At 73.0% G+C, this 53,820-nt stretch carries 55 protein-coding genes, 1 tRNA gene and 1 pseudogene (2 of these 57 cut by a window edge); 33 read left to right on the forward strand and 24 right to left on the reverse strand.

What is annotated here, in order from left to right; genetic code table 11:
• The 5 genes from ACZ5NJ_RS02085 to ACZ5NJ_RS02105 all read left to right on the forward strand — a co-directional run.
• Positions 1 to 1,019, forward strand: the 3' portion of a protein-coding gene (locus ACZ5NJ_RS02085; protein WP_468761687.1) for a CE1758 family FMN-dependent luciferase-like monooxygenase. 58 nt of this gene lie to the left of the window's left edge; 1,019 of the gene's 1,077 nt are visible here — the last part of the coding sequence; the start codon falls outside the window, past its left edge; the stop codon is at positions 1,017 to 1,019.
• A gap of 38 nt (positions 1,020 to 1,057) precedes the next feature.
• Entirely contained in the window at positions 1,058 to 1,471 is a 414-nt protein-coding gene (locus tag ACZ5NJ_RS02090) for a DUF3151 domain-containing protein (RefSeq protein WP_468761689.1), read from the forward strand.
• Positions 1,472 to 1,601: 130 nt separating this feature from the next.
• Positions 1,602 to 2,450, forward strand: a complete 849-nt coding sequence (locus tag ACZ5NJ_RS02095) for a tryptophan 2,3-dioxygenase family protein (RefSeq protein WP_468761691.1) — start codon at positions 1,602 to 1,604, stop codon at positions 2,448 to 2,450.
• Entirely contained in the window at positions 2,443 to 3,663 is a 1,221-nt protein-coding gene (gene kynU / locus ACZ5NJ_RS02100; RefSeq protein WP_468761694.1) for a kynureninase, read from the forward strand. The genes ACZ5NJ_RS02095 and kynU overlap by 8 nt, the downstream gene beginning before the upstream one ends.
• Positions 3,664 to 3,850: 187 nt before the next feature.
• On the forward strand, positions 3,851 to 4,726 hold the full coding sequence (locus tag ACZ5NJ_RS02105; RefSeq protein ID WP_468761696.1) for an alpha/beta hydrolase family protein: 876 nt from the start codon (positions 3,851 to 3,853) through the stop codon (positions 4,724 to 4,726).
• On the opposite strand, the gene ACZ5NJ_RS02110 is transcribed toward ACZ5NJ_RS02105, so the two are convergent.
• A complete protein-coding gene (locus tag ACZ5NJ_RS02110; protein WP_468761698.1) occupies positions 4,651 to 5,112 on the reverse strand; it encodes a hypothetical protein in 462 nt (153 codons plus the stop codon). The genes ACZ5NJ_RS02105 and ACZ5NJ_RS02110 overlap by 76 nt on opposite strands.
• A gap of 122 nt (positions 5,113 to 5,234) precedes the next feature.
• Between ACZ5NJ_RS02110 and ACZ5NJ_RS02115 the strand changes: the two are divergent.
• The 3 genes and pseudogenes from ACZ5NJ_RS02115 to ACZ5NJ_RS02125 all read left to right on the forward strand — a co-directional run bounded on the left by ACZ5NJ_RS02115 (position 5,235) and on the right by ACZ5NJ_RS02125 (position 7,425).
• Positions 5,235 to 6,070: pseudogene (locus ACZ5NJ_RS02115) on the forward strand (helix-turn-helix domain-containing protein).
• On the forward strand, positions 6,067 to 6,312 hold the full coding sequence (locus ACZ5NJ_RS02120; protein WP_468761700.1) for a DUF397 domain-containing protein: 246 nt from the start codon (positions 6,067 to 6,069) through the stop codon (positions 6,310 to 6,312). The pseudogene ACZ5NJ_RS02115 and the gene ACZ5NJ_RS02120 overlap by 4 nt, the downstream one beginning before the upstream one ends.
• Positions 6,313 to 6,849: 537 nt before the next feature.
• Positions 6,850 to 7,425, forward strand: coding sequence for a 3'-5' exonuclease (locus tag ACZ5NJ_RS02125; protein ID WP_468761702.1), 576 nt, complete (start codon positions 6,850 to 6,852; stop codon positions 7,423 to 7,425).
• 499 nt (positions 7,426 to 7,924) lie between these two features.
• Here the strand turns inward: ACZ5NJ_RS02125 and ACZ5NJ_RS02130 are convergent, their stop codons facing one another.
• Together ACZ5NJ_RS02130 and ACZ5NJ_RS02135 are read right to left on the reverse strand one after the other, a co-directional pair.
• On the reverse strand, positions 7,925 to 8,440 hold the full coding sequence (locus ACZ5NJ_RS02130) for a carboxymuconolactone decarboxylase family protein (protein WP_468761704.1): 516 nt from the start codon (positions 8,438 to 8,440) through the stop codon (positions 7,925 to 7,927).
• A gap of 100 nt (positions 8,441 to 8,540) precedes the next feature.
• Complete coding sequence (locus ACZ5NJ_RS02135) at positions 8,541 to 9,338, reverse strand: GbsR/MarR family transcriptional regulator (RefSeq protein WP_468761706.1); 798 nt, start codon at positions 9,336 to 9,338, stop codon at positions 8,541 to 8,543.
• Between the two features lie 238 nt (positions 9,339 to 9,576).
• On the opposite strand from ACZ5NJ_RS02135, the gene ACZ5NJ_RS02140 reads away from it, so the two are divergent.
• The 3 genes from ACZ5NJ_RS02140 (at position 9,577) to ACZ5NJ_RS02150 (ending at position 12,375) form a co-directional block, all read left to right on the forward strand.
• Positions 9,577 to 10,266 carry a DUF4097 family beta strand repeat-containing protein gene (locus ACZ5NJ_RS02140; RefSeq protein ID WP_468761708.1) on the forward strand — a complete coding sequence of 230 codons (690 nt, stop codon included), beginning with the start codon at positions 9,577 to 9,579 and terminating at the stop codon, positions 10,264 to 10,266.
• 53 nt (positions 10,267 to 10,319) lie between these two features.
• The gene (locus tag ACZ5NJ_RS02145; protein WP_468761710.1) at positions 10,320 to 11,516 is read left to right on the forward strand and encodes a serine hydrolase domain-containing protein; all 1,197 of its coding nucleotides are present in this window, start codon (positions 10,320 to 10,322) and stop codon (positions 11,514 to 11,516) included.
• 64 nt (positions 11,517 to 11,580) lie between these two features.
• Entirely contained in the window at positions 11,581 to 12,375 is a 795-nt protein-coding gene (locus ACZ5NJ_RS02150; protein WP_468761712.1) for a hypothetical protein, read from the forward strand.
• 55 nt (positions 12,376 to 12,430) lie between these two features.
• Here the strand turns inward: ACZ5NJ_RS02150 and ACZ5NJ_RS02155 are convergent, their stop codons facing one another.
• Positions 12,431 to 13,714, reverse strand: a complete 1,284-nt coding sequence (locus ACZ5NJ_RS02155) for an adenylosuccinate synthase (protein WP_045945791.1) — start codon at positions 13,712 to 13,714, stop codon at positions 12,431 to 12,433.
• A 184-nt stretch (positions 13,715 to 13,898) separates the two neighbouring features.
• Here ACZ5NJ_RS02155 and ACZ5NJ_RS02160 point away from each other — a divergent pair, with 184 nt between their 5' ends.
• A complete protein-coding gene (locus ACZ5NJ_RS02160) occupies positions 13,899 to 14,720 on the forward strand; it encodes a diacylglycerol kinase family protein (protein ID WP_468761714.1) in 822 nt (273 codons plus the stop codon).
• Between the two features lie 6 nt (positions 14,721 to 14,726).
• Here ACZ5NJ_RS02160 and ACZ5NJ_RS02165 read toward each other — a convergent pair whose 3' ends face one another.
• The 7 genes from ACZ5NJ_RS02165 to ACZ5NJ_RS02195 form a co-directional block, all read right to left on the reverse strand.
• Positions 14,727 to 15,944 (reverse strand): cytochrome P450, encoded by a 1,218-nt coding sequence (locus ACZ5NJ_RS02165; protein WP_468761716.1) that lies wholly within the window; start codon positions 15,942 to 15,944, stop codon positions 14,727 to 14,729.
• Between the two features lie 9 nt (positions 15,945 to 15,953).
• Positions 15,954 to 16,613 (reverse strand): response regulator, encoded by a 660-nt coding sequence (locus ACZ5NJ_RS02170; RefSeq protein WP_468761718.1) that lies wholly within the window; start codon positions 16,611 to 16,613, stop codon positions 15,954 to 15,956.
• Entirely contained in the window at positions 16,610 to 17,935 is a 1,326-nt protein-coding gene (locus ACZ5NJ_RS02175) for a sensor histidine kinase (RefSeq protein ID WP_468761720.1), read from the reverse strand. Before ACZ5NJ_RS02175 ends, ACZ5NJ_RS02170 begins: the two co-directional genes overlap by 4 nt.
• Positions 17,936 to 18,022: 87 nt before the next feature.
• Entirely contained in the window at positions 18,023 to 18,694 is a 672-nt protein-coding gene (locus ACZ5NJ_RS02180; protein WP_468761722.1) for a response regulator, read from the reverse strand.
• Between the two features lie 14 nt (positions 18,695 to 18,708).
• Complete coding sequence (locus tag ACZ5NJ_RS02185; protein WP_468761724.1) at positions 18,709 to 20,010, reverse strand: histidine kinase; 1,302 nt, start codon at positions 20,008 to 20,010, stop codon at positions 18,709 to 18,711.
• 10 nt (positions 20,011 to 20,020) lie between these two features.
• Positions 20,021 to 21,256: an acyltransferase family protein gene (locus ACZ5NJ_RS02190; RefSeq protein ID WP_468761726.1), complete on the reverse strand. Its 1,236-nt coding sequence runs from the start codon at positions 21,254 to 21,256 to the stop codon at positions 20,021 to 20,023.
• Complete coding sequence (locus ACZ5NJ_RS02195) at positions 21,249 to 22,361, reverse strand: alpha/beta hydrolase (RefSeq protein WP_468761728.1); 1,113 nt, start codon at positions 22,359 to 22,361, stop codon at positions 21,249 to 21,251. Before ACZ5NJ_RS02195 ends, ACZ5NJ_RS02190 begins: the two co-directional genes overlap by 8 nt.
• A gap of 200 nt (positions 22,362 to 22,561) precedes the next feature.
• Here ACZ5NJ_RS02195 and ACZ5NJ_RS02200 point away from each other — a divergent pair, with 200 nt between their 5' ends.
• The gene (locus ACZ5NJ_RS02200) at positions 22,562 to 23,038 is read left to right on the forward strand and encodes an HIT family protein (protein WP_468762007.1); all 477 of its coding nucleotides are present in this window, start codon (positions 22,562 to 22,564) and stop codon (positions 23,036 to 23,038) included.
• 32 nt (positions 23,039 to 23,070) lie between these two features.
• Here the strand turns inward: ACZ5NJ_RS02200 and ACZ5NJ_RS02205 are convergent, their stop codons facing one another.
• Positions 23,071 to 23,718 (reverse strand): LysE family translocator, encoded by a 648-nt coding sequence (locus ACZ5NJ_RS02205; RefSeq protein ID WP_468761730.1) that lies wholly within the window; start codon positions 23,716 to 23,718, stop codon positions 23,071 to 23,073.
• Positions 23,719 to 23,874: 156 nt separating this feature from the next.
• Positions 23,875 to 25,575, reverse strand: a complete 1,701-nt coding sequence (locus tag ACZ5NJ_RS02210; RefSeq protein ID WP_468761732.1) for a serine/threonine-protein kinase — start codon at positions 25,573 to 25,575, stop codon at positions 23,875 to 23,877.
• Positions 25,576 to 25,774: 199 nt separating this feature from the next.
• Between ACZ5NJ_RS02210 and ACZ5NJ_RS02215 the strand changes: the two genes are divergently transcribed.
• The 3 genes from ACZ5NJ_RS02215 to ACZ5NJ_RS02225 all read left to right on the forward strand — a co-directional run bounded on the left by ACZ5NJ_RS02215 (position 25,775) and on the right by ACZ5NJ_RS02225 (position 28,665).
• Entirely contained in the window at positions 25,775 to 27,127 is a 1,353-nt protein-coding gene (locus ACZ5NJ_RS02215; RefSeq protein ID WP_468761734.1) for an aminotransferase class III-fold pyridoxal phosphate-dependent enzyme, read from the forward strand.
• A 108-nt stretch (positions 27,128 to 27,235) separates the two neighbouring features.
• Positions 27,236 to 27,904 carry a GntR family transcriptional regulator gene (locus tag ACZ5NJ_RS02220; RefSeq protein WP_468761736.1) on the forward strand — a complete coding sequence of 223 codons (669 nt, stop codon included), beginning with the start codon at positions 27,236 to 27,238 and terminating at the stop codon, positions 27,902 to 27,904.
• A 110-nt stretch (positions 27,905 to 28,014) separates the two neighbouring features.
• Positions 28,015 to 28,665 carry a hypothetical protein gene (locus ACZ5NJ_RS02225; RefSeq protein WP_468761738.1) on the forward strand — a complete coding sequence of 217 codons (651 nt, stop codon included), beginning with the start codon at positions 28,015 to 28,017 and terminating at the stop codon, positions 28,663 to 28,665.
• A gap of 18 nt (positions 28,666 to 28,683) precedes the next feature.
• On the opposite strand, the gene ACZ5NJ_RS02230 is transcribed toward ACZ5NJ_RS02225, so the two are convergent.
• The gene (locus ACZ5NJ_RS02230) at positions 28,684 to 29,409 is read right to left on the reverse strand and encodes an SLATT domain-containing protein (RefSeq protein ID WP_468761740.1); all 726 of its coding nucleotides are present in this window, start codon (positions 29,407 to 29,409) and stop codon (positions 28,684 to 28,686) included.
• A 277-nt stretch (positions 29,410 to 29,686) separates the two neighbouring features.
• Between ACZ5NJ_RS02230 and ACZ5NJ_RS02235 the strand changes: the two genes are divergently transcribed.
• From ACZ5NJ_RS02235 to ACZ5NJ_RS02265, 7 genes are all read left to right on the forward strand, one after another.
• Positions 29,687 to 30,034 (forward strand): YbaB/EbfC family nucleoid-associated protein, encoded by a 348-nt coding sequence (locus ACZ5NJ_RS02235; protein ID WP_468761742.1) that lies wholly within the window; start codon positions 29,687 to 29,689, stop codon positions 30,032 to 30,034.
• A gap of 73 nt (positions 30,035 to 30,107) precedes the next feature.
• Positions 30,108 to 30,707: a recombination mediator RecR gene (gene recR, locus ACZ5NJ_RS02240; protein ID WP_468761744.1), complete on the forward strand. Its 600-nt coding sequence runs from the start codon at positions 30,108 to 30,110 to the stop codon at positions 30,705 to 30,707.
• Positions 30,700 to 31,347 (forward strand): DUF5063 domain-containing protein, encoded by a 648-nt coding sequence (locus tag ACZ5NJ_RS02245; RefSeq protein WP_468761746.1) that lies wholly within the window; start codon positions 30,700 to 30,702, stop codon positions 31,345 to 31,347. The genes recR and ACZ5NJ_RS02245 overlap by 8 nt, the downstream gene beginning before the upstream one ends.
• An 89-nt stretch (positions 31,348 to 31,436) precedes the next feature.
• Positions 31,437 to 32,711, forward strand: coding sequence for an aspartate kinase (locus ACZ5NJ_RS02250; protein ID WP_468761748.1), 1,275 nt, complete (start codon positions 31,437 to 31,439; stop codon positions 32,709 to 32,711).
• Positions 32,708 to 33,784 carry an aspartate-semialdehyde dehydrogenase gene (locus ACZ5NJ_RS02255; RefSeq protein WP_468761750.1) on the forward strand — a complete coding sequence of 359 codons (1,077 nt, stop codon included), beginning with the start codon at positions 32,708 to 32,710 and terminating at the stop codon, positions 33,782 to 33,784. Before ACZ5NJ_RS02250 ends, ACZ5NJ_RS02255 begins: the two co-directional genes overlap by 4 nt.
• Positions 33,785 to 33,969: 185 nt before the next feature.
• Positions 33,970 to 34,740: a SigE family RNA polymerase sigma factor gene (locus tag ACZ5NJ_RS02260; protein ID WP_468762009.1), complete on the forward strand. Its 771-nt coding sequence runs from the start codon at positions 33,970 to 33,972 to the stop codon at positions 34,738 to 34,740.
• Positions 34,737 to 35,900, forward strand: a complete 1,164-nt coding sequence (locus ACZ5NJ_RS02265) for a hypothetical protein (RefSeq protein WP_468761752.1) — start codon at positions 34,737 to 34,739, stop codon at positions 35,898 to 35,900. The genes ACZ5NJ_RS02260 and ACZ5NJ_RS02265 overlap by 4 nt, the downstream gene beginning before the upstream one ends.
• Here the strand turns inward: ACZ5NJ_RS02265 and ACZ5NJ_RS02270 are convergent.
• Entirely contained in the window at positions 35,878 to 36,753 is an 876-nt protein-coding gene (locus tag ACZ5NJ_RS02270; RefSeq protein WP_468761754.1) for an SURF1 family protein, read from the reverse strand. The two genes, ACZ5NJ_RS02265 and ACZ5NJ_RS02270, sit on opposite strands and share 23 nt — an antisense overlap.
• A gap of 43 nt (positions 36,754 to 36,796) precedes the next feature.
• Positions 36,797 to 38,644 (reverse strand): S9 family peptidase, encoded by a 1,848-nt coding sequence (locus tag ACZ5NJ_RS02275; RefSeq protein ID WP_468762011.1) that lies wholly within the window; start codon positions 38,642 to 38,644, stop codon positions 36,797 to 36,799.
• Positions 38,645 to 38,735: 91 nt separating this feature from the next.
• Between ACZ5NJ_RS02275 and ACZ5NJ_RS02280 the strand changes: the two genes are divergently transcribed.
• The 3 genes from ACZ5NJ_RS02280 (at position 38,736) to ACZ5NJ_RS02290 (ending at position 40,880) form a co-directional block, all read left to right on the forward strand.
• Entirely contained in the window at positions 38,736 to 38,903 is a 168-nt protein-coding gene (locus tag ACZ5NJ_RS02280; RefSeq protein WP_468761756.1) for a hypothetical protein, read from the forward strand.
• 71 nt (positions 38,904 to 38,974) lie between these two features.
• Entirely contained in the window at positions 38,975 to 40,276 is a 1,302-nt protein-coding gene (gene codA / locus ACZ5NJ_RS02285; RefSeq protein ID WP_468761758.1) for a cytosine deaminase, read from the forward strand.
• Positions 40,277 to 40,286: 10 nt separating this feature from the next.
• On the forward strand, positions 40,287 to 40,880 hold the full coding sequence (locus tag ACZ5NJ_RS02290; RefSeq protein WP_468761760.1) for an HD domain-containing protein: 594 nt from the start codon (positions 40,287 to 40,289) through the stop codon (positions 40,878 to 40,880).
• A gap of 36 nt (positions 40,881 to 40,916) precedes the next feature.
• On the opposite strand, the gene ACZ5NJ_RS02295 is transcribed toward ACZ5NJ_RS02290, so the two are convergent.
• The 4 genes from ACZ5NJ_RS02295 to ACZ5NJ_RS02310 all read right to left on the reverse strand — a co-directional run bounded on the left by ACZ5NJ_RS02295 (position 40,917) and on the right by ACZ5NJ_RS02310 (position 44,057).
• Positions 40,917 to 42,245, reverse strand: a complete 1,329-nt coding sequence (locus ACZ5NJ_RS02295) for a chloride channel protein (protein WP_468761762.1) — start codon at positions 42,243 to 42,245, stop codon at positions 40,917 to 40,919.
• Positions 42,242 to 42,766: a potassium channel family protein gene (locus ACZ5NJ_RS02300; RefSeq protein WP_468761765.1), complete on the reverse strand. Its 525-nt coding sequence runs from the start codon at positions 42,764 to 42,766 to the stop codon at positions 42,242 to 42,244. Before ACZ5NJ_RS02300 ends, ACZ5NJ_RS02295 begins: the two co-directional genes overlap by 4 nt.
• A 169-nt stretch (positions 42,767 to 42,935) precedes the next feature.
• Positions 42,936 to 43,009, reverse strand: a tRNA-Pro gene (locus ACZ5NJ_RS02305).
• Between the two features lie 109 nt (positions 43,010 to 43,118).
• Positions 43,119 to 44,057, reverse strand: coding sequence for a metallophosphoesterase (locus ACZ5NJ_RS02310; RefSeq protein ID WP_468761767.1), 939 nt, complete (start codon positions 44,055 to 44,057; stop codon positions 43,119 to 43,121).
• A gap of 68 nt (positions 44,058 to 44,125) precedes the next feature.
• Between ACZ5NJ_RS02310 and ACZ5NJ_RS02315 the strand changes: the two genes are divergently transcribed.
• Positions 44,126 to 44,587 carry a GatB/YqeY domain-containing protein gene (locus tag ACZ5NJ_RS02315; protein WP_468761769.1) on the forward strand — a complete coding sequence of 154 codons (462 nt, stop codon included), beginning with the start codon at positions 44,126 to 44,128 and terminating at the stop codon, positions 44,585 to 44,587.
• Positions 44,588 to 44,706: 119 nt separating this feature from the next.
• Here the strand turns inward: ACZ5NJ_RS02315 and ACZ5NJ_RS02320 are convergent, their stop codons facing one another.
• Positions 44,707 to 47,043: a transglycosylase domain-containing protein gene (locus tag ACZ5NJ_RS02320; protein ID WP_468761771.1), complete on the reverse strand. Its 2,337-nt coding sequence runs from the start codon at positions 47,041 to 47,043 to the stop codon at positions 44,707 to 44,709.
• 397 nt (positions 47,044 to 47,440) lie between these two features.
• Here ACZ5NJ_RS02320 and ACZ5NJ_RS02325 point away from each other — a divergent pair, with 397 nt between their 5' ends.
• On the forward strand, positions 47,441 to 47,791 hold the full coding sequence (locus ACZ5NJ_RS02325) for a WhiB family transcriptional regulator (protein WP_052713450.1): 351 nt from the start codon (positions 47,441 to 47,443) through the stop codon (positions 47,789 to 47,791).
• Between the two features lie 39 nt (positions 47,792 to 47,830).
• On the opposite strand, the gene bagB is transcribed toward ACZ5NJ_RS02325, so the two are convergent.
• Positions 47,831 to 49,153, reverse strand: coding sequence for an ATPase BagB (bagB, locus tag ACZ5NJ_RS02330; RefSeq protein WP_468761773.1), 1,323 nt, complete (start codon positions 49,151 to 49,153; stop codon positions 47,831 to 47,833).
• On the reverse strand, positions 49,150 to 50,136 hold the full coding sequence (gene bagA, locus ACZ5NJ_RS02335) for an ATPase BagA (protein WP_468761775.1): 987 nt from the start codon (positions 50,134 to 50,136) through the stop codon (positions 49,150 to 49,152). The genes bagB and bagA overlap by 4 nt, the downstream gene beginning before the upstream one ends.
• Before the next feature lie 46 nt (positions 50,137 to 50,182).
• On the opposite strand from bagA, the gene ACZ5NJ_RS02340 reads away from it, so the two are divergent.
• From ACZ5NJ_RS02340 to ACZ5NJ_RS02360, 5 genes are all read left to right on the forward strand, one after another.
• Positions 50,183 to 50,344: a DUF4177 domain-containing protein gene (locus tag ACZ5NJ_RS02340; protein WP_007264966.1), complete on the forward strand. Its 162-nt coding sequence runs from the start codon at positions 50,183 to 50,185 to the stop codon at positions 50,342 to 50,344.
• Entirely contained in the window at positions 50,341 to 50,814 is a 474-nt protein-coding gene (locus ACZ5NJ_RS02345) for a RidA family protein (RefSeq protein ID WP_468761777.1), read from the forward strand. The genes ACZ5NJ_RS02340 and ACZ5NJ_RS02345 overlap by 4 nt, the downstream gene beginning before the upstream one ends.
• Before the next feature lie 138 nt (positions 50,815 to 50,952).
• Complete coding sequence (locus tag ACZ5NJ_RS02350) at positions 50,953 to 51,864, forward strand: NUDIX hydrolase (protein ID WP_468761779.1); 912 nt, start codon at positions 50,953 to 50,955, stop codon at positions 51,862 to 51,864.
• Positions 51,861 to 52,706 carry an MBL fold metallo-hydrolase gene (locus ACZ5NJ_RS02355; protein WP_468761781.1) on the forward strand — a complete coding sequence of 282 codons (846 nt, stop codon included), beginning with the start codon at positions 51,861 to 51,863 and terminating at the stop codon, positions 52,704 to 52,706. Before ACZ5NJ_RS02350 ends, ACZ5NJ_RS02355 begins: the two co-directional genes overlap by 4 nt.
• Entirely contained in the window at positions 52,703 to 53,005 is a 303-nt protein-coding gene (locus tag ACZ5NJ_RS02360) for a ribosomal protein L7/L12 (protein WP_468761783.1), read from the forward strand. The genes ACZ5NJ_RS02355 and ACZ5NJ_RS02360 overlap by 4 nt, the downstream gene beginning before the upstream one ends.
• A 39-nt stretch (positions 53,006 to 53,044) precedes the next feature.
• Here ACZ5NJ_RS02360 and ACZ5NJ_RS02365 read toward each other — a convergent pair whose 3' ends face one another.
• A protein-coding gene (locus tag ACZ5NJ_RS02365) for a nucleotidyltransferase domain-containing protein (RefSeq protein WP_468761785.1) crosses the window boundary here: on the reverse strand, positions 53,045 to 53,820 show its 3' portion. It continues 34 nt past the right edge of the window; 776 of the gene's 810 nt are visible here — the last part of the coding sequence; the start codon falls outside the window, past its right edge — the gene reads right to left on this strand; it ends in the stop codon at positions 53,045 to 53,047.

A 53,820-nucleotide genomic window follows, 5' to 3' on the forward strand; every position in this document is an offset into this window, starting at 1 on the left:
TGCCGACCGAGCACGAACGCATCCGGGCCATGACCGCCCTCGCCGTCCGCGCGGAGGAGGCCGGCCTCGACGTCTTCGCCACCGGCGAGCACCACAACCCGCCCTACGTCTGCTCCTCCCCGGCCACCCTGCTCGCGTACGTGGCCGCCCGGACCCGGCGGCTGGTCCTGTCCACCGCCACCACCCTGGTCACCACCAACGACCCGGTGCGCGTCGCCGAGGAGTACGCGCTGCTCCAGCACCTGGCGGGCGGCCGGCTCGACCTGATCACCGGCCGGGGCGACACCCCCGACGTCTACCCCTGGTTCGGCCAGGACCTCCGCGAGACCCTCGCCCTGGCCCGCGAGAACTACGCCCTGCTGCACCGCCTCTGGCGCGAGACCGACGTCGACTGGCGGGGCCGCTCCCGGGCCCGGCTGGACGGCTTCACCTCCACGCCCCGCCCGCTGGACGGCGTACCGCCGTTCGTGTGGCACGCCTCGGTGCGCTCCCCGCAGGCCGCCGAGCTGGCCGCCCTCTACGGCGACGGCTTCTTCGCCGACAACCTCCTCGCACCGGTGGAGCACTACGCCCGCCTGGTCGAGCTCTACCGCACCCGGTACGCCGAGCACGGCCACGGCACCCCCGAACAGGCCATCGTCGGCGCCGGCGGGCAGCTGTTCGTCCGGGCCCGGTCGCAGGACGCGCTGAGCGAGTTCCGCCCCTACTTCCACCGCTCCCCGGCGTACGCGGGGCACTGGTCCCTGGAGGAGTGCGCGGCCCGGACCCCGCTGACCGTCGGCAGCCCGGCCGAGGCCATCGAGAAGATCCTCGGCTTCCGGGAGGCCTACGGCCACTACCAGCGCCAGCTCTTCGCCGTCGACCACGCCGGGGTCCCGCTGCGGACGGCGCTGGAGCAGATCGACATCCTGGGCGAGCACATCGTCCCGGTCCTGCGCCGCGAGCTCGCCGCGACCCGCCCCGCGGCGGTCCCCGCGGGCCCCCGCCACCCGGCGGCACCGGACCGGGCCGGGGTGTGACCGTCCGGTCGACGGGACGCGTCGGACACACTGATCCCATGTCGATTCACCAGAACCTGCTCGGGGGCCCCGCCCCCACCCACCTGCCCGACGAGCCCGCGCCCCGCGAGGCCCTCGCCGCCGGCACCGCCCCCTCCGAGGTGGCCGCCGCCCACCCGACCTCCTCCCTGGCCTGGGCCGCCCTCGCCGACGAGGCCTTCGCCGCCGGCCGGACCGTCGAGTCGTACGCGTACGCCCGTACCGGCTACCACCGCGGCCTGGACGCGCTGCGCCGCGCCGGCTGGAAGGGCCACGGCCCGGTGCCGTGGGAGCACGAGCCGAACCGCGGCTTCCTGCGCGCCCTGCACGCCCTGGCCCGCGCCGCCGGCGCCATCGGCGAGAAGGACGAGTACGAGCGCTGCTCGGCCTTCCTGCGCGACTCCTCCCCGACCGCGGCGGACACGCTCGCGTAACGCCCGGGCCGAGTGCCCTAGAGGTGCCCCGGATCTCCTGTTTATGATGCGATGCAGGGGACCGGGGCTCCACTTATCCCAATCGGAAGGAGCGGACCGCTACCCGGAAGCACGTGTCGAGGAGACAGCGATGTCGCACGCCCTTGATGCCTCCGGAGCCGGTTCGGACACCCCGAACCTCGACTTCGACGGCACCACCCCGTACGAGGACTACGTCCAGGCGGACGTCCTCACCCACCTCCAGCACCTGCGCTCGGACGACCCCGGCGAGATGGTCTTCCTGGTCACGACCCAGGTCATGGAGCTGTGGTTCACCGTCATCGTCCACGAGTGGGAGACCGCCGCGCGCGCCCTGCGCGAGGACGCCGTCCCGGTCGCGATGGACGCGCTGAAACGATCCCTCAGGGAGCTGGAGGCGCTCAACCACTCCTGGCGGCCGCTGGCCCAGCTCACCCCCGCGCAGTTCAACGCCTACCGCGGCGCCCTCGGCGAGGGTTCCGGTTTCCAGTCCGCGATGTACCGCCGGATGGAGTTCCTCCTCGGCGAGAAGTCCGCGTCCATGCTGGTCCCGCACCGCGGCGCCCCGCGCGTCCACGCCGAGCTGGAGAAGGCCCTCCACGAGCCGAGCCTCTACGACGAGACCCTGCGCCTGCTCGCCCGCCGCGGCCTGCCCGTCCCGCAGTCGGTCCTCGACCGGGACCTCTCCCAGCGGTACGAGCCCTCCGCCGCCGTCGAGGCCGTCTGGACGGAGCTCTACGCCGACCCCACCGGCACCCACGCCGACCTGCACCGCCTCGGCGAGGTCCTCACCGACGTGGCCGAGCTGGTCTGGCGCTGGCGCAACGACCACCTGGTCGCCACCCGCCGCGCGATGGGCGCCAAGACCGGCACGGGCGGCTCCGCCGGGGTGACCTGGCTGGAGAAGCGCGCCTCCAAGAACGTCTTCCCCGAGCTCTGGACGGCCCGCAGCCATGTCTGACGCGATGCTCACGGACCTCCGGGATCCCCAGGACCTCCGGGCCCGCGCCGCCCGCCTCGACGCCGAGGACCCCCTCGGCAAGCTGCGCGAGCGCTTCACCCTCCCCGACGGCCTCGTCTACCTCGACGGCAACTCCCTCGGCGCCCTGCCGGCCGGGGTCCCCGGCGCGGTGGCCGACGTGGTGCACCGCCAGTGGGGCGAGCTGCTCATCCGCTCCTGGGACGAGAGCGGCTGGTGGACCGCGCCCGAGCGGATCGGCGACCGCATCGCCCCGCTCGTCGGCGCCGCCCCCGGCCAGGTCACCGTCGGCGACTCCACCAGCGTCAACCTCTTCAAGGCCCTCGTCGGCGCGGCCCGCCTGGCCGCCCCCGGCCGCACCCGGATGCTGGTCGACGCCACCACCTTCCCCACCGACGGCTACATCGCCGCCTCCGCCGCCCGGATGACCGGCCTGGACCTCGTCCCGGTCGACCCCTCGGACGCCGCGGCCGCGATGGACGAGGGCACCGCGGTGGTCCTCCTCAACCACGTCGACTACCGCACCGGCCGGCTCCACGACCTGCCCGCCCTCACCGCCGCCGCCCACGCGGCGGGCGCGCTGATCGTCTGGGACCTCTGCCACAGCGCCGGCGCCCTCCCCGTCGGCCTGGACGCGCACGCCGTCGACCTCGCGGTCGGCTGCACGTACAAGTACCTCAACGGCGGCCCCGGCTCCCCGGCGTACCTGTACGTGGCCCGGCGCCACCAGGGTGCCTTCGACTCCCCGCTCCCCGGCTGGAACAGCCACGCCGAGCCCTTCGCGATGACCCCCGAGTACACGCCCGCCCAGGGCGCCGCCCGGGTGCGCGTCGGGACCCCGGACATCCTGTCCATGCTGGCCCTGGAAGCGTCCCTCGACGCCTGGGAGGGCGTGGACGTCGAGGCGGTCCGCGCCAAGTCCCTCGCCCTGACCGACTTCTTCCTGGACTGCGTGGCGGCGTACGTCCCGCCGGGCCTGGTCGAGGTGGTCACCCCGGAGGAGCACGACCGCCGCGGCAGCCAGGTCTCCCTGCGCACGGCGGGCGCCCGCGAGGTGATGACGGAGCTCATCTCCCGCGGCGTCGTGGGCGACTTCCGCGCCCCCGACGTCCTGCGCTTCGGGTTCACCCCGCTCTACGTCGGATTCGCCGACGCCGAGCGCGCGGCGCGCACGCTGGGTCACATTTTCGGGTGACGCGGTAGCGAAACGTCACAGCACGGGGCGGGCGGGGTTATGGCTCCGCCCGCCTCCGCGCGGGCTCGTCCCGGCGGCGAGGGGCACGCGACAGCCTGATACGGTCCCGCTCTGCCGGAAACACCGGAACACCTGTCCCCGCTGTCACACGCGTTGCTGTCACACGCGTTACCGAGAGGTCGAGCCGATGACGGACCCCGCAGTCGAACGGGACGCCGCCGAGGCCGACGCGGCCTTCGCACACCCCCCGGTCGCACCGGACGCGAGCGCGGCGTACGGGGAACACCCCGACCAGGTCATCGACTTCTACGCCCCGCGCGGGGACTCCTCCGGCCCGGCCCCGCTCGTCGTCGTCCTGCACGGAGGCGCCTGGCGCGCCCCGTACGACCGCCTGCACGTCACCCCGTTCGCGGACTTCCTCGCCCGGCGCGGCTTCGCCGTGGCCAACGTCGAGTACCGGCGCGGCAGCTCCCTGCCCCACCAGGGCTCCGGGGGCCCGGTCGCGGGCCGCTGGCCGGAGACCTTCGACGACGTCGCCGCCGCCATGGACGCCCTGCCGGGCCTCCTCGCCTCCGCCCTCCCGGCGGCCGACCCCCGCAGGACGGTCGTCACCGGCCACTCCGCGGGCGGCCACCTCGCCCTGTGGGCCGCCGCCCGGCACGTCCTGCCCCCCGGCTCCCCCTGGCGGCTGCCTTCCCCGCCGGACCTGCGCGGCGTGGTGGCACTGGCCCCCATCGCGGACTTCGAGGTCGCGGAGCGGCTCGGCGTGTGCGGCGGGGCCTGCGCCCAGCTCCTGGGCGGCCCGGCCCACTGGGAGGCCCGCCGCCCCTCGGCGGACCCCGCTTCCCTCCTCCCGACGGGCATCGCCACGACGGTGGTCCAGGGCCGCGAGGACATCGTGGTCCCGCCTGCGGTGGCGGAGTCGTACGCGGCCGCGGCGGCGAAGGCGGGGGAGATGGTCGGACTGACCCTGGTCGAGGGGGTCGGTCACTTCCCGCTGATCGACCCGGCGGCGGACGCCTGCGCGGTGGTGGCGGAGGAGATCTCGCAGCTGGCCTGGTAGAGCCCGGCCGCGCGGTGCAGCAGGAGCGCGTGCACGAACCGGTCCTCGGCCTTGGGCGGACACCGCCAGGTCAGGGGCCAGGCCCCGTCGAGGGCGGGGACGGGGATGTACGTCGTCCGGCGCGGCCCGGCCGTGAGCCGCCGGAACCCGGGGGGCCACATGCGGTACTGGGCACTGCCGACCGGGATCAGGAAGTAGACGGGACGGCGTCCGTTGGCCTGCACGACGATGGGACCGGGGTCACCGCCCGTGAGCGTGACGAGCAGATCGGCGAGATCCCGTCCCATGTCACCGTCCACACGCAGGGCGTCAAACTGCACGCCGGCTTTGCGGAAGGCGATGCCGGCGTGCGGGAGCCAGGTGGGGGTGTCGCTTTCGGTGTTCATGGCCCCAGGGTGATGGCTCAGCCGTAGCGTTTTCCATAACGCTGAGTCGAGGGCTCGTAACGGTAGCGATCCGGCCGGTGCTGGTTGAACGTGGTTGAGTCCGGTTGAGTGGGGTGTGCTCCATGGCGAAGGCAGCCAACAAGCAGACGGCGGGCGGCGCGACCCGCCTGGTGGCCCATCTGGCCCGTGTTCTGAGGGAGAAGGCGGGTTACACCCAGTCGGAGCTGGGGAGGAAAATCGGGTACTCGGGCGCGGCCATCAGCGCGATGGAAACGTGTGCCCAGCCCGCGAGTGACGACATGCTCGTCGAACTCGAACGGGAGGTCGGCTGGGGTCTCGGCGTCTTCGAGATGGCGCGTGGACTGTACGTCTGGACAAGTATCCGGTCCAGTTCCAGGACTTCATCGCCCTGGAGCGCCGTGTCCGCACCTTGTGCATGTTCGAGACGCTCGTGATCAACGGCCTGTTCCAGACCAAGGCGTACGCGCAAGCCTTGATCGCCGGCGGCTATCCAGTGCTGCCGGACCGTCGGGTCGAGGAACTGGTCGAAGCCCGCATGGAGCGAACTGCGCTCTTCGACCGCGAACCGATCGCGTTGATCGAACTCATCCTGGACGAGTCCGCTCTGCTGCGCGGCGTCGGCGGTCCCGACATCATGCGGGACCAGCTCCGACACCTTGCCGAGCTCGCCAAGCGGCGCAACGTGACCGTGCAAGTCCTGCCTTTGAACTGCGGGTTCACAGGAGAGCATGCGGGAGCGCGGGGAGGGCTGACCATCCTCGAAACTGCAGACCACGAACACCTCGCCTACATGGAGGCGCAGGACGAGAGTGTGATGATCAGCGACCCGGGAATGGTGAGCATGTACTCGCAACGGTATGCGAAGATCCGCGCACAGGCCTTGGGCCCGCGTGAGTCGCTGGGCCTCATCGAGCGGTTGGCGGGTGATCGGCAGTGAGCAACCATCTGCGATGGTTCAGGTCCAGCTACAGCAGCGACGCCGGTGGCCAGTGCGTCGAAGTGGCCTACGACTGGCGGAAGTCGAGCTACAGCAGCCCCAACGGCGGTGACTGCGTAGAGGTGGCGGGGTGCCCCCACGCCGTCCACGTCCGGGACTCCAAGAACCTCGGCCCCACCCTCACCCTGGCTCCCACGGCCTGGGCCGACTTCGCCGACTGGGCGGTGTCACAAGGGGCGTGACCCCCTCGGACGGTCTCAGGGACGGGCTGGGGGCTTCCCGTCAGTCCCACTGTCCTTCCGGTTCGGGCCGGCCTGTCAAGGGCGCTCCTTCGTCGCGTCGCTGCGCGATGGCCTTCGGCCACCCTTGACAGACCGTCCCGAACCGAAAAGACAAGGACTGTCGGGAAGCCCCCAGAGGAACGGTCCGGTCCATAGTCGGACAATCGGCGGGATCAGCAGACCATTCGGGAGGTCGGGGGCCGGCGGACCGGGCATCCGAGCCCACTTCCCAGCCGCCCCGGACCAGTGGCGCGGCCATCCCGCCCCAGATCGCTACGCGCTCCTCCCGTCTCGGCGTCCGCCGCCCGTCCGGGCTCGCTGCATTCGCCAAAGGACGACGGATCCGTCATCCGGGGTCGGTGGGCGCGACAGATCGCTACGCGCTCCTCGAACTCCGGCGTCGGACTGCCGTCTCGGGCCGGGATGCCCAGCGGCCCGGCCTTTGGCCCGCCTGAAAACGAGGTGCTCCAGCCGTTGCCCCTCCTTACGCTTCCTGCCATGGACAGCACCTGGGCCGACGGCCTCGTCAACGTCGTGGACGTCGAAGCGACGTGCTGGACGGGCTCTCCGCCACCCGGCCAGGTCAGCGAGATCATCGAGGTCGGGTTGACCGTCATCGATCTGGCCGCCGGTGAGCGGCTCGCCCGGCACCGGATCCTGGTGAGGCCCGACCGGTCCACGGTCAGCGAGTTCTGCACGGAGCTGACCGGCCTCACCCCACAGGAGGTCGACCAGGGGGTCACTTTCGCCGAGGCGTGCCGGCTCCTGGCGGCCGAGCACGACGCGGGCGCCCGGCCGTGGGTCAGTTGGGGCGACTACGACCGTCACCAGTTCACACGCCAGTGCCAGGCCGCACGGACGCCCTATCCGTTCGGTCGCCGTCACACCAATGCCAAGGCCGTCTTCACCCAGGCATACGGCCTGCGCAAACGCCCGGGCATGGCCCAGGCCCTGAAGACAGCCGGGCTGCCGCTCGAAGGCCGTCACCACCGGGGCGAGGACGACGCCTGGAACATCGCAGCCCTCGTCCTCCACCTCTCAGAACGCCACGCCTGGCCAGACCACCCCGCCTGACGATTTCATCGTCCTTGGGTGCGGGCAGCGACCCCAGACGGCCGCCGGACGCCGAGGAATGAGGAGCGCGTAGCGATTTTGGGCGCCCCCCGGCCCCGGATGACGATCCTGTCGTCCTTGGGTGCGGGCAGCGAGCCCAGACGGCCAGCGGACGCTAAGCCGGGAGGAGCGCGTAGCGATCTGACGCGTAGGGCGGCCCCGATTGCGGCTGACGGGGGCCGGATGGATGTCTGCCGGCCCCCGACCACCCCGACTGCTCCCTGACACGGCCGGATGTCTCATGTACATCCGTCCCGTTTCTTTGGGGGTTTCCCGGCAGTCTTCGTTTTTCCGTGGCGGGACGGTCTGTCAAGGGTGGCCGAAGGCCATCGCGCAGCGACGCGACGAAGGAGCGCCCTTGACAGGCCGGCCCGCCACGGAAGGACGATGAGACTGACGGGAAAGCCCCAACCCTTCTCTGAGACCGCTCAAGGGGACCCCGCCCACCCCCGGTCCCGGCTCACTCCCACTGCCGGGCGCCCAGCGACTCCACCGGCTGGGGCTTGCCGATGACGGCCAGGGCGATGAAGAAGCCGATCTGGCCGATCGCGATGGTCAGGGTGGCCATCGCCTTGTCGTCGTAGTGCTCCGCCGCCTGCGCGTAGAGCTCGTCCGGGACGCGCTCCTTGCCCGGTGCGGCCGGCTGGAAGGTGGCCTCGACCAGGGCGAGGGCGGCGCGTTCGGCCGGGCTGAAGTACGGGGAGTCCTGCCACGAGGCGACCGACGTGATCTGCTCCTCGGACACCCCGGCCTTCCGGAGGAAGCCCGTGTTCAGGACCGTCAGGTAGGTGTTGCCCACGATCTGCCCCGCACGCAGGTGGACAAGGCTCATCGTGCTGCGCGGCACCGACCGGTTGCCGGTGGCGCGGAAGAGGGCCGAGCTGATGTCGGCCAGCTCGGGCACGAACTCGCCGGGGTTCGGCATGCGGGAGATCGGGGCGGTCGGGGTGTTCGAGTCGGTCGGGGTGTGCGTCATGGCTGCTTCCTCCCGGGGCGGTGGCCGGCGCGCCGCGCGCCGGCCTTCACCTCACTGACCCGACGGCGCCCGCCGATGTGACAGCCCCCGGAAGATTTCTTCAGACTTCGCCATCCCGCTCGGCCTCCTCCGCCTCGGCCTCCGCCTCGGCCTCCGCCTCCGCCTCCGCCTCCGCCCCCGCGCTCGGCTCCGGCTTCGTGTGGAGGATCTCGCGGGCCTGTTCCGCCGCGCGGGTGATGCTCTCGGAGACGAAGTCGACGAACCGCGCGATGTTCTCCAGGCGGGCACCGGCGGGGGTCTGGGCGCCGAAGACGTGCACGCCCTGACGTGCTGTTTCGGCGAGGTGGGCGGTGCCCTGGGCGCTGGCGATCATCGACTGGTACCAGACGTCGTTGTCGGCGACGTACCGCTCGCGGCGGCGTTCGTCGCGTTCCCGGCGGACGAGGCCCTGGGACTCCAGGAAGGCGATGGCCTTGGAGATCGACGCCGGGCTGACCTGGAGCCGCTGGACGAGTTCCGCCGCCGTGAGGCTGCCGGAGTCGCTGGTGTAGAGGCAGGTCATGACCCGGGCCATCATCTTGGGCGTGCCCGACGCGATCAGGACCGTCGTGAACGTCTCCTCGTACGCGGCCACCGTCTCCGCGTCGCGGCCGTGGGCCAGCGGCGGAGCCTCCGCCCCGCGGGGCGCGGCCTGCTTGCGGCGGTGGGCGCGGTGCTCGGTGGCGCGGTGGGCCAGGTCGGCCCGGTAGGAGCCGGGGCCGCCGTTGCGCATGACCTCGCGGGTGACGGTCGAGGTCGGGCGGTCGAGCCGTCGGGCGATCTCGGCGTACGCGAGTCCGTCGGCCAGCCCCAGCGCGATCTGCTGGCGTTCGGACTGGGTGAGTCTGCCTCCGGGCATGTGCCGCCTCCTTGGTGGTCCGGGGCGGCCCAGCATAGCGTTCACGCCCATTCCATTGCAACGTCCGCAGGGGATTCGTTGCGTTAGATTCAAATTCGATGCAACGATTTAAACGCAATGACCAGCGAAAACAGCCATCCGATGCAACGAAGCCGTTGCCAGTCTCCTGAACGCAACTTAGCGTTTCTCCTGTCAGAAACACCGACGGGCAACCCCCGATCGAACACGGGAGACCACCATGCCGCGCTTCCCCGCCACCCCCACCGCCACCGCCACCGCCGCCGTCTCGGCCGTCATCGACGTCCCGGCCGGACGGATCCGGCTCGTCGCCGCCGACCGGGCCGACGTCACGGCCGAGGTCCGCCCGTCGGACGCCGCGAAGGGCCGCGACGTGAAGGCCGCCGAGGAGACCCGGGTCGAGTTCCTCGACGGGGTCCTGCGGATCGCGGCCGCCCCGGCCAAGAACAAGATCATGGGCAACTCGGGTTCCGTTGAAGTCACGGTCCACCTCCCCTCCGGCTCGCACGTCGAGGCGAAGGTGGCCGCCGGCGAGGTCCGGGGCGTCGGCCGGCTCGGGAACGTGGTCGTCGACGGCGCGCAGGCCCGGGTCGAGCTCGACGGGACGGCCTCCGCCCGGCTGACCGTCCAGGCCGGCGACATCTCCCTCGGCCGGCTGGACGGCCCCGCGGAGATCAGCACCCAGAAGGGCGCCATCACCATCGCCGAGGCCGTCCGGGGCACGGTCACCCTCACCACGCAGCACGGCGACATCACCGTCGGCGCCGCCCCCGGGACCTCAGCCACCCTCGACGCCGGCACCTCCCACGGCCGCGTCCACAACGCCCTCGCCAACCCCGACGGCGCGGCCGCGGCCCTGCACCTCCACGCCACCACCGCCCACGGCGACATCACCGCCCGCGGCAACTGACCGCGGCGCCCCGCATGACGTACTCACCCCACTTAACCGAGGAGCACCCCACCATGTCCGAGCAGAGCCCCACCGAGCAGAGCCCCACCGAGCAGAACAGCCCCGAGCAGAACCGCCCCGAGCAGAACCGCCCCGAGCAGAACCGCCCCGAGCTTCACCATGCCGTCCAGGAGATCGCCGGTTCCGGCTGGGCCGGGGTGCAGCTGCGCGTGAACGACGCGCGGGGCGAATGGGTCGGCAGCGCCGGTGTCGCCGAACTCGGCGGCGGCGCCGAGCCGCCGACCGACGGTCACTTCCGGATCGGCAGCAACACCAAGGTCTTCACCGCGACCCTCGTCCTCCTCCTGGTCGCCGACGGCCGCTTCGAGCTCGACGGCCCGGTCGCCGCCCACCTCCCCGAATACGACCTGGACCCCCGGATCACCCTGCGGATGGTGCTCCAGCACACGAGCGGCCTGTTCAACTTCACCGGCGAGTACTACGAGGACGGCACGGTCGCGCCCGGTATCGACTGGGAGGGCCCGGCGTGGGTGGACAACATCCTCCGCACCTACCGGCCCGAGGAGCTGGTCCGGCTGGCCCTGTCCAAGCCGGCGCGCTTCGAGCCGGGGACGGACTGGAGCTACTCCAACACCAACTACGTCCTGCTGCGCCTGCTCGTCGAGAAGGCCACCGGCCGCCCGTTCGCCGAGGAGATGGCCGGCCGGATCCTCACCCCGCTCGGCCTGACGGGCACCCTGGTGCCCGGCGCCTCGCCGGAGATCCCCGAGCCCCACGCGCACGCGTACTACGCCTACCAGCGCGACGGAGTGTGGGAGACGCGAGACGTCACCCGTGCGAACCCCTCCTGGATCTCCGCCGCCGGCGACATGATCTCCACCACCCGCGACCTCCACACCTTCTTCTCCGCCCTGATGGGCGGCCGGATCCTGCCCGGTCCGCTGCTGGACGAGATGCGCACCCCGCACCCCAAGCTCGGCTACGGCCTCGGCCTGTTCGTGCAGCGGACGGAGGCCGGCGCCACGGTCTACACCCACAACGGCGGCATGTGGGGCTGGGGGGCGCTGATGTTCTCCTCCCCGGACGGCGCCACGACCTTCGTCGCCTCGCTGACCTGCGGCGACGCCCGGCTGGATATGCCGCAGACGGGCGCGCTGTTCGGGCAGGCGCAGCAGCTGCTCGTGAACGCGGTCTTCGGCGACGTACGCCCCGACGGGCAGACCCCCTCCGAGCCGCGGCCGACCGCCTGACCGTCCCCTGGCGAGCCGGCAGGAATCCTGTCCTCCGCCGGGCGCCGCTGGCACCATTCGCCGCATGACGGTGGGGGACGAGGGGAAGCACAAGGACCGATTACTCGTGGAGCGGTTCATGGAGCCGCCGCCGGAGGCGGTCCTGAACGACCGGTACGTCCGGATCCTCCAGGGGGTGCGCTTCTGGGGCGGGCTCGGCGTGGCCCTGCTGATCAGGGCGCCGACGGCGATGGCCCAGGGTGACTACGCCGCCGGGTGGGCGCTCGACGGGCTGCTGAAGCTGCTGCTCACGCCGGTGCTGCTGCTGGTCAGCGTGCCGTTCGTGGTCGGGGCGCTGATCGCCGCCGCGCGGCCCGGGCACCGGCGGCCGATGGTGTCGCGGCTGCGGGGGCCACTGGTGGCGTTGGCGGCGCTGTTCGGGCACGTGCTGCTGCTCGTCGCCGGGGCCGCCTGTCTGGTCCTGGCCCCCGCCTCGATGAGCTGGCATTCGGTGTGGACGTACGCGGTCATGCTGGTGGGGATCGTCCTGGCCGGGCGGGGGATCGGGTTCATATGGTTCGCGGTCCCCGCGATATCCCGGCACATGTTCCGCACGGTGGAGGTCCACCAGGCCCTGCCGGCGCTGCTGACCGTCGTACTGGCCTGGGAGCTGGTGATCCAGGGGGCGTTCTTCCAGATCGGCCACCCGCCGTCGGACACCGTGTCGGTGCTGCTCCCGGTGGGCGGTGCGGCGGCGACCACTGCGGTGGCGGTCTTCGAGATCCTGCGCCTGCGCACCCGGCACGGCGTCACCCTGCGGACCTACCGGAGCCCGCGGGGCGGGGGCGGGCGCGGGGTGGTGCGAGCGGCGGGGGCGTGAACGCCGGAGGGGCGGGCGCGCACGGTGTGCGCGGCCCGCCCCTCCGGTGGGCGGCCTACAGGAACGAGTTGATCTCGATCGTCTCGGTACGGCCCGGGCCGACGCCGATCGCGGAGATCGGGGCGCCCGACATCTCCTCCAGCGCCTTCACGTAGTTCTGCGCGTTCTTCGGCAGATCGGCGAAGGTCTTGGCCTTGGTGATGTCCTCGGACCAGCCCGGCAGGGTTTCGTAGATCGGCTTCGCGTGGTGGAAGTCGGTCTGCGAGTAGGGCAGCTCCTCGACGCGCTTGCCGTCGATCTCGTACGCGACGCAGACCGGGATCTCCTCCCAGCCGGTGAGCACGTCGAGCTTGGTGAGGAAGAAGTCCGTCAGGCCGTTCACGCGGGTCGCGTAGCGGGCGATCGGGGCGTCGAACCAGCCGCAGCGGCGGTCGCGGCCGGTGGTCACGCCGCGCTCGCCGCCGATGCGGCGCAGCGCCTCGCCGTCCTCGTCGAAGAGCTCGGTCGGGAACGGACCGGCGCCGACGCGCGTGGTGTAGGCCTTGAGGATGCCGATGACGCGGCTGATCTTCGTCGGGCCCACGCCGGTGCCGGTGCAGGCGCCGCCGGCGGTCGGGTTCGAGGAGGTGACGAAGGGGTACGTGCCGTGGTCGACGTCGAGCAGGGTGCCCTGGCCGCCCTCGAAGAGCACGACCTTGTCCTCGTCCAGCGCGTTGTTGAGGATCAGGGTGGTGTCGGCGACGTACGGCTTGATCTGCTCCGCGTACTGGAGCATCTCCTCGACGATCGCGTCGACCTCGATGGCGCGGCGGTTGTAGAGCTTGGCGAGCAGCTGGTTCTTGTTCTCCAGCGCCGCCTCGACCTTCTGGCTGAGGATCGACTCGTCGTACAGGTCCTGGACGCGGATGCCGACGCGGTTGATCTTGTCCGCGTAGGTCGGGCCGATGCCGCGGCCGGTCGTACCGATCTTGCGCTTGCCGAGGAAGCGCTCGCCGACCTTGTCGAGGGTGACGTTGTACGGCGTGATGAGGTGCGCGTTGCCGCTGATGAGCAGCTTGGAGGTGTCGATGCCGCGCTCGTTCAGACCGCGCAGCTCGGAGAGCAGGACGGCCGGGTCGACGACGACACCGTTGCCGATGACCGGCGTGCATCCGGGGGAGAGGATGCCGGAGGGGAGGAGGTGCAGCGCGTACTTCTGGTCGCCTACGACGACCGTGTGGCCGGCGTTGTTGCCACCCTGGTAGCGCACCACATAGTCAACGGAACCACCGAGCAGGTCGGTGGCCTTTCCCTTGCCCTCGTCACCCCACTGAGCTCCGAGCAGCACAAGAGCGGGCACAGGCGTACACCTCTTCCGGATGGGGCATGTCCAAGGTCAGGGGGCGTACGACGATGTACACCGCAGGCTGAGCCGTCGGACCGGTACCCCGGAATAGACGAAGGCCCTGGCGCAATAGCGCAAGGGCCTCTTGCACAAAGATGCTACCCGAGGAAGGACCGAGGTGTCGGCTCCAGAGCCCACCATGAGCCATGCGGGCGCGCCGGTAGGCGGTCTGCTCGTGCTCGTCGACCCGGTCGCCCGCCGTCTTGACGGCGAGTCCGTGCGAATCGCGAAGGATGTGCTGTCAGCGGGGGCGGCGGCGAAAATCTGCCTCCCGGATTCGCGGGAGGAATTTGCGCGGGCGCTCGCCCGCCGGGGTCATCGGCGGCCGGTGGTGGTGGGGGACGACAGCGCTCTGGTGCGCGCCGTGGCGCTGCTGCACGGGGAGGGGGACGCCGATGTCTCCCTCGTACCGGTGGGGCCGGTGGGGTCGCTGGCGCTGGCGCGTTCGCTCGGGGTGCCGCTGTCGGTGGTGTTCGCGGCGCGGGCCGCGCTGGACGGGGTGACGCGGCCGCGGGACCTGCTGGTGGACGACTGCGGCGGGGTGGTGCTGGGCGGGCTGCGGATCGCCGCTCCGGCCGCTCCGGCCGTGCGGCGCGGCGGCGGGTACCGGTCGCTGCTGCGGACCCTGCTGCCGGCTCCGTCGGGGGCGCCGGGCGGGGGCGGCGGGCCGGTGCAGCGGCTGCGGGTGGAGGTCGACGGGGTGGTGCTGGTGGACGAGGACCGCCCGGTGGAGGACGTGGCGGTGCGGACGCGGGAGGACGGCGGGCCGGCGCGGGTCGTGGTCCGGCTGCGGGGCGGGGCCCCGCTGACGGGCAGCGGGGAGGCGGTCACCGTCTCCGCGGCGGGGCCGGGGCCCGGGTTCCGCTACCGCGCCGACCACGCGCCGCCCGGCGCCCCGTCCCGCCGCCGCACCTGGACCCGTCACGCCGCGGCCTGGTCCCTGACCCTGCCGCGTCCGTGAGCCCGCTCAGAACTCGACGAGCAGTTCCCGCAGCCCCCGGATGACGTAGCCGTCCTGCCAGCGGGGCTCGCGTACGAGCCGCATCGGCGGGACCTTCTCGTCCAGCAGGGCGGCGAAGGAGGAGGTCAGCTCCAGGCGGGCCAGGGGGGCGCCCAGGCAGTAGTGGATGCCGGCGCCGAAGGTCAGGTGCGGGTTGTCGGCCCGGCCGAGGTCGAGCGCGTCCGGGTCCCCGAAGCGGGCGGGGTCCCGGTTCGCGGAGCCGAAGAGCAGGGCGATCTCGGCGCCGCGCGGGATGAGCGTGTCCCCGACCTCGATGTCGTCGAGCACCCAGCGCTCGAACATCTGGAGGGGTGTGTCGTAGCGCATGAGTTCATCCACAGCTGTGGACAACTTTTCCGGACCGGGGGATCCGGGGAGCGCGCGCAGCCCGGCGAGCTGCCCGGGATTGCGGAAGAGGGCCCACCAGCCGTTGACGGTGGTGTTGACCGTCGCCTCGTGTCCGGCGTTCAGCAGGAGGACACAGGTGGAGATCATCTCCTGCTCGCTGAGCCGGCCCCCCTCGTCATGGGCGGCGATCAGAGCGGAGATCAGATCCGTGCCGGGACTCCGGCGCCGCTCGGCGATCAGCTCCCGCAGATAGGCGCTGAACTCCACGCTCGCCGTCACCGCCCGGCGCGCCGTCTCCGCGTCCGGCCGGAGCTCGAACATCCCGCAGATGTCCGACGACCAGGGCCGCAGCAGCCCCCGGTCCGCCTCCGGGATCCCCAGCAGCTCCGCGATCACCGCCACCGGCAGCGGCTCGGCGACGGCCGTGAGCAGGTCCCCGCCCCCGTCGGCCAGCAGCTCCGCCACCAGCTCCCGCGCCAGCCGCTCCACGGCGGGCGCCAGCCCCTCGACCGTGCGCGGGGTGAACGCCTTCGACACCAGCCGCCGCACCCGCCCGTGCGCCGGGTCCTCCAGATCCAGCAGGCCGTTGCCGTTGAGCACGTGGAAGGGCTCGTGCTCCGGCGGCGGCGCCTCGCGCCCGAACTCCTCGTGGCTGAACCGGTGCAGGTAGGTCCGCCCCAGCCGCCGGTCCCGCAGCAGCGCGCTCACATCGGCGTAGTGCGACACCAGCCACTGACCGGTCGCCTGCGACCACTCGGCCCGCCCCCGCTCCCGCAACTCCCGGTAGGCCGGGTACGGATCGGCGACGAAGCCGGCATCCCACGGATCAAAAGCCATCTCCGCAGCCTAAGCCGGTGTCACCAGCCGTGTCTCGTAGGCGTACACCGCCGCCTGCGTCCGGTCCCGCAGCCCCAGCTTCACCAGGATGCGGCTCACGTGCGTCTTGATCGTGGACTCCGCGACCAGCAGCCGGTCGGCTATCTCGGCGTTGGCCAGACCCTGGGCGATCAGCACCAGCACCTCCGTCTCCCGCTCCGTCAACTCCCCCACCCCGGAAGGATCCGCGACCCGGGAGACCTCCGAGAGCTTCGAGAACTCCACGATCAGCCGCTTCGTCACCGAAGGCGCCAGCAGCGCCTCCCCGGCCGCCACCACCCGCACCCCGTCCGCCAGCTGCCGCGCCGACGCGTCCTTCAGCAGGAACCCCGACGCCCCCGCCCGCAGCGCCTGGTACACGTACTCGTCGAGGTCGAAGGTCGTCAGGACCAGCACCTTCGCCTCCGAGTCGGCCGCCACGATGTGCCGCGTCGCCTCCAGCCCGTTCATCTCCGGCATCCGGATGTCCATCAGCACCACGTCCGGCCGCAGCGCCGCCACCTGCGCGATGGCCTGCCGGCCGTCCACCGCCTCGCCGACGACCTCGATGCCCTCCATCGCGTTCAGCAGGACCGAGAAGCCCTCGCGCACCATCATCTGGTCGTCGACGATCAGCACCCTGATCGTCATACGGGAGCCTCCTCGGGCCGCGGCCGGTTGCGCACCGGCAGGAACACGGCCACCTCGTACCCGCCGCCGGCGCTCTCCCCGGCCGTCATCTCCCCCTCCAGCATGGCGACCCGCTCCCGCATCCCCGTGATCCCGTGCCCGGCTCCCGGTGAGGGCCGCACGTCCCCGACGGCCGGACCGTTGACCACGCGTATCCCCAGACCGCCCAGCACGTACGAGATCTCCACCCCGGCCGCCGCCCCCGGAGCGTGCCGCAGGCTGTTGCTCAGTGCCTCCTGCACGATCCGGTACGCCGACAGCTCCACGCCCTGGGGCAGTTCCCGCACCGTACCCGTGACCGTCTTCTCCACGTGCAGCCCGGCCTCCCGCACATTGGCCAGCAGCCCGTCCAGGGAGGCCAGGGTCGGCTGCGGCGCCTCGGGGGCCTCGTAGTCCGCGGACCGGACCACGCCCAGCACCCGGCGCAGCTCCGTCAGCGCCGCCACCGCGTTCTCCCGGATGGTGGCGAACGCCGCCTCCAGCTCCGGCGGCGGGTTCTTCACCCGGTACGGGGCCGCCTCCGCCTGGATCGCCACCACCGACATGTGGTGGGCGACCACGTCGTGCAGCTCGCGCGCGATGGTCGTCCGCTCCTCCAGCAGGGTCCGCCGCTCCCGCTCGACGGCCGTCACCTCCTGCTGCGCGGAGACCTCCTCCTTCGCCTCCCGCCGGGTGTTGCGGACCGTCACGGCCAGCAGTGCCATCGCCGAGACGACCGCCATCGGCGCCGGCTGCACCGAGCCCGTCGACCCGACGAGGACGGGCAGGGCCGTCCCCACCAGCACCGTGACGACCCACATCCATCCGGCTACCCGGGGCCGGGTCCGCATCGCCACGATGGTCATGACGGCGAGATGGCCGACGAAGGTGGCCGGCGACCACGGCCAGACCATGATCCGGTCCTGGAGGACGGCGAGCAGCGCCGTGGCGGCCAGCGCCGCCCAGAACGCCCCCACGGGCCGCACCAGGGTCATCAGCACCGGTGCCGCGGCCACCAGCCCGATCACCAGGGCGTGCACCGGCGACATCCCGAAGTTGTCGGTGTTCCCCAGCAGGAACACGAAGAACGCCACCGCCCCCACCGCCGCGTGCGGCAGGAACGCCGCCTTCGGCCGTATCCTCCGCGGCAGCAGCCGGGGCAGCCGCCCGTCCGTCCGCATCGGGGCGAGCGGCCGGTAGGCGAAGGCGTCGGTGAGCAGGTCGTCACGCAGGCTCTGGATCAAGCCCGAAGCCAGCCGCAGTTCGGGAGGCCGGGGGGTCGCCCCGGTGGTCGTCTCGGTCATATACGAACGGTAGGCCGGTGCGGGGCTCGTCCGCGTCGCCACCGAAGGGGATTTCCCGGGGTCCCCCTCAGGTACTACGCGGGCCCGTCAGTAGCCCGTCGGACGGATCAGACCCGTCTCGTACGCGAAGACCGCCGCCTGCGTCCGGTCCCGCAGGCCCAGCTTCACCAGGATCCGGCCCACATGCGTCTTCACCGTCTGCTCGGCCAGCACCAGGTGCTCCGCGATCTCCGCGTTGGACAGCCCCTGGGCGATCAGCGACAGCACCTCCGTCTCCCGCTCGGTCAGGTCCTGGATCCGCGCCCTGGACGGCGCGCGCGGGGCGCCCAGCCGCGAGAACTCGGTGATCAGCCGCTTCGTGATGTTCGGCGACAGCAAGGCCTCGCCGGCGGCCACCACCCGCACCGCCTCGGCCAGCTGATCGGCCGAGGCGTCCTTCAGCAGGAAGCCGGAGGCGCCGGCCCGCAGCGCCTCGTACACGTACTCGTCCAGGTCGAAGGTGGTCAGCACGAGCACCTTCACGGTGCTGTCGGGGACGCCCGTGATGACCGAGGTGGCCTCGATGCCGCCCATCCCCGGCATGCGGATGTCCATCAGCACGACGTCCGGGCCGAGTTCGCCGGCCTTCGCCACGGCGTCCGCCCCGTCGACGGCCTGCCCGACCACCTCGATGTCGGGCTGGGCGTTCAGCAGGACGGTGAAGCCCTGCCGGACCATCATCTGGTCATCGGCGATCATCACCCTGATCGGAGTGCTCATGCGTCCTTCTTCGTCTAGGAGGACCGGCCGGGCGGGTCCATGGGCAGCACGGCGCGCACCTCGTACCCGCCGTCGGGCCGCGGGCCCGCGGCCAGTTCGCCCCCCAGCATGCCCGCCCGCTCGCGCATCCCGAGCAGGCCGTGTCCCGCGCCCGGCGAGGGCGGGGCCGGCCGGGTCGGCGTCGAGTTCGCGACGCACAGGTACAGCTCGTGCGGCCCGTACGCGATCCCGACCTCCACCCGGGAACCGGGCGCGTACCGCAGGCAGTTGCTCAGCGCCTCCTGGACGATCCGGTACGCGGTCAGCTCGACGCCCGGGGTCAGCGGCCGCCGTACGCCGGCCACCTCGGTGGTGACCTCCAGCCCGGCACCGCGCACGTTGTCGACGAGGCCGTCCAGTTCGGCGAGGGTGGGCTGGGGGTGGTGCGGGTTCGCGGGATCGCCGGGGTGCTCGGACCGCAGCACGCCCAGCACCCGGCGCAGCTCCGTCAGCGCCTCCAGCGCGTTCTCCCGGATGCCCGACAGGTTCTCCTTCAGCTCCTCGGACGGGTTCTCCACCAGGTACGGGGCGACCTGCGCCTGGATGGAGATCACCGACATGTGGTGGGCGACCACGTCGTGCAGCTCGCGGGCGATGCGGCTGCGCTCCTCCAGCAGGGTCCGCCGGGCCCGCTCCTCCTCCGTCAGGGTCTCCTGGGCGACGAGCTGGCTGCGGGCCAGCCGGGTCGCCCGCAGCGCGTACCCGAGGAGCCCCGCGAAGCCGAAGACCAGGAGCGCTCCGATGGCGCTGCTCTGGCTGTGCTCGGGCTTGAAGAGCGCCTCGGCCACGCCGGTGCAGGCGATGGAGATGCCGATGACCGCGGCCGTCACCTTCGGCGGCACGCGCAGGGCCACGAGCAGGATCAGCGGCGCGAAGGCGAAGGGCCCGACCGGGGTCCAGGGCCAGGTCTGGCCCGGCCCGACGTCACCGTGGATCGTCGCGGCGATGAACCCGGCCGTCACCAGCCCGAGCCACCAGGCGGCGAGTGGCCGGAACATGGCGACCACGATGGAGAAGCCGGTGAGCAGGGACAGGATGACGATGCGCGCGTCGTTCACCCCGTAGTGGTCCTGGAGCTGAACCGACGTCAGGAACCCGAAGAGCACCGCCGCGTAGCCGACCAGGCCGTGCGGGAGCCGGGCCAGCCAGCGGGGCCGCTTCATGGGCGGCAGCGGGTCCGGCCTGAGGGTGAACAGCTGCCGGACCACTCCGCGCAGGGCGGAGCCGTCCGGCTCGGAGGGCGGAACGGGGGCCGGGGGCGCAATCTGCTCGCTCACGCCGCCCAGCCTAGGCACGGGATACCGCGGGCGAGGGCGCCGGACGGCGATTTCCGGGCACCCGGGCGGGCTCCGCGGACACGGCCGACCCGGCGGCGATGCGCCCGGCGGTCCGTCCGGCGGCGCGGGCCCGGGGCTGCTCGTGGACCCGGAACGCGGCCCAGCAGACGGCCAGGACCGCCGCGAACACCGGCAGCCACAGCAGCCGGGCGGCGATCCAGCCCACCGAGGTGGGCACGGTGTGCAGACCGGGCAGATCGGGGGAGATCATCAGCCCGACGGCCGTGACCGCCATCATCGAGGTCTGGTGCCAGAGGAACACGGTCATCGCCGACAGGTTCAGCAGCGCCACCTTCGCCCAGGTCCGCGGCCGGCTCATCGCCCGCGCCAGCGGCTCGCGCACCAGCAGCGCCAGCCCGCACTGGGCCAGACCGAACGCGACGGCGGCCAGCGTCGGCGGGTTCAGGTTCGATATCGCCTGGTTCGGCACCCCCACCATGGACGCGGGGTACCCGCACCAGAGGACCAGCGCGGTGGCGGCGGCCGCTCCACCGGCCAGCAGGAACAGGGCCGGACGCCGCCGGGTGAAGGCGCCCCGGGACCAGGCGGCCCCCAGGGTGTACGGGACGAGCCAGCCGGCGGCCACGTTGACCCAGCCGATCCACTCGGGCCCGCCGAGGCCGAACCGCCACGCGTCGACCGCCGCCACCACGGCCAGCGGCCACACCGGGTTGAGCCGGGCCACCAGCGGGGTCGCGGCGGTGAGCGCCGCGAACACCAGCAGGAACCACAGCGGTGACCACACCAGCTTCAGCAGCGTCCGCACGGTCTCCCACTCGACGCCGCCCAGCATCAGGCAGGCCGCCACGACCGCCCACAGGGCGACCACCGCGGCCACGGGACGGAACAGCCGGCCCAGCCGCTGCCCGACCCACGCCCCGTACGAGACCCCGCGGGCCCGCGCCGAGGCGTAGCCCTGGGCCGCGACATGGCCGCCGACGAGGAAGAACACGGACAGGGTCTGGAGCACCCAGGACAGCGGCGCCAGCCAGGGCATGTGCTCCAGCGGGCTGGTGCCGTGCAGGCCGCCGTCACGGGCCGTCAGGGCCGTGACGAGCCAGTGCCCGAGCACCACTCCGAGGATCGCGAAGGCCCGCAGGGCGTCCACGGCCCGGTCCCGCCCCGCCGGGGTCGCCCGGTCGACGCGGTCCGCGAGCGTGGCCCAGCGGCGGTGTACCTCAAGCATGGGGGACCTCCTGGCCGGTGACGGAAGGGGCGGGGACGGTGGCGGAGGCGGGGGAGCCGGCCGCGGGGGAAGAGGGGGCGGGGGAGGAGCCGGAGGGCTCCGCCGGGCCGATGACGATGCGGGCCAGGCTGTCGAGGGACGTGGTGCCGGGCTTCAGGTAGTCGCTGTGCCCGCCGGTGCCCGCGGCGAAGATCCGGGCGCCGAAGGCGGGGTCCACGGGGTCGGTGCCGAACCCGACGCCGCCGAGGCGGACATGGGGAATGTTCCCGATCCAGTCGTCGCCGCCCCGCCCGGCCCAGACCTGGGCCCGGGTCGGCAGCGCGGCGGCCGACCCGGCCCCCGTGCCCGGGCTGCCGAACAGGGCCATGTCCGTCACCCCGGGGCCGGTGGCCGTACGGGCGCAGACCACCGAGCCGTACGAGTGGCAGAGCAGCGATATCCGGGCGTCGGCGGCGGTGAGCCCCTGCAACCGGGACAGGAACGGGCCCAGTTCGGCGGCGGCCTCATCGGCGCGGTCGGCGGTCAGTACGGTGGTGCTGACGGTGCCCGGGGTGTCGTACCCGAGCCAGGCGACCACCGCGGACCGCGGGTGCTGCTCGCTCAGCCGCTGGTGGAGGCTGAGCGCGCCGTCGCGGAAGCGGCGGTAGGTGTCGAGGGTCGTGTCGGAGCCCGGTACCAGCACCGCGACCCGGTCGGCGGTGCCCAGGTCGCCGAACACCTCGACGGCCCGGCCCTTGCCGCGCCCGTCGAAGGTGAGGAAGTGCGCGTCCCGCGCCCCCGTCGACGCCATCTCCCGCAGCTTCGCCGCCCGCCCGGTCCGGCCCGCCTCCTCGGCCATCCGGGCCGACTCGGCCAGGTTGGCGAGGTTGGCGGCGTAGCGCTCCTGGGGGCCCGCGGACCCGGCGAACGCCACCGGCGCGGGCGCCGGGACCTGGGGGGACGCGGCGGCGGACACGGGCACCACCACGGCCGCCGCGACGAGGCCGGCCAGCAGCGTGCGCCGGATCCGGGCCCCGCGGCCCCTGCTCCCGCCGCTGCGGCGGGCCCTGCCGCCGTCGGCGTCGCCCGTGCCGCTGCCATCGTTCGCGCTGAGCCCGCTGGTCATGGCCGTGTCCCCCCGTGCTTCGCTCCCCGATCGGGCACTCGCCCGCTCCGGTATCGAAGTTAGGGATCAGCCCCCCTGGTCGGCGTCCCGCTGCGGAGCCGCCTTCGGAGGTAGCTCTCAGGTATGACATCCCCTACCTGAGAGCCAACGCGCCCGCGATTACGCCGCCTTGACGGGGCGCCGGTTAGGGTCCGGCGATGATCGACGACGACTGGCGGCACGACCGCATCGGCAGCGCCCACCAGGGGCGCAACCCCACCGTCCTACGCCGCCTCGACGCCGGATTCGCCGCGATCGGGGACCGGCAGTTCCTTCCCGGCTACTCCGTCCTGCTCACCGACGACCCCGCCGTGACCCGCCTCTCCGACCTCCCACCGGCCCGCCGGGCCGCCTACCTCACCGATTTGGAGCGGTTCGCGGAGGCCGTCGAGCGGGCCTGCGCCCGCCTCGACCCGGCCTTCCGCCGCGTGAACATCGAGATCCTGGGCAACACCGACCCCTACCTCCACGCCCACGTCTGGCCCCGTTACGACTGGGAGCCCGAGGACCTCGTCCGCATGCCGGTGTGGCTCTACAGGGACGAGGAGTACTGGCGCGGCGACCGCCACGCCCTGGCGCCCCGCCACGACGCGATCCGCGCCGCCATCACGGAGGAACTGGACCGGCTCGTCGGCTAGCGCGCACCCTCCGTCCAGCCCGCCCGGCCCGGTTACGACGCCGACGTCGCCACCCGCACCCCGAACCCGATCAGCACCGCCCCCGTCACCCGGTCCATCGCCCGGCGGACGCGCGGCCGGGCGAAGAAGCGCCGGGCGCGCGAGAGCACGTAGACGTACGCGCCCAGCCAGACCACGGTCAGCAGGACGTGGACCAGGACCAGCAGCGCCATACCCGCCGCCGGGCTCAGGCCCGGCGGCGCGAGGGTGGGGAGCAGGCCCGTGTAGAACACGGCGATCTTCGGGTTGAGGGCGTTGCCGACCAGCCCGGTCCGCCACGCACCGCCCCGGCCACCCCGGCGGGACTCCGCGTCCCCGGGCGGGTCCCGGAGCGCGTCCCCCTCCAGGGCGGCCCCCGCCCCCGCCCGGCGCAGCGACCGCACGCCGAGGAAGCACAGGTACGCCGCGCCCGCCAGCTTGACCGCCAGGTACACCTGCGCCGAGGCGGCGAGCAGCGCCGCCAGCCCGGCCACGGTGAGGACGCCCCACAGCAGCAGCCCGGAGGCGATCCCGCCGACGGTGTACAGCCCGTCGGCCCGCCCGCGCGAGACGGCCCGCCGGGTCACGACGGCCATGTCCGGCCCGGGCACGAGGGTCAGCAGCGCCAGGACCCCGGTCGCCGCCGCGAGGTGAGTGAACACGCGGCCAGTGTGCCACCCGGTCCGCCGCCGGGGGCCGGCGCGCTCCGGCCCTCCAGCGGGGCGCGGGGCCCGGTCCAGCCCGCCCCGTCCGCCCGCCCAGCCCGCCCCGTCCGCCCGTCGAGTCCCCCGTACGTCGTCCGGGCCCCCGTACGCCGTCTAGTCCCGGTCGTACGTGAGGGGGGCGCTGGCCGACCCGTCCAGTTCGCGGCGCAGGCTGCCGTCGGGCAGCAGGCGCAGCCGGCTCCACCCGCCGGGGGTGCAGGTGGGCGGGGGGCCGGAGACGACGGTGGAGCCGTCGAGTTCCACCGGGTCGGGGGCGCTGCGCAGGGTGGCCCGCCAGGAGCAGGAGTAGCCGGGGGCGTCGACGTTCAGGGTCATCACCGGGTCGCCCACCGCGCCCGGGGTGAGGACGAGGTGCCAGCTGGAGGAGCCGGAGGTGGCGCGCCAGCTGCCGGCGTAGCCGGCGGGGAGCACGCCCGGCTGCCTCGCCGGGGTTCCGTTTCCCCGCCCGTCCGGGCCGGTACCGGACGCGGAGCCGGTCGCGGGAGCCGGGCTGGACGGGGGCTGGGACCGGCCCGGGGGCTGGGGCGTGCGGCCGGAGTTCATGACCGCGTACACGGTGCCGCCGGCGCCGAGCGCCACGACCAGCGCGACCGAGACCAGGAAGGCCGTGGACGCGCCGGACGCGCGCGGCGCGGGAGCGGACCGGTGCGGGAGAAGGGGAGGGCGGGCGGCGTCCTGCGGCCACGGGTGGTGCCCCTGCGGCGGCACCGGGCCCTGCGGCGGCACCGGGCCCTGCGGCGGCACCTGGTACCCCTGCGGCCCTCCGTAGGGGTGGAGCGGCCCCGCCAGCGTGGCGGGGAGCGGGGCCGGCTGCGGAAGGAAGGAGGCCGGCGGCGAGGGGACCGGAGCCGGCACAGGCGCGGGGCCCGGGCCGGTGTCCTCGCGGTCGAGGAGCTGGACGGCGTGCCGCCCGAGCTGGGCCACGAGCGACGCCGGGAGCCACGGTTCCAGGGCCCGCCCGTCCGCCACCGTCGCGTCCGCGCCGACCCGCGCCAGGACGGCCTCCGTGTCCGGCCGTTCGGCGGGGTCCTTGCTCAGGCACCGCGCGACGAGCTCCCGCAACTCGGCCGGGACGCCGTCCAGCGCGGGTTCCGCTTCGACGATGCGCAGCAGCAGCCCCGCCGTCCCGCCGGGCTGCTCCGCGTCACCGAAGGGCAGCCGTCCCGTGGCCGCGTAGGCCAGGACGGCGCCGAGGCAGAACACGTCGCAGGCCGGGGTGACCGTTTCGCCGCGCACCTGCTCCGGGGCCATGAAGCCGGGCGAGCCGACGAGTTCCCCGGTGCGGGTCATCCCGCCGGCGGCGTCCTCCAGCGGGCGGGCGATGCCGAAGTCGATGACGCGGGGGCCGTCGATGGTGAGCAGGACGTTGGAGGGCTTCAGGTCGCGGTGGATGAGCCCGGCGCGGTGGATGTCGCGGAGGGCGTACGCGAGTCCGGCGGCGAGGATCCGTACCGTGCGGGCGGGGAGGGGGCCGAAGTCGTGGGCCACGACCTGGCGCAGGCTCGGCCCGGCGACGTACCCCGTGGCGAACCAGGGGACGGGGGCCTCGGTGTCGGCGTCGAGGACGGGCGCGGTCCAGGCACCGCCGACGCGCCGGGCGGCGGCGACCTCGTGGCGGAACCGGGAGCGGAAGTCCTCGCGGGCGGCGAGGCCGGGATGGACGAGTTTGACCGCGACGGTGCGGCCGCGGTCGGAGCGGGCCAGGTAGACCTGCCCCATCCCGCCGGCGCCGAGCCGGGACAGCAGTCGGTACGGGCCGATGTGGTGCGGGTCGGACGGGTGCAGCTGCTCCATTGCCGGGTAGGTCCCTTCCCCCTGGGTTGCCGGACGGGGCGAGCGTAGCCGGGGCGGGGCCCGGGGGGAGGTCCGTCCGCGGGACGGCCGGGGGACCGTGCGCGGGGCAACCGGGGCAGACAGACTGCCGAGGGTCGCCCCCCACCCCCATACAGTCCGCCGATATCCCTTCCCACCTGCGCACTTCTAGCGTGACGGCATGACCCCTCATGTCACCGGCGCGTCCGTCAAGGCCGCCGACCGCGCGCACGTCTTCCACTCGTGGTCCGCCCAGGCCCTGATCGACCCGCTGGCCGTCGCCGGGGCCGAGGGCTCGTACTTCTGGGACTACGACGGGAACCGCTTCCTCGACTTCTCCTCCCAGCTGGTCAACACCAACATCGGCCACCAGCACCCCAAGGTGGTCGCGGCGATCCAGGAGCAGGCCGCCCGGCTCTGCACCCTGGCGCCCGGTTTCGCCGTCGACGTCCGCTCCGAGGCCGCACGCCTCATCGCCGAGCGCACCCCCGGCGACCTCGACAAGATCTTCTTCACCAACGGCGGCGCCGAGGCCGTGGAGAACGCCGTCCGCATGGCCCGGCTGCACACCGGCCGCCAGAAGGTGCTCTCCGCCTACCGCTCGTACCACGGCGCCACCGCCGCCGCGATCAACCTGACCGGCGACCCGAGGCGCTGGCCCTCGGACACCGCCTCCGCCGGCGTCGTCCACTTCTGGGGCCCGTTCCTCTACCGCTCTCCCTTCCACGCGACCACCGAGCAGGAGGAGTGCGAGCGGGCCCTCGCCCACCTCGCCGACACGATCGCCTTCGAGGGGCCGCAGTCCGTCGCCGCGGTCATCCTGGAGTCGGTGCCCGGCACCGCCGGGATCATGACCCCGCCGCCCGGCTACCTGGCCGGGGTGCGCGAGCTCTGCGACCGCTACGGCATCGTCTTCATCCTCGACGAGGTCATGTCCGGCTTCGGCCGCACCGGCACGTGGTTCGCCGCCGACCACTGGGACGTCACCCCGGACCTGATCACCTTCGCCAAGGGCGTGAACAGCGGTTACGTGCCGCTCGGCGGCGTCGCGATCTCCGGCGCCATCGCCGAGACCTTCGCCACCCGCCCCTACCCGGGCGGACTGACCTACTCCGGTCACCCCCTGGCCTGCGCCGCCGCCGTCGCCACGATCAACGTGATGGCGGAGGAGGGCATCGTCGAGAACGCGGCCCGCATCGGCGCCGAGGTCATCGGCCCCGGGCTCGCCGAGATCGCCGAGCGGCACCCGTCGGTCGGCGAGGTCCGCGGCCTCGGCACCTTCTGGGCGGTGGAGCTCGTACGGGACAGGGAGACGCGCGAGCCGCTCGTCCCGTACAACGCGGCGGGCGCCGACAACGCGCCGATGGCCGAGTTCGCGGCGGCCTGCAAGGCGTCCGGTCTGTGGCCGTTCGTCAACATGAACCGGACGCACGTCGTCCCGCCGTGCAACGTCACGGAGGCCGAGGCCAAGGAGGGTCTGGCCCTCCTCGACGAGGCCCTGACGGTGGCCGACCGGCACACCACGGGGGCCTGATCGTCCGCATATCGGCTGTTCCCTCCGCATAGCGGAGGTGAACCGATCGGTTTCGGCCGCGCTGCCTGGCCTAAGGTGTCCGAAGTTCTACGGAGGAGACGGACCCCTATGTCAGGCAGCGGCGGAGGTGTCACCCGCAACACCCTGCGACAGCAGATCGCGGACGCGCTGCGTGACGAGGTGCTCGCGGGCAGGCTGCCCCCGGGCACCGAGTTCACCGTCAAGCAGATCGCCGAGCAGTACGAGGTCTCCGCGACCCCCGTGCGCGAGGCGCTGGTCGACCTCTCCGCGCAGGGCCTGCTGGAGTCGGTCCAGCACCGGGGCTTCCGGGTGCGCGTCTACACGGTCGACGACTACCGGGGCATGATCGAGGCCCGGATGCTGATCATCGACGGGATCTTCCGCCGGCTCGTCGAATGCGGGACCGCGCCGGGCTCCGCCGAGCGGCTGGTGTCGGTGCGCCGCCGCGCGGAGGAGGCGCGGCGGGCCACGCGCAGCGGTTCGCTCGAAGTGCTGATCGGCTACGACCTGCGGTTCTGGCGGGAGCTCAGCGGGCTGGTCGGCAACACCTACATCACCGAGTTCCTGCACCGGATCCGCGTGCAGTGCTGGGTGTTCTCCGTGCCCCATCTCCAGGGGGTCCCGGAGCTGGGGACCGCGCTCTGGGACGGGCACGGCGAGCTGGTCGACGCCGTGACGCTGGCCGACGCCGAGGCGGTGCGCCGGATCGTGCGCGCCTACAACCAGCACGGGCTGGACTGGGCCGCGACCCTCTGAGGGCCGCGCCCGCCGTCAGGCCGTCGCACCGGGTTCTGCGCACCCCTTCGCGGAGCGTGTCCGGCGCACTACGCTGGCCGGATCGGCGGCAACGACTGATCGGAGCCCGCATGGCCTGTGACCTGTGGCTGGTCCCCCTTGTCGACGTGCTGTGCCACAGCCCCGACAACCCCTTCGCGGAGGAGATCGCCGCGTACGACAAGGCGCTGGGCGACGCGGGTCTGCCGTCGGTGCCCGTGTTCGCCTACATGCCGGGCCTGAGCGGCGACGTGGCCCCGGTGGCCGGTTTCGACTACGACGCCCTGCACTTCCTGCGCCGGGCGTACCTGCTCCAGATCTGCGGGCTGCCGGTGACGCCGGTGGACGAACTGGGCGGGGACTACGAGCAGCTGCTGGAGATGTTCGAGGCCACGGCCCAGCAGTCGCACCTGGTGTGGCACTACGACCACGCCGGGGCGTACGTTCCGGTGGACTTCCCGGCGCCGCTGGCCAATGAGGAGCTGCTGGCCGGGGGCGGGCCGCTGGGGTCGGCGCAGGGGCTGTTGCGGGAGCTGGCCCTCGTCGCCCCCGCGATCGGGATAGACCCGATGAATCCTCCCGCCGCCCCGGCCCCGCCGGGCGGCCCGACGGCGCTGGAGGAGCCCGCGGGCCCGATCCCGTACGACGCGAGCCCCTTCGCGCGGGAGCGGCACGTCTGGCTGGGCCTGCACGCGGCGGCCACCCGGAGCCTGGGCCAAGGCTCCATGATCATCTTCAGCTGACCGGACCGGCCCCGTCGGTCAGCGGGGCTGCTCCGGCGGCCGCTGGCGGGGCATGTTCGGACGGGTGCCCGGCGGGAGGGGGAAGCGGGCCGGGGGGACCCCCGGGTCCGGGCGGGCCGGGGCGGCGGCCAGCGACTGCATGGCCAGCGGCGTCGGCCCCGCACGGAACTCCACCATCCAGTCGGCCGTCTCGGAGCGCACCAGCTCCGTGACGTCCTCGGAGAACCGCCGCAGCACCGTCAGACAGCGTTCGGCGGCCTCGCTCGCGGTGCCCTCGGTCGGCCCCAGCACCTCACGCACGTTCTCCGACGCCCAGTCGAACTGGAGCGTCTGGAGCCTGCGCTGCACCGCCTGCGCCGTCGCCACGTCCCGCATCCACCCCGACGTCAGCCCGAAGAACCGGTCGCAGGCCACGCAGGCCGCGGCCAGCAGCAGCGCGAGGTAACCGTACGGGGCCGCGCCCGGGGCCGAGCCGGTCAGCTCCAGCAGCGGCATCGCGGCGCCGGTGACCGCGCCCACGGCCGCGCCCGTCCGCAGGGTCCGCGCGCCCCGCCGCTTCCAGGCCCGGTCCGACAGGTACCACTCGGCGGTGCGCAGCGCATCGGCCTCCACCCGCCGGTAGAGCTCGTCGAGCCGCTCGGCGGGCTCGCCCCAGTCGCCGAGGGGGAACGGCCGGCCGGTCAGGTCGCCGTCCTCTGCGGGATCCCGGGGTGGCCCCTCGGGCTGCATCTCCGGCTGACTCACCCGGGCACTCCCTCTGCCTGCACTGACGTGTCGTGGTGCGCGTGTGCGCAATGGTGCGCATGCTCTTCCTACCTTCGAATGACGCGCGATGGGCGCCGAATCCCCGGTTTTCCGCCCGCAAGGAGGTCTCCAGCAGGGACGCGCACGCCCCGTCTCTCACCCGAAAGAGTTGGTCCTCCCGGCGTAGGGCGCGCCGCGCGGGGAGCACGTAGGCTCGGATTGACCGAGCGTTCCCGACGGCCGCAGCCAGGCCGATGCGCAGATGGAGTGAGTACCCGTGATTCCCGGTGGTGGCCAGCCCAACATGCAGCAGCTCCTCCAGCAGGCCCAGAAGATGCAGCGCGACCTCGCCACGGCCCAGGAGGAGCTGGCCCGGACCGAGGTCGAGGGCCAGGCCGGCGGCGGCCTGGTGAAGGCGACCGTCACCGGTTCCGGTGATCTGCGGGCCCTGGTCATCGACCCGAAGGCCGTGGACCCGGAGGACACCGAGACCCTCGCCGACCTGGTCGTCGCGGCGGTCCAGGCGGCCAACGAGAACGCGCAGGCGCTCCAGCAGCAGAAGCTGGGCCCGCTGGCCCAGGGCCTGGGCGGCGCCGGCACCGGCATCCCCGGCCTCCCGTTCTAGCCCTCCCCTCCTCTTCCCCTCCGCTCCCCGTTCCCTGTAGAACACAGCACCAGAAACGAAAGAAGGCAGTCCGTTGTACGAAGGCGTGGTCCAGGACCTGATCGACGAGCTGGGCAGGCTGCCCGGCGTCGGGCCCAAGAGCGCGCAGCGGATCGCCTTCCACATCCTGCAGGCAGAGCCCACCGACGTCCGCCGCCTCGCGCACGCGCTGCTGGAGGTCAAGGAGAAGGTCCGGTTCTGCGCGGTCTGCGGGAACGTGGCGCAGGAGGAGCGGTGCGGCATCTGCCGCGACCCGCGCCGCGACGCCACGGTCATCTGCGTGGTCGAGGAGCCGAAGGATGTCGTCGCGATCGAGCGGACCCGCGAGTTCCGGGGCAAGTACCACGTCCTCGGCGGCGCGATCAGCCCGATCGAGGGCGTCGGCCCCGACGACCTGCGCATCCGCGAGCTGCTGGCGCGCCTCGCGGACGGGACGGTCACCGAGCTGATCCTCGCGACCGACCCGAACCTGGAGGGCGAGGCGACCGCCACCTACCTCGCCCGCATGATCAAGCCCATGGGCCTGAGGGTCACCCGCCTGGCCAGCGGGCTCCCCGTCGGGGGAGACCTGGAGTACGCGGACGAGGTCACGCTCGGGCGGGCCTTTGAAGGAAGGCGACTTCTCGATGTCTGACGCAACGCTGCACGCCGTGGGACAGGATCCGGACGACTTCGCCGCCTCGATCGCGGACCAGATCGAGTCCTTCATCGTCGCGGTCACCGAGGTGGCCAAGGGCGAGGACCCGGACAGCGCCGTTCCCTTCCTCCTCCTGGAGGTGTCCCAGCTGCTGCTGGCGGGCGGCCGGCTGGGCGCGTACCAGGACGTCCTGCCCGACGAGCGCTACGAGCCCGACCTGGGCCCGGAGCCCGACGTGGACGTCCTGCGCGAGCGCTTCGCGGTGATGCTGGAGCCGGTCGACGTCTACTCCGAGGTCTTCGACCCGTACGAGCCGCGCAAGGCCCCGGTCGCGCACCGGATCTCCGACGACCTGGCCGACGTGGTCGCCGACCTGCGGCACGGGCTCATCCACCACGAGGCGGGCCGGATCACCGAGGCGCTGTGGTGGTGGCAGTTCTCGTACTTCACCAACTGGGGGCCGACGGCCTCGGCCACGCTGCGCGCCCTCCAGTCGCTGATCTCGCACGTCCGCCTCAACCAGCCGCTCGCGGCCCTCGACGGCCTGGACACGGACGAGGACCTCACCGAGGAGGACCTCGTGGAGCAGGCGGGGCAGGTCATGGAGCAGGAGCTCGGCAGGCTCGGGCGTAAATAATTCCATCTCATGATGTGGTACGTGGCGGTCGGATCCCGGCCGCTCGTTAGACTGCACCCGCAATGAGACGGACCGAGCGAGGAGCGCACGTGGGCCTTGTCGTGCAGAAGTACGGAGGCTCCTCCGTAGCCGATGCCGAGGGCATCAAGCGCGTCGCCAAGCGGATCGTGGATGCCAAGAAGAACGGCCACCAGGTGGTCGTCGTGGTTTCCGCGATGGGCGACACGACGGACGAGCTGATCGATCTCGCCGAGCAGGTATCGCCGATGCCTGCGGGGCGTGAATTCGACATGCTGCTGACCGCCGGAGAGCGGATCTCCATGGCCCTGCTGGCCATGGCGATCAAAAACCTGGGCCACGAGGCCCAGTCGTTCACCGGCAGCCAGGCGGGCGTGATCACCGACTCGGTCCACAACAAAGCGCGCATCATCGATGTGACGCCGGGCCGTATCCGCACCGCGCTGGACGAGGGCAACATCGCCATCGTCGCCGGCTTCCAGGGCGTGTCCGCGGACTCCAAGGACATCACCACCCTCGGCCGCGGCGGCTCGGACACCACCGCCGTGGCGCTGGCCGCGGCGCTGGACGCCGAGGTCTGCGAGATCTACACCGACGTCGACGGCGTCTTCACCGCGGACCCCCGCGTCGTGAAGAAGGCCCGGAAGATCGACTGGATCTCCTCCGAGGACATGCTGGAGCTCGCGGCCTCCGGCTCCAAGGTGCTGCTGCACCGCTGCGTCGAGTACGCCCGCCGCTACAACATCCCGATCCACGTCCGCTCGTCCTTCTCCGGACTGCCGGGCACCTGGGTCAGCAACGAGAATCCGCAAGGGGACGCGCAGGTGGAGCACGCCATCATCTCCGGAGTCGCTCACGACGTCTCCGAAGCCAAGATCACGGTCGTCGGCGTCCCGGACAAGCCGGGCGAGGCCGCGGCGATCTTCCGCGCCATCGCGGACGCCGAGATCAACATCGACATGATCGTCCAGAACGTGTCGGCGGCCTCCACGGGCCTGACGGACATCTCCTTCACCCTCCCGAAGACCGAGGGCCACAAGGCCATCGACGCCCTGGAGAAGGCGAAGGGCCAGATCGGCTTCGACTCCCTGCGCTACGACGACCAGATCGGCAAGATCTCGCTGGTCGGCGCGGGCATGAAGACCAACCCGGGCGTCACCGCCTCGTTCTTCCAGGCGCTGTCCGACGCGGGCGTCAACATCGAGCTGATCTCCACCTCCGAGATCCGCATCTCGGTGGTGACCCGCCAGGACGACGTCAACGCGGCCGTCATCGCCGTCCACACGGCCTTCGGCCTCGACTCCGACAGCGACGAGGCCGTCGTCTACGGAGGCACCGGACGATGAGTCCGCACCGGTCGGCCCCGGCCCCGGCGCTCGCCGTGGTCGGGGCGACCGGGGCGGTCGGATCGATCCTGCTCCAGATCCTGTCCCAGCGGGCGGACGTCTGGGGCGCCATACGCCTGATCGCCTCCCCGCGCTCGGCCGGCCGCGTGCTGGCCGTCCGCGGTGAGGAGACCGAGGTGCTCGCCCTGACCGAGGACGCCTTCGAGGGCCTCGGCGCGGGCGATGTCGTGCTCTTCCTGACCCCGGCCGAGGTGTCGGCGCGCTGGGCGCCGGTCGTCACCGCGCGCGGGGCCGTCGTGGTGGACCAGTCCGCCGCCTTCCGGGAGGACCCCGAGGTGCCGCTGGTGGTGCCCGAGGTCAACGCCGCCGCCGTGCGCAGCCGCCCGCGCGGCATCGTCGCCGGCCCGGACTGCGTGACCGCCGCGATGATCGCCGCCCTGGGCGCGCTGCATGCCGAGTACGGGCTGGCCGAGCTGGCCGTCTCCTCGTACCAGGCCGCCAGCCGCTCCGGCCGGGCCGGCGCGGAGGCGCTGCGCCGCCAGCTGTCGCTGGTCGCCGGGAGCCCGCTGGGGGAGCAGCCCGGGGACGTGCGGCGGGCCGTCGGCGAGGACACCGGGCCGTTCGCGGCCCCGCTCGCGCTGAACGTCGTGCCCTGGTCCGGCGAGCTGCGCGCGGACGGCTGGTCCTCGCACGAGCTGGCCGTGCGGGCCGAGACCCGGCGGATCCTGGGGCTGGGGTCGCTGCCGGTCTCCGTGACCTGTGTCCAGGTCCCGGTCGTCACGGGGCACTCCCTGACCGTGCGCGCCCGCTTCGAGCGCGAGGTGGCGGCGGCGCACGCCCGGGAGATCCTGGAGGCGGCCCCCGGGGTGGTCCTCGTGGACGATCCGGCCGCGGGGGAGTGGCCCACGCCGGCGGACGCCGCCGGGACGGATCCGGCCTGGGTGGGCCGGGTGCGGGGCTCGCTCGACGACGCCCGGGCCCTGGAGTTCTTCGTGTGCGCGGACAATCTGCGCAAGGGCGCCGCTCTGAATGCCGCCCAGATCTCGGAACTGATCGCGGGTGAATTCGCGTAATTCGCTTTGTAGGATCGGTCACGATCCCTTGATCAAGGTGATGGCCCGACCTGCCGCCTGGATAAATGGGGCATTCGGGAAGAGCGGGTACGCATGAAGGCAATGGGGAAATTGCTGAATACTCTGCCTCGCGCGTACAACCCTGACGGGGGGACGCGCGTCCAACGGACGTGGCAGAGGCACTCTTGGACTTCGCCGTCGTACCGGCGCGCTCGGGGATCGTTCCCCCGCGCCGGCGCACCGGCACATACGGCGGCTTTCCTGTGATCGTGCCCGTCCCGCAGGCCGGCGCACCCGCCGCGCCGCCCGTGGGGCCGGCCCCGGGCGGCCGTGTGCCCTCCCCCCGCGACGGCGCGGATCCGGCCGGCGGCCCCGCCCCGGGCGAGGCGGGCGCGTCCGCCGCCACGGCGCCCGTCGAGGCCGCGACCGCCCCGCCCGCCGAGGCGCCGGCCGTCGTGGCCGGGACCACCGTCGACCACCTCACCGAGACCTACCAGGCCCACTACCGTTCGCTCCTCGGCCTGGCCGCCCTCCTCCTCGACGACACCGCCTCCTGCGAGGACGTGGTCCAGGAGGCCTTCATCCGTGTCCACTCCGCCCGCAACCGGGTGCGCGACCGCGACAAGACCCTGGCCTACCTCCGCCAGACCGTGGTCAACCTCTCGCGGTCCGCGCTGCGCCGCCGCATCCTCGGCCTCAAGCTGCTGTCGAAGCCGATGCCCGACATGGCCAGCGCCGAGGAGGGGGCGTACGACCAGCTCGAACGCGACGACCTGATCAAGGCCATGCGCGGACTCCAGCGCCGCCAGCGCGAGGTGCTGGTGCTGCGCTATTTCGCGGACATGACGGAAGCCCAGGTCGCCGAGACGCTCGGCATATCGCTCGGCTCGGTCAAGGCGTACGGATCGCGGGGCATTGCCGCGCTGAGGGTGGCGATGGAGGCTGCGCAGTCATGAGGGACGACCACACGAACCCGCCGGGCCCCGCCGCTCCGGCCACCGGTGACGAGCAGGTGCTGCGCAGCCTGTTCGCCGGGGCCGTGCAGGGCCTGGAGCCCTCCGAGGGGGCCCTGGAACGGCTCCGGCACGCGGTGCCCGCGCGCCGGGCCCGCAAACGGCAGGCCCTCGTCGGCGCGGCCGCGGCCGTGCTCCTGACCGGCATCGCGGTCCCGGCGGTGCTGCACCTGGGCGACGAGGACGACGGCGGTACCGCCGCCGGCCACTCCGCCATGGCCGGCCACGGCGAGGCGCAGGGCGCCCGTCCCGGCGACCCCCGCCCCGGCGACCCCGACGACCGGGACCGGCCGCGGCCGGTGATGCCCCCGGGCAGGGGGCCGACGGCGGGCGGCGCGGGCGGCCGGCCCTCCCAGCAGCCCGGCGGCTCCCCGTCCGGCGGCGTGTCCGCGGGCCCCTCCGGCAACGGAGCCCCCACCGCCGCCGTCGGCAACGGCCCGCAGCCGCCGGCCTGGGCGGCCGCCGCGGCCCCCGGATGCACCGCCGACCAGCTCGGAGTGGCCGGCAGCGCCCGCGCCCCCGAGGCCGACGGCAAGGTGTACGGCAGCTTCAAGGTCACCAACGTCTCCGGCCGGGGCTGTACGGTCACCGGCCCGGACACCGTGACGGCCGCCTCGGTGGCGCAGGGCCCGCCGGCCGCCCAGCCCCGCGGGGTGACGGTGACGGGCCACACGGCGGGCGACCCGGCGAGCGGGCTGCCCGACCCGTCGGCGGAGGCCCCGGCGCTGGTGCTCCAGCCGAAGCAGGCGTACGAGGTCCTCTTCGCCTGGGTGCCCTCGGCGCAGTCCTGTCCGGCGGCGACCCCCGGCCCCACGGCCACGCCCCAGCGGCAGGAGGGGACGGCGCAGCGTCCCGCGGGCCAGGCCGACACCGGCCGGGCGGACGCCCCGGCCGGCGGTGCGGCGGGCGCCCCCGCGGCGGCCGGGCAGACGGCCGGCGTCGAGCGGCGGCCGGACGGAACGGTCGACCCGGACCCGGCCGGGGTGGCGGTCTCCCACGCCCCGGCCACCGGCACGGGCGCTCCCGTCACCCGGACCACGATCCCGCAGGCCTGCGGCGGCACGGTCTACCGGACGGGCCTCATTCCGGAGCAGACGCCGTAGCGGACGCCGTGCCGGCGGAGGCCGTGCCGGCGGAGGCCGTGCCGGCGGAGGCGGTGTTCGAGGGCGAGGGCGAGGGCGCAGGGGCGGCCGCCGGACCCGTGACGGGCAGCAGGCCCGCCTCGGCGTCGCGCAGGGTCTCCACCTCGCGCCGGTAGAGCCGCCACCACATGAAGAGCACGAACGCGGCGAAGACGAACCACTCCCCGGTGTAGCCGAGGTTCTGGAAGGCCTTCAGGTCGAGGCCGGTGTTGCTCGGCGCCTGCGCCGGGACCGGGACCATCCCGTCCGACGCCTTCTGCACCGTCAGCCAGGCGTCGTACAGCGGGTCCTGCACCAGGTTGACCAGCGTGGCCGACCCGATCACCCCGAGCTGGCCCGGCGGCAGGCCTCCCTGCGCGTGCACGCCCTTGCTGCCGGAGCTCTCCGAGGCCTGCAGGGCCCCCGTCACCTCGACCCGGCCGGCCGGCGGGGCCGGGGCCTTCGCCGCGTCCGCCGTACCCGGCAGCCAGCCCCGCACCACCGGGACGGTCTTGCCGGAGTCGGTCCGCAGCAGGGTCAGGACGTAGAAGCCGCGCCTGCCGTCGAGGTCCCGGTCGGGGACGAGCAGCTGCTGCCCGTACACACCGGACGCCGAAGCCGGCCGCCCGGAGGTCCGGGTGTCCACCGGCAGCAGCGAGTCCAGCGGCGCCGCCACCTCCTCGGAGGGGCGCTCGGCGCTCGCCTCCCGGTGGCTGCCGACGCGGTCCTCGAACCGGCCGAGCTGCCAGGTCCCCATGAACAGGCAGAAGGGGATGGAGAGCGCGACGAAGACGTTGATCCCCCACCAGCGCGGGGTCAGGAGAAACCGGTGCACCCCACCAACGGTACGGGGGGTGCACCGGGGACCCGGCTCCGGGTCAGCGCGGCAGTCCCTGCGGGAGGTGCTTCAGCGCGAATTCCAGTTCCATCCGGACCTGCTTGATCCGCTCCTCCACCACCAGCGAGCCGTGCCCGGCGTCGTAGCGGTACACCTCGTGGACCGCGCCGCGCGCCGCGAGCCGGTCGACGTAGTTGTCGATCTGCCGGATCGGGCAGCGCGGGTCGTTCACACCCGCCGCGATGTGCACGGGCGCCTTCACCGCGTCGACGTACGTCAGCGGGGAGGACGCCTCGAAACGCTCCGGGACCTCCTCGGGCGTGCCGCCGAAGAGGGTGCGGTCCAGGGATTTCAGCGCCTCCATCTCGTCGTGGTACGCCGTCACGTAGTCCGCGACCGGTACGGCGGCCAGCCCGACCGCCCAGTCGTCGGGCCGCGTCCCGAGCCCCAGCAGGGTCAGGTAGCCGCCCCAGGAGCCGCCGGACAGCACCAGCCGCGCCGGGTCCGCCAGGCCGGAGGAGACGGCCCACTCGCGGACCGCCGAGATGTCCTCCAGCTCGATCAGCCCGACCCGGTGCTTGAGGGCGTCCGTCCATGCGCGGCCGTAGCCGGTCGAGCCCCGGTAGTTGACCCGCACCACCGCGAAGCCGTGGTCCAGCCAGGCCGCCGGGGTGGCCGCGAAGGAGTCGGAGTCGTGCCAGGTCGGGCCGCCGTGGATCTCGAAGACGGTCGGGAAGGGGCCCTCACCGCGGCCCGCCGGCCGCTGCGCGAGGGCGTGGATCCGCCCGCCCGGGCCCTCCACCCACACGTCCTCCACCGGCACCGAGCCGGGCGGCCGGAACCCGGGCGGGTCCAGCACCACCCCGCCGGCGGTGGAGCGCACGGAGGACGGCTCGGCGGCCGAGGACCACTGGTACTCGACCGTGCCGTCCGGGCGCGCCGTGGCGCCGGACAGCGACCCCGGGGGCGTGTCCACCCGTACGAGCTCCCGCGCGGCCAGGTCGTAGCGCCACAGCTCGTCGCGCGCCTCGAAGCTGTGCTCGACCAGCAGCGCCGTACCGTCCGGGTACCACTCGGCGCTCACGTCGCCCGGGAGCTCGATCGCGAGGTCCTCCTCGGCGCCGGTGGCCACGTCCCACACCATCGGCTCCCAGCGGCCGCGCCGCTGGTGGCCGACCAGGAGCCGGGTGTCCCCCTCGACCGGGGCGAAGCCGAGCACCTCCAGGCCCAGCTCCTCGGTGCCGCCGCGCGAGTCGTCCAGTTCGGCGACGGTGGTGCCGTCGAGGGTGATCACGCGCAGCGCCGAGTGCATCGCGTCGCCGTGCTCGGTGTGCTCGATCGCGATCAGGGACCCGTCGCGGGAGAGGTCGCCGACACCGGCCGACTCGCGGTGGCGGTAGACGACGGCCGGAGCGGCGCCGTCGGGCCGGACGACATGGATCGTGGAGCCGTCCTCGTCGGTGGACCGGCCGACCACGGCCGTCCCGTCACGCCCGAGGGCCAGTCCGGCGGGGTAGGAGGGTTCCAGACCGGACGTGGCGGGCTCGTCGGGGCCGCCCGGGAAGGGCTGGCGGACCCAGGTGCCGAACTCGTCCCCGTCGGTGTCGGAGAACCACCAGATCCACTCCCCGTCGGGGGAGAGGGTGCCGTCGGTCGTGCCGTTGGGGCGGTCGGTGGCCTGGCGCTGCGTTCCGGTGGCGCGGTCCCAGGCGTAGAGCTCGTAGGTCCCGGTGGCGTTCGAGACGAAGAGCGAGCGGTCCGGGGCGTCCTCGGCCCATTCGGGGAGTCCCACGCGCGGGGCCCGGAACCGCTTCTCCCAGTCGGGCATCTCGGAAGCGGGGGTCCCGCCGGGGGTCAGATCGCTGTCGCTGCTGGTCATGCCCTCCATTCTTGCCCGACGGACCGCCGGGATGCCGACTGCTCCGAACGGGCGCATGGTGGAGGGCGTACGCCGGACGCTTCCCGAGAAGGTGTTGATCATGGCCAAGAAGGCTCGTACCGGTCACCACAGCCATCAGGACTCCGAGCGGGCGATGGCGAAGAACACGGCGGCCGAGGCACGTGCCAAGGCCGCGGGCAGGGACGCCCAGTCCCTCTCGGCGAAGACGCGCGGCATGCACCAGAAGGCACAGGCCAAGCGCGGCTGAACCCTGTGTTTCACGTGAAACGTCGCCCGCATTCACGTGAAACGTGGCCCGCCGGGGCCTAGCCTGGCGGGATGCGGATGATCGTCCGGGGCGCCCGGCTGCTGCACGAGCACGGTCTCCACGACGTGGAGGTCGCCGAGGACGGACGCATCGCGCGCGTCCTCCCGTACGACGACCAGAAGGAGCCGCCCGCCACGGGCGTGCTCATCGAGGCCCACGGCGGCCTGCTCAGCGCCCCCTTCGTCGAGCCCCACATCCACCTGGACACCGCCCTGACCGCAGGGCAGCCCCGCCCGAACGTCTCCGGCACCCTCTGGGAGGGCATCGCCTGCTGGAGCGAGCGCAAGCGCACCCTGACCCGCGAGGACGTGATCACGCGGGCCACGGAGGTGCTGCGCTGGCAGGCGGCCCAGGGCGTCCTGCACGTCCGCACGCACTGCGACGTCACCGATCCTTCGCTGACCGCCCTCGACGCCCTGCTGGAGGTCCGCGACCGGGTCCGGGACGTGATGACCCTCCAGATCACGGCCTTCCCGCAGGAGGGCATCGTCTCCTTCCCCGACGGCGAGGCGCTGCTGCGCGAGGCCGTGGCGCGCGGCGCGGACGTCGTCGGCGCGATCCCGCACTTCGAGGACACCCGCGAGGACGGGATCGCCTCGCTGCGGACCGCGTTCGCGCTGGCCGAGGAGCACGGGCTGCGGGTCGACGCCCACTGCGACGAGATCGACGACGAACAGTCCCGCTTCGTGGAGGTGCTCGCCACCCTCGCCCTGCGCACGGGGCTGCGCGAGCGGGCCACCGCCTCCCATACGACGGCCATGGGCTCCTACAACGGCGCCTACGCCTTCAAACTCCAGCGGCTGCTCTCCCGTTCGGGGGTCAACCTGGTCTCCAACCCCTTCGCCAACCTCAACCTCCAGGGCCGCTTCGACGCCTATCCCAAGCGGCGCGGCCTCACCCGGGTGAAGGAGATGCTGGCCGCCGGGGTCAACGTGGCCTTCGGGCACGACGACGTGATGGACCCCTGGAACGCGCTCGGCACCGCCAACCCGCTCCAGACCGCCCTCGTCGGCCTCTACGCCGCCCAGCTCACGGGGGCCGAGGAGATCCCGCTCGCCTTCTCGATGGTGACGGACCGCGCGGCCCGCGTCCTCGGCCTGGGCGCGGACGAGTACGGGGTGGTCGAGGGCGCCCCCGCCTCCTTCGTCCTCCTCCCGGCGCCGACCCCCGAGGAGGCGGTCCGCCGCCAGGTCCGGCCGCGGTACGTGGTCGCGCGCGGCACCGTCCTGGCCGAGACCCCGCCCGCACCGACCCGGCTGTGGTGGCCGGGACAACCGGGCCCGTCGGACGTGGACTTCACCCCGCCCCTCTAAGGTTCGGGGCATGACGTGGACCCTTCACAACCTTGACTCCGGCACGGCCCGCCGCGCCTTCGAGATCGCCTCGGAGTACGCGGACCCCGCCCTGCTCAACCACTCCGTCCGCTCCTACGCCTTCGGCGCCGAGTACGCCCGGCAGCACGGCCTCGCGTACGACGCCGAGCTGTTCTACGTCAGCGCCCTCCTCCACGACCTGGGCCTGACCGCGCCGTTCGACAGCCACACCCTGCCCTTCGAGGAGGCCGGCGGCCACGTGGCCCGGATCTTCACGGCGGGCCTGGGCTGGGACCCGGCCCGCAGGGCCCGCGCGGAGGAGGTGATCGTGCTGCACATGCGGGACGACGTCACCGCCGCCGAGGACATCGAGAGCCACCTCCTCCAGGTCGGCACGAGCGCGGACGTCTCGGGCCTGCGCGTCCCGGAGTTCGACCCCGGCTTCCGCGCCACCCTCCTGGAGGCCTATCCCCGCCTCGGCTTCGGCCCCGCCTTCCTGTTCCTGGTCGAGGACCAGGCGGCCCGCAAGCCCGCCTGCGCGGCGGCCGCGTACGTCGCGAGCGGCGCGGCGAAGCGCATCGCGGCAAACCCCCTGGACGCGTGACGCCGCCCGCGGCCCGCCCGACCCGGAAGAGACGGCTTAGGCCTGCTGACCGGCTGGCTCCGCCGGCTCCCGGCGGACCCGCCGCACGGGCAGCACCTCGGCGGTGACCAGCCCGGCGACGGTCGCCAGGATCACCACCGGCGTCATCGACGGACTGCCGATCAGCAGCAGCGCCATCACCGCGCTGCTGACCGGCAGCCGCAGCACGCTCGCGCCCGCCGCGGCCAGCCCCGCCGCCACCGCCGGCACCACCCCGAGCCCCGGCAGCGGCGCCGCGAGCACCCCGGCCGCGGCCCCCAGGAACAGGGCCGGGAAGATCGGACCACCGCGCAGGCTGCCCAGGCACAGCGCGTACGCCGCCGTCTTGCACAGCAGGACGGCCACCAGTACCCCTGCCCCCCAGGCGTGCGGCTGTCCGATCAGCGAGGCCATCATGGCCTGGCCGGACGAGGCCACGTCCGCCGGGGACCGGCCCGTGACCAGCGCGTACGCCGCGGCGCACACCCCGGCGCCGAGCGCGCACAGCGCCGTACGCCCCACCGTCGCCCGGGTCACGAAGGCCGCGACGGCCTGCCCCGCGCCCATCGTCAGCCGCAGCACCACCGCCACGGCCACCGCCAGCAACAGCCCCCAGCCCACGTCCGCCGCGTCCAGCCGGGGCACGGCGTCCGGGATCTTGACCGTGAGGCCGCCGGTCTTCAGCCCCGTCCACCGCCCGAAGCCGGTGAACACCAGCGCCCCCAGCCCGCTGGACAGCAACGCGGGCAGCATCACGGCGACCAGCTGGGGCCCGCCCACCCCGACCACCTCGATCAGCAGCACCGCAGCGATCAGCGGACTCCCGAAGATCGCCGAAATGGCCGCGGCCGCACCCGCCACCCCCAGCAGCACGCTGGCCTGCGGCGTTCCCGGCCCGCGCGCCAGGTCCCGCAGCAGCAGCGCGAGCCCGCCGCCCAGGGCGATCAGCGGCGCCTCGGGACCGAGCACCGCGCCCAGCGGCAGGCTCGCGGTCGCGGCCAGCACCACCCCGGGCAGCGCCTTGGTCGACGCCCCGCCCACGGCCAGCCCGGCCGCCGGAACGTGCCCGCCCGCACCGGGCATCCGGGAGGCCACCCAGCCCACGACGGCCCCCGCGACCAGCAGCAGCGGCATCGGCCACCACCACGGCGCCGCGTCCCAGCCCAGCCCGTGCGGCAGGCTGTCCCACAGCAGGTGCTGCAACGCGTGCAGCCCGGCCAGGAACCAGAAGCACACCAGCGACACCGGAATGCCGACCAGCGCGCACAGCACCAGCGTCTTGCGGTACGCGGGCGTCTTCAGCAGCCCCCGCAGCAGTTCCGCCTCCGCCGGCTGGGTCGCGGTCATGGCCCGCTCCTTTCGGGCTGCCGGGACAGCCCGGTCCGGACGGCGCCGAGGAGCACCTTGGCGACCAGTCCCACCACGATCAGATCGGCCACCATCTGCACGGTGGTCAGCACCCGCGCGGCCCCTTCGGCCGGCGCGATGTCCCCGAAGCCCACAGTCGCGAACACCGTCACCGTGAAGTACAGGGCATCGGTCCGGGTCAGCGGCTCCGAGAACGAAGCGGGCCGGTCCCGCGAGAGCAAGAAGTACGTCGCCGCGAAGAGCGCCAGGAACAACGGCACGGCGGTGCCCATCGCCTCCAGGGCCCGCACCCGCGGACGGACCGAACGGGCGATGGCGCCGACCTGCCAGGCCACCAGCCCCCCGAAGAACAGCAGCCCCCCGGCCAGCGCCCCGACGGCGAGGGCCCCGAAGCCGTAGTCGAGGGGGGCCAGGTAGTAGAACCAGGTGATCAGCGCCGCAGCCCCACAGGCCCGCACCACACACCCCAGGAGCACCCACCGCGAGCCGCCAAGCCGCATAGCCCGCTCCTCCTCACCACCCACAACCCCCTCGATGGCATTCCAACACCCCCACCCCCCACCCGCACCTCACACGCACCCACGCCGGTCACCCCGGACCCACCGGAAAGCAGAACAGCGAAGGGCCTGATCCACTGATGTGGATCAGGCCCTTCGCTGTCAAACACTGTCGGGGTGGCGGGATTTGAACCCACGACCTCTTCGTCCCGAACGAAGCGCGCTGCCAAGCTGCGCTACACCCCGATCGCCGCCCTTGGCGTTTCTGCCTGGCGACATCGATTACTTTAGCGGACCCGGCGCCGGAGACGAAATCCGGTTTTCACGGGGGGTCCGGCGGGGCCCCCGGGGGGTGCTACGCCTTCGGGGTCAGGGTCAGGAGGGTGGCTTCCGGGGGGCAGGCGAAGCGGACCGGGGTGAAGCGGTTGGTGCCGCAGCCCGCCGAGACGTGCAGGTAGGAGCGCTCGCCCTGGGTTTCGTACGTCGACAGGCCCTTCACGCGCTTCGTGTCGAGGTCGCAGTTGGTGACCAGGGCCCCGTAGAAGGGGACGCACAGCTGGCCGCCGTGGGTGTGCCCGGCGAGGATCAGCGGGTAGCGGTCGGCCGTGAAGGACTCCAGGACCCGCAGGTACGGGGCGTGCACGACGGCGATCGAGACGTCCGCGTCCGCCTCCGGGCCGCCCGCGACCCGCTCGTAGCGGTCGCGCTTGATGTGCGGGTCGTCCAGACCGGTGAACGCCAGCTCCATGCCGTTCAGCTTCAGCCGCCCCCGGGTGTTGGTCAGGTTCAGCCAGCCCGCCGCGTCGAAGGCATCCCGCATCCCCTCCCACGGGTTGTGGACGGCGCCGACCACCGGCTTGTTGCCGTTCAGGCCGTGCCGGCCCTGCGCCTTCTCGATCAGGTAGCGCCCGGGGTTGCGCAGCCGCGGCCCGTAGTAGTCGTTGGAGCCGAAGACGTACACGCCCGGGAACTCCATCAGCGGACCGAGCGCGTCGAGGAGCTCCGGCACGCCCTCGGTGTCGGACAGGTTGTCGCCGGTGTTGACGACGAAGTCGGGGCGCAGCCCGGCCAGGGACTGGAGCCAGGCGCGCTTCTTGCGCTGCCCGGCGACCATGTGGATGTCCGACACCTGGAGCACGCGCAGCGGTCGGGCCCCGGCGGGGAGCACGGGGACGGTGACCCGGCGCAGCCGGAACGAGCGGGCCTCGAACCCGGCGGCGTAGGCCACTCCCGCGGCCCCCACCGCCGCGATTCCGGCGGTGACCTTCAGGGGTACTCCGTAACGCGCGCGCATGGCTCCATGGTCGCAGACGCGGAAAACCGGTGGGCGCCGCAGCCCCCGAACCTGGCAGACTCAAGGGCATGACCACGCTCAAGGCCAAGCTCCAGGAAGACCTCACCACCGCCATCAAGGCGCGCGACGAACTCGGTTCGTCCACCCTGCGCCTGACCCTCGCCGCCATCACCAAGGAGGAGGTCGCGGGCAAGGAGGCGCGCGTGCTCTCCGACGACGAGGTGCTCAAGGTGATCGCGAAGGAGGCGAAGAAGCGCCGCGAGGCCGCGGAGGCCTTCGCCCAGGGCGGTCGCGACGAGCAGGCCGCGCGCGAGACGGCGGAGGGCGAGTTCCTCGACGCCTACCTGCCCAAGCAGCTCGGTGACGACGAGCTCGCCGCGATCGTGGCGCAGGCGGTCGAGGAGGCCAGGGCGGCGGGTGCCGAGGGGCCGCGGGCCATGGGTGCCGTCATGAAGATCGTGAACCCGAAGGTGGCGGGTCTGGCGGAGGGCGGCCGCGTCGCCGCCGCCGTCAAGAAGCAGCTTTCGTAGGGGAAGCGGGCCGCCAGGACCGGGCGAAGGGGAGGGCCCCGGCCGGATCATCCGGCCGGGGCCCTCCCCTTTTCCTGCGCGTCGCGCGCCCACTCTGGCTCTCGCCTACGGCGTCCCGCCTACTGGGTCTCGTTGCCGCCGATCAGGCCCGGGTCCGCGGGCAGGCCCGGGATCGGGTTGGTCGGCGGGTTGGCCGGGGTGTCGCCCGCGCCGCCGGCGGCGGTGCCGGGCCGGTTGTCGCCGGGCTTGCCGTCGCCGGGCTTGCCGGGCTTCCCCGGCTTGCGCGGGGTCGCCGGCGGGTTCGGGGTGTTGCCCCGGCCGCCGCCGCCACCGCCGCCACCGCCGTTGTTGCCGTTGCCGCCGCCCACGACCGAGGGGTCGGGGATGTGGACGTTCGCGAAGGGCGGGGCCTCGCGGCCGGCCAGCGCGCCGGAGACCGCGTCCTTCCAGATCGGGCCGGGCAGGCCACCGCCGAAGACCTTCGGGTAGTACTGGCCGCCGATGGTGATGTCCTCCATCGTGATCTTCTTCGCGCCGCCCGAGCCGACCCACACCGCGCCGGACATGTTCGGGGTGTAGCCGACGAACCAGGCGTTGTAGCGGTTGTCGGTGGTACCGGTCTTGCCCGCGTTGTCGCGGTCGGTCAGGCCGGCCTTCTCACCGGTGCCGGAGTCGACCACTCCGCGCAGCAGGTTGTTGATCGTGTCGGCGGTGTCCTGGGACATCGCCCGGTCGCACTTGCTCTTGGGTACCGCGAGCGCCTTGCCGTGGGCGTCGGTGATCGACTCCAGGGCGATCGGGGTGCAGTAGACGCCCCGGTTGGCGAAGGTCGCGTACGCGTTGGCCATCGTCAGCGGGGACATCTCGGCGGAGCCGAGCGCGATGGACGGCTCCTCCGGCAGCTTCACCCCGCTGGCGGGGACCACACCGAGCTTCTGCGTCATCTCCGTCACCGGGCAGAGCCCGATGTCGGAGATCATCTGCACGAAGTAGGTGTTGATGGACTTCTCCATCGCGGTCCTCAGCGCGTACGGGCCCTGCTCGTCCGCCGTCTCGTTCTGGGCGGTCTGCAGCTTGCCGCCCTCCAGCGGCAGGTTCTGCCACGGCGGCGAGCCCTCGCAGCGCGAGACCGGGCTCGGGTAGTCCATCTTGTTCGGAGCCGAGTAGACCTTCGTCGGCTCCATGCCCTTCTCTATGGCCGCGGCCGCGATGAAGGGCTTGAACGTGGAGCCCACCTGGAAGCCGAAGTTGGAGCCGCCCATCCGCTTGTCGACGGAGTAGTTGATCTGCGTCTCGTTCTTCCCGAAGCCGTACGGCTTGGACTGGCCCATCGCCAGGACGCGGCCGGTGCCCGGCTGGACCATGGTCACGGCCGTGGCGATCGAGTCGTCCTGGTTGACGTGGTCGCGGATCGAGTTGTTCGCGGCGTCCTGCGACTGCGGGTCCAGGGTGGTGCGGACCGTCAGGCCGCCCTGGTTCCAGACCTTCGCCCGCTCCTCGCGGGTCTTGCCGAAGACCGGGTCGGACAGGAAGGTGTTGCGCACGTAGTCGCAGAAGAAGCCCGCACCCTTGACGGCGGTGATGCAGCCGTTCTTCGGGCGGGTCACCTTCAGGGTGACCGGGAGCTTCTTCGCCTCGTCCGCCTCGGCCTGCGAGATGTCCTTCATGTCGGCCATCCGCTGGAGGACGACGTTGCGGCGCTTCATCGCCTCCTGCGCGTCGTTGACCGGGTCGAACCGGCTCGGCGACTGGACGACGCCGGCCAGCAGGGCCGACTCCTCCAGGGTCAGGTCCTTGGCGGGCTTGCTGAAGTAGCGCTGGGCCGCGGACTCGATGCCGTAGGCCGCCTGCCCGAAGTAGGTGATGTTGAGGTAGTTCTCGAGGATCTTCTTCTTCCCGAGCTCCTCCTCGACCTGGATCGAGTACTTCAGTTCCCGGATCTTGCGCCCGAGGCTCTTCTGCTGTGCCTCGGCGACCTTGGTCGGGTCGTCGCCCGCCTCCTCGACGAAGACGTTCTTCACGTACTGCTGCGTCAGCGTGGAGGCGCCCTGCGCGGCGCCGCCCTCCTGCGCGTTGCGGTTGACCGCGCGCAGGATTCCCTTCAGGTCGACGGCGCCGTGCTCGTAGAAACGCGAGTCCTCGATCGCGACGATCGCCTTCTGCATGTACGGCGAGATGGCCGTGAGGGGGACCACCTGCCGGTCCCGCGAATACACCGTGGCGATCAGGCCACCCTCGGCGTCCAGAATGGTGGTCCGCTGGCTCAGCGGAGGCGTCTTGAGATTGGCCGGGATCTCATCGAAGCCCTCGACGGTGCCCTTGGCGGCGAGGCCCAGCGCACCGGCGCCCGGGATCGCGATGCCGGCGAGAACGACTCCGGAGAGAACCGACAAACCGAGGAACCTGGTGGCCTGCTGCGGCCCCGTGAGCCCTGCGCCCGAGCGCTTCTTTCCCATGGAGGGCAGCCTACGTTCTCATTCACCGGACACGCGCGAATGCCTTGGCCTAAGCTGTCCCCAACTGTCACAGCAGTGTGGTGCGACATCAACCCCTCGGCTTGATTTTCACCCTTCCCGAATGGGGTGGACGCATGTCCGAATCTCGCCCTTCGCTCTGACGGCCGCTCACCGGCGCTTCCCTGATTTCACCCGAATCGCCGGAATGGCCGGGCATGTCGCCGGATCACTCCGTCGGGTGATCTGCCGCTTACCCATAGTCCGTTCGGACCATTCAAGATTGGGCCCGTCGGGGGTGTTGCACGGTCCCCGCCTTCCGTAACGTCCTCAACTGGCAGCGGTGAATATGCCGCTACCGCCGTGGGGGAGCCTCGATTCGGGAGAGGACGGCACCGGGATGGGCTGGGTAACCGACTGGAGTGCGCAGGCAGCCTGCCGCACTACCGATCCGGATGAACTGTTCGTTCAAGGAGCGGCACAGAACAGGGCCAAGGCGGTGTGCACCGGATGCCCGGTGCGGACCGAATGCCTGGCCGACGCGCTCGACAACCGTGTCGAGTTCGGAGTGTGGGGCGGAATGACCGAGCGGGAACGGCGCGCCTTGTTGCGCAGGCGTCCCACCGTCACCTCGTGGCGACGGCTGCTCGAAACCGCTCGCACGGAGTACGAGCGCAGTACCGGCATCCTCACCGTGGATGTCGGCGCGGAGATCGACGTGGCGTACGAGACCTACGCGGCAGCCGGGTAACACACCCGGACACCGCGTCGGCACCACTCGTACGTACGGTCACGCTCCGGCCGGAACCCCGGCCGCGAGTCGCTCTCCGATGGCCCGCAGCCCGGCGAGGTCGTGCACATCGCCGGGCAGGGCGGCCACTTCGGCCACCGCCACCTCGGGATGCAGCGAGGTGAAGCGGTCGCGCGTGCGCTGTTCGCGCGCGATCACCTGCATCCGCTCCGCGTGCAGGCGCAGCAGCCCCGCGGTGATCGCGTCAGCATCACCGGGACCGCTCGTGCCCTCCGCGTCTCCTGCGCCTTCCGGGTTCACGGCGTCCACATCGTTCAGGTCTTGCGCCTCGTCCGCGGCGGGGGAGCCGTCGTCGGCGGCGTCACGAAGTCCAGCTTTCCCGGACTCCTGATCGACAATGCCGCCTTCTTCAAGATTCTCTGCGGCCGCCAGGGCCCGCTCCGCGGACAGCTGCCGCGCGTCGCTGCCGTGCACCCGGTTCAGCACCAGGCCGGCCAGCGGCATCTTCTCCGCGGCCAGCCGCTCCACGAAGTACGCTGCCTCGCGCAGCGCGTCCGGTTCGGGCGCCGCGACCACGAGGAAGGCCGTGCCCGGCGCCTGGAGCAGACGGAACGTCGCGTCCGCGCGGGTGCGGAAGCCCCCGAACATCGTGTCCATCGCCGCCACGAACGTCTGCACGTCCTTCAGCAGCGAGCCCCCCATCAGTTTGCTCAGCGTGCCGGTCATCATCGACATGCCGACGTTCAGGAACTTCATCCCGGCGCGCCCGCCGACCTTCGCCGGAGCCATCAGCACCCGGATGAACTTCCCGTCCAGGAAGGACCCCAGCCGCTTCGGCGCGTCGAGGAAGTCCAGCGCGGACCGGCTCGGCGGGGTGTCCACGACGATCAGGTCCCAGTCGTCCTTCGCCCGCAGCTGGCCCAGCTTCTCCATGGCCATGTACTCCTGCGTGCCCGCGAAACCGGCCGACAGGGACTGGTAGAAGGGGTTCGCGAGGATCGCCCGCGCCCGCTCGCGGTCGGCGTGCGCCTCGACGATCTCGTCGAACGTCCGCTTCATGTCCAGCATCATGGCGTGCAGTTCGCCGCCTTCGCCGTCCACCCCGTCCACCCTGCGCGGGGTGTTGTCCAGCGAGTCGATGCCCATCGACTGCGCCAGCCGGCGCGCCGGGTCGATGGTCAGCACGACCGCCTTCCGCCCGCGCTCGGCCGCCCGGACGCCCAGCGCCGCGGCCGTCGTGGTCTTGCCGACCCCGCCCGCGCCGCAGCACACGATGATCCGGGTCTTCGGGTCGTCCAGCAGCGCGTCGACCGCCAGCCGCTGCGGTGTGTCCAGGCCCATGGTGTTCCCGCCCCCGCTCATTCGGCGTCCGCCTGCTTGCGCAGCTCCGTCGCCAGCTCGTACAGCCCGGCCAGCTCCATCCCCGAGCCCAGCAGGGGGAGTTCGTACGTCGGCACGTCCAGCCCCGCCAGTACCGCGCGCTGCTCCCGCTCCAGCTCGACGCGGCTCGCGTGCTCGGCGGCCTGGGCCAGCAGCGGCTCCACCAGCCGCTCGGCCAGCCCGCCCCGCCGGGCCCCGCCCAGACCCGCCCGGGACAGGGCCCTGGCGATCTCGGGGCGGCGGCCTTCGGCGGCCGTGCGCAGGGTGTCCTCGTCCAGGTGGTGCGGGCGCACCATGTTGACGATGACGCGCCCGAACGGAAGCCCGGCCGCGCGCAGTTCGTCGATCCCGTCCGAGGTCTCCTGGACGGGCATCTCCTCCAGCAGGGTCACCAGGTGCACGGCGGTGTCCGGGGACTTGAGCACCTTCATGACGGCCTGCGCCTGGTTGTGGATGGGCCCGAACCGGGCCAGCCCCGCCACCTCGTCGTTGACGTTCAGGAAGCGGGTGATCCGCCCCGTCGGCGGGGCGTCCATGATCACGTGGTCGTAGACGAACCGTCCGGACTTGTCCTTGCGCCGCACCGCCTCGCACGCCTTGCCGGTCAGCAGGACGTCCCGCAGACCGGGCGCGATGGTCGTCGCGAAGTCGATCGCCCCGAGCTTCTTCAGGGCGCGCCCGGCCGAGCCGAGCTTGTAGAACATCTGGAGGTAGTCCAGCAGCGCCCGCTCCGCGTCGATGGCGAGCGCGTACACCTCACCGCCGCCCCCGCCGGGCGCGACGGCGATCTTCCGCTCCTCGTAGGGGAGCGCTTCCGTGCCGAATAGCTGTGCGATGCCCTGCCTGCCCTCGACCTCCACGAGTAGAGTCCGCCTGCCCTCGCGCGCGAGGGCCAGCGCGAGTGCGGCGGCGACCGTGGTCTTGCCGGTGCCGCCCTTGCCGCTGACCACCTGGAGCCTGCTCACAACCTCCGAGCCTAACCACTCCCGCTCAGGCGTTACGCTCGCCCCCATGACCAAGAAGTTCGAATACGCGACGGTCCCCCTGCTGGTCCACGCCACCAAGCAGATCCTGGACACCTGGGGCGAGGACGGCTGGGAGCTCGTCCAGGTCGTGCCCGGCCCGAACAACCCCGAGCAGCTCGTGGCCTACCTCAAGCGGGAGAAGGCATGAGCGGCGCCGTCGAGGCCCGGCTCGCCGAGCTCGGCCTGACCCTCCCCGAGGTCGTTCCGCCGCTGGCCACGTACCAGCCGGCGGTGCGCTCGGGCGCGTACGTGTACACCGCGGGCCAGCTCCCGATGGTGCAGGGCAAGCTCCCGCTGACCGGCAAGGTCGGCGCGGAGGTCTCGCCGGAGCAGGCCAAGGAACTGGCGGCGACGTGCGCGCTGAACGCGCTGGCCGCCGTGAAGTCCGTGGCCGGTGACCTGGACCGGATCGCCCGCGTGGTGAAGGTCGTCGGCTTCGTCGCCTCGGCCCCCGACTTCACGGGCCAGCCGGGCGTGCTCAACGGCGCGAGCGAGCTGCTCGGCGAGGTCCTCGGCGAGAAGGGCGTGCACGCGCGCAGCGCGGTCGGCGTGGCGGTCCTCCCGCTGGACGCCCCGGTCGAGATCGAGATCCAGGTGGAACTCGCCCCGGACGCGTGACCCGACCCGGCGGGGCCGGAATTCCGCCGTGCGGAATCCGGCCCCGTCGGCGTGTGGGCCCCCGGGCCGTCCGGGCCCCGGGGGCACGGCGGCCGAGGGGGCCTCGAACATCGGGCCGGATGGTCGTAGCATCCGGCCATGCCGAATGGTCAGCACGGACAGCCCTCGCCCGAGCAGCCCCCCGCCGGAGGCCAGTGGTACCCCCCGGAGTGGCCCGCCCGCATCCGCGCCCTCGCGGAAGGCGCCCTCACCCCGGCGGAGCCCCGGCGCGCCGCCACGGTGATGCTGCTCCGTGACACCCCCGCCGGCCCCGCCGTGCACATGCTGCGCCGCCGGGCCTCCATGGCGTTCGCGGGCGGTGCCTACGCCTACCCCGGCGGCGGGGTCGACCCCCGCGACGAGGACCACCGCATCGGCTGGGCCGGCCCGGACCAGGAGGCGTGGGCGGCGCGCCTCGGCACCGACACGGCCACCGCCCAGGCGATCGTCTGCGGCGCGGTCCGCGAGACCTTCGAGGAGGCGGGCGTCCTGCTCGCCGGGAAGACCCCCGACACCGTCGTCGGCGACACCACCGGGGACGACTGGGAGGCCGACCGAGAGGCCCTCGTCGGCCGCGAGCTGTCCTTCGCCGAGTTCCTCGACCGCCGCGGCCTGCTGCTGCGCTCCGACCTGCTCGGGGCCTGGGCCCGCTGGATCACCCCCGAGTTCGAGCCGCGCCGCTACGACACCTGGTTCTTCGTCGCCGCCCTCCCGGAGGGCCAGCGCACCCGCAACGCCTCCACCGAGGCCGACCGGACCGTGTGGATCCGCCCCCAGGACGCCGCCGCCGGCTACGACGCGGGCGAGCTGCTGATGATGCCGCCCACCATCTCCACCCTGCGCTCCCTGGAGCTTTACGGGGCCGCCGCCGACGCCCTCGCGGCGGCCGGCGCGCAGGACCTCACCCCCGTCCTGGCCGAGGCCGCGCTGGAGGACGGCGTGGTCGTGCTCAGCTGGCCCGGCCACGACGAGTTCACCAAGCGCGTCACCCTCGGAGGAGGCCCCGTATGACCGACGCAGCGGCCCTGCCCGGCCAGCCCCGCGGAACGGTCGTCTCCGGACCGGCCACCGCCCGCGCGGTCAACGTCCTGGCCCCCAACGCCTCGGCGATGACCCTGGACGGCACCAACACCTGGCTGGTCTCCGAGCCCGACTCCGAGCTCGCCGTCGTCATCGACCCGGGCCCCCTCGACGAGACCCACCTGCGCGCCGTCATCGCCACCGCCGAACGGGCCGGCAAGCGGATCGCGCTCACCCTGCTCACCCACGGCCACCCCGACCACGCGGAGGGCGCCGGCCGCTTCGCCGAGCTGACCGGCACCAAGGTGCGCGCCCTGGACCCCGCGCTGCGCCTGGGCGACGAGGGCCTGGCCGCGGGGAACGTGATCCGCACCGGCGGGCTGGAGCTGCGCGTCGTGGCCACGCCCGGGCACACCGCCGACTCCCTCTGCTTCCACCTGCCGGCCGACCGGGCCGTGCTGACCGGCGACACCATCCTGGGCCGCGGCACGACCGTCGTCGCGCACCCCGACGGCCGCCTCGGCGACTACCTGGACTCCCTGCGCCGGCTGCGCTCCCTCACCGTCGACGACGGGGTGCACACCGTGCTCCCGGGCCACGGGCCGGTCCTGGAGGACGCCCAGGGGGCCGTGGAGTACTACCTGGCCCACCGCGCCCACCGGCTCGCCCAGGTCGAGACGGCGGTGGAGGACGGCCTGGTCACCCCGGAGGCCGTCGTCGCCCACGTCTACGCCGACGTGGACCGCTCCCTGTGGCCGGCCGCGGAATGGTCCGTCCGCGCGCAGCTGGAGTACCTTCGTGATCACGGACTGATCCCGGGGGGACCCGAATGAACACGCTGTACCTGCTGCTGGCGCTGCTCGCCGTGGCGGGCTGGATCACCTCCACGGTGAACCTGCGGATGCGCGCCCTGCAGGACAGGGCCGACCGGCTGGAGCGCCGGCTCGGGCTGGTGCTGGACCACCTGGGCGTCGAGGAACCGGAGCCGGCCGGGCTGGACGCGGTGCGCGCGCTGATGCGCGAGGGGCGGACCGTCTCGGCGATCAAGACCTACCGGGAGATCACCGGCGCGGGGCTGGCGGAGGCCAAGAAGGCCGTCGAGTCCCTGGACCCGGCCCCGCAGGACCGGTAGGGCCGCCCCGCAGGCGTGCGGGAGTTCCCCGGCCGGCGGTCAGGCCGCCGGGCGCGGGGCCTTCGTGCCGTGCCGGGCCCCGTACTCCGCCGCCAGCCACGGCCCGAGGTCGTCGAGGTACCGGCGCACGACGGCCGGGTCCTCGACCGGGTCCAGCGCCACGGCGGCGGCCTCCCGCAGCTGCGCGGCCCGCTCCGGGTAGTAGCGGCCGAAGACCTCGGCGGACTCGGCGAGGTCGCTCGTCCAGCCGCCCCACTCGGGCATGACCAGCGTGAAGGCGGTCCGCACCAGGTGCCGGGAGAAGAACCGGCTCATCCTGCGGAACTCGGCCGGCTCCGAGGCCGCCTCGAAGCGGGCCCGCCACCGGGGCAGCAGGGCGGCCAGGTCGCCGTTGGTCTCGCGGGCGAGCAGGCCGTCGGGCCGGTAGCGGGGCAGGTGCTCGGCGAGGTCGGCCCCGAGCAGCGGGGTGCACAGACAGGCCAGGAACCAGCCCAGGTCGTAACGTTCCCGCTCGCTCAGCAGCCGCTCCTTGCCGTACAGCAGGACGCCGACCCCGTCGATCTGCGGGAAGTCCTGGTCGAGGCCGCGGCCCAGCACCTCTGCGGTGTCCCGGTCCTCGGCGGCCGGCTCCCGGTGCAGGGCGATCAGCAGGTCGAGGTCCGAGAGCCCGGGGCGGGCCGTGCCGCGCGGCACGGAACCGTACAGGTAGGCGCTGTGCAGCCGGTTCCCGTACGCCTCCACGAGCCGGCCGCGCGCGGCGGCGACGAGGTCCGCGAACGCGGGCTGAATCCGCCCGAGCGACCCCTCCCGCTCGA

Source organism: Streptomyces sp. NPDC032091, assembly GCF_055580265.1.

Excerpts from the sequence above, each read along its gene's own strand:
- ACZ5NJ_RS02090 (WP_468761689.1), top strand. The coding sequence starts at position 1,058 with ATGTCGATTCACCAGAACCTGCTCGGGGGCCCCGCCCCCACCCACCTG.
- ACZ5NJ_RS02095 (WP_468761691.1), top strand. The coding sequence starts at position 1,602 with ATGTCGCACGCCCTTGATGCCTCCGGAGCCGGTTCGGACACCCCGAAC.
- kynU (WP_468761694.1), top strand. The coding sequence starts at position 2,443 with ATGTCTGACGCGATGCTCACGGACCTCCGGGATCCCCAGGACCTCCGG.
- ACZ5NJ_RS02105 (WP_468761696.1), top strand. The coding sequence starts at position 3,851 with ATGACGGACCCCGCAGTCGAACGGGACGCCGCCGAGGCCGACGCGGCC.
- ACZ5NJ_RS02110 (WP_468761698.1), bottom strand. The coding sequence starts at position 5,112 with ATGAACACCGAAAGCGACACCCCCACCTGGCTCCCGCACGCCGGCATC.
- ACZ5NJ_RS02125 (WP_468761702.1), top strand. The coding sequence starts at position 6,850 with ATGGACAGCACCTGGGCCGACGGCCTCGTCAACGTCGTGGACGTCGAA.
- ACZ5NJ_RS02130 (WP_468761704.1), bottom strand. The coding sequence starts at position 8,440 with ATGACGCACACCCCGACCGACTCGAACACCCCGACCGCCCCGATCTCC.
- ACZ5NJ_RS02135 (WP_468761706.1), bottom strand. The coding sequence starts at position 9,338 with ATGCCCGGAGGCAGACTCACCCAGTCCGAACGCCAGCAGATCGCGCTG.
- ACZ5NJ_RS02140 (WP_468761708.1), top strand. The coding sequence starts at position 9,577 with ATGCCGCGCTTCCCCGCCACCCCCACCGCCACCGCCACCGCCGCCGTC.
- ACZ5NJ_RS02145 (WP_468761710.1), top strand. The coding sequence starts at position 10,320 with ATGTCCGAGCAGAGCCCCACCGAGCAGAGCCCCACCGAGCAGAACAGC.
- ACZ5NJ_RS02150 (WP_468761712.1), top strand. The coding sequence starts at position 11,581 with ATGACGGTGGGGGACGAGGGGAAGCACAAGGACCGATTACTCGTGGAG.
- ACZ5NJ_RS02160 (WP_468761714.1), top strand. The coding sequence starts at position 13,899 with ATGAGCCATGCGGGCGCGCCGGTAGGCGGTCTGCTCGTGCTCGTCGAC.
- ACZ5NJ_RS02165 (WP_468761716.1), bottom strand. The coding sequence starts at position 15,944 with ATGGCTTTTGATCCGTGGGATGCCGGCTTCGTCGCCGATCCGTACCCG.
- ACZ5NJ_RS02170 (WP_468761718.1), bottom strand. The coding sequence starts at position 16,613 with ATGACGATCAGGGTGCTGATCGTCGACGACCAGATGATGGTGCGCGAG.
- ACZ5NJ_RS02175 (WP_468761720.1), bottom strand. The coding sequence starts at position 17,935 with ATGACCGAGACGACCACCGGGGCGACCCCCCGGCCTCCCGAACTGCGG.
- ACZ5NJ_RS02180 (WP_468761722.1), bottom strand. The coding sequence starts at position 18,694 with ATGAGCACTCCGATCAGGGTGATGATCGCCGATGACCAGATGATGGTC.
- ACZ5NJ_RS02190 (WP_468761726.1), bottom strand. The coding sequence starts at position 21,256 with ATGCTTGAGGTACACCGCCGCTGGGCCACGCTCGCGGACCGCGTCGAC.
- ACZ5NJ_RS02195 (WP_468761728.1), bottom strand. The coding sequence starts at position 22,361 with ATGACCAGCGGGCTCAGCGCGAACGATGGCAGCGGCACGGGCGACGCC.
- ACZ5NJ_RS02210 (WP_468761732.1), bottom strand. The coding sequence starts at position 25,575 with ATGGAGCAGCTGCACCCGTCCGACCCGCACCACATCGGCCCGTACCGA.
- ACZ5NJ_RS02215 (WP_468761734.1), top strand. The coding sequence starts at position 25,775 with ATGACCCCTCATGTCACCGGCGCGTCCGTCAAGGCCGCCGACCGCGCG.
- ACZ5NJ_RS02220 (WP_468761736.1), top strand. The coding sequence starts at position 27,236 with ATGTCAGGCAGCGGCGGAGGTGTCACCCGCAACACCCTGCGACAGCAG.
- ACZ5NJ_RS02225 (WP_468761738.1), top strand. The coding sequence starts at position 28,015 with ATGGCCTGTGACCTGTGGCTGGTCCCCCTTGTCGACGTGCTGTGCCAC.
- ACZ5NJ_RS02245 (WP_468761746.1), top strand. The coding sequence starts at position 30,700 with ATGTCTGACGCAACGCTGCACGCCGTGGGACAGGATCCGGACGACTTC.
- ACZ5NJ_RS02255 (WP_468761750.1), top strand. The coding sequence starts at position 32,708 with ATGAGTCCGCACCGGTCGGCCCCGGCCCCGGCGCTCGCCGTGGTCGGG.
- ACZ5NJ_RS02265 (WP_468761752.1), top strand. The coding sequence starts at position 34,737 with ATGAGGGACGACCACACGAACCCGCCGGGCCCCGCCGCTCCGGCCACC.
- ACZ5NJ_RS02275 (WP_468762011.1), bottom strand. The coding sequence starts at position 38,644 with ATGGAGGGCATGACCAGCAGCGACAGCGATCTGACCCCCGGCGGGACC.
- ACZ5NJ_RS02280 (WP_468761756.1), top strand. The coding sequence starts at position 38,736 with ATGGCCAAGAAGGCTCGTACCGGTCACCACAGCCATCAGGACTCCGAG.
- codA (WP_468761758.1), top strand. The coding sequence starts at position 38,975 with ATGCGGATGATCGTCCGGGGCGCCCGGCTGCTGCACGAGCACGGTCTC.
- ACZ5NJ_RS02290 (WP_468761760.1), top strand. The coding sequence starts at position 40,287 with ATGACGTGGACCCTTCACAACCTTGACTCCGGCACGGCCCGCCGCGCC.
- ACZ5NJ_RS02295 (WP_468761762.1), bottom strand. The coding sequence starts at position 42,245 with ATGACCGCGACCCAGCCGGCGGAGGCGGAACTGCTGCGGGGGCTGCTG.
- ACZ5NJ_RS02300 (WP_468761765.1), bottom strand. The coding sequence starts at position 42,766 with ATGCGGCTTGGCGGCTCGCGGTGGGTGCTCCTGGGGTGTGTGGTGCGG.
- ACZ5NJ_RS02310 (WP_468761767.1), bottom strand. The coding sequence starts at position 44,057 with ATGCGCGCGCGTTACGGAGTACCCCTGAAGGTCACCGCCGGAATCGCG.
- ACZ5NJ_RS02315 (WP_468761769.1), top strand. The coding sequence starts at position 44,126 with ATGACCACGCTCAAGGCCAAGCTCCAGGAAGACCTCACCACCGCCATC.
- ACZ5NJ_RS02320 (WP_468761771.1), bottom strand. The coding sequence starts at position 47,043 with ATGGGAAAGAAGCGCTCGGGCGCAGGGCTCACGGGGCCGCAGCAGGCC.
- ACZ5NJ_RS02325 (WP_052713450.1), top strand. The coding sequence starts at position 47,441 with ATGGGCTGGGTAACCGACTGGAGTGCGCAGGCAGCCTGCCGCACTACC.
- bagB (WP_468761773.1), bottom strand. The coding sequence starts at position 49,153 with ATGAGCGGGGGCGGGAACACCATGGGCCTGGACACACCGCAGCGGCTG.
- ACZ5NJ_RS02340 (WP_007264966.1), top strand. The coding sequence starts at position 50,183 with ATGACCAAGAAGTTCGAATACGCGACGGTCCCCCTGCTGGTCCACGCC.
- ACZ5NJ_RS02345 (WP_468761777.1), top strand. The coding sequence starts at position 50,341 with ATGAGCGGCGCCGTCGAGGCCCGGCTCGCCGAGCTCGGCCTGACCCTC.
- ACZ5NJ_RS02350 (WP_468761779.1), top strand. The coding sequence starts at position 50,953 with ATGCCGAATGGTCAGCACGGACAGCCCTCGCCCGAGCAGCCCCCCGCC.
- ACZ5NJ_RS02355 (WP_468761781.1), top strand. The coding sequence starts at position 51,861 with ATGACCGACGCAGCGGCCCTGCCCGGCCAGCCCCGCGGAACGGTCGTC.
- ACZ5NJ_RS02360 (WP_468761783.1), top strand. The coding sequence starts at position 52,703 with ATGAACACGCTGTACCTGCTGCTGGCGCTGCTCGCCGTGGCGGGCTGG.